The 57,478-nt window shown below is 37.3% G+C and carries 69 protein-coding genes (2 of these 69 only partly in view); 28 read left to right on the forward strand and 41 right to left on the reverse strand.

What is annotated here, in order from left to right:
- The 12 genes from Ana3638_RS02145 to Ana3638_RS02195 form a co-directional block, all read right to left on the reverse strand.
- Window positions 1-813, reverse strand: the 5' portion of a protein-coding gene (locus Ana3638_RS02145) for a GH1 family beta-glucosidase (RefSeq protein WP_161836584.1). It extends 543 nt beyond the left edge of the window; only the first 813 of its 1,356 coding nucleotides appear in the window; its start codon is at window positions 811-813; its stop codon lies off the left edge, out of view.
- Between the two features lie 402 nt (window positions 814-1,215).
- A complete protein-coding gene (locus Ana3638_RS02150; RefSeq protein WP_161836585.1) occupies window positions 1,216-1,977 on the reverse strand; it encodes an energy-coupling factor ABC transporter ATP-binding protein in 762 nt (253 codons plus the stop codon).
- Window positions 1,978-2,051: 74 nt separating this feature from the next.
- Entirely contained in the window at window positions 2,052-2,837 is a 786-nt protein-coding gene (gene cbiQ, locus Ana3638_RS02155; protein WP_161836586.1) for a cobalt ECF transporter T component CbiQ, read from the reverse strand.
- Window positions 2,838-2,958: 121 nt separating this feature from the next.
- On the reverse strand, window positions 2,959-3,960 hold the full coding sequence (locus tag Ana3638_RS02160; RefSeq protein ID WP_161836587.1) for an energy-coupling factor ABC transporter permease: 1,002 nt from the start codon (window positions 3,958-3,960) through the stop codon (window positions 2,959-2,961).
- Window positions 3,961-4,222: 262 nt separating this feature from the next.
- Complete coding sequence (locus Ana3638_RS02165; RefSeq protein ID WP_161836588.1) at window positions 4,223-4,573, reverse strand: metal-sensing transcriptional repressor; 351 nt, start codon at window positions 4,571-4,573, stop codon at window positions 4,223-4,225.
- A gap of 392 nt (window positions 4,574-4,965) precedes the next feature.
- Window positions 4,966-5,778 (reverse strand): alpha/beta fold hydrolase, encoded by an 813-nt coding sequence (locus tag Ana3638_RS02170; RefSeq protein ID WP_161836589.1) that lies wholly within the window; start codon window positions 5,776-5,778, stop codon window positions 4,966-4,968.
- A 152-nt stretch (window positions 5,779-5,930) separates the two neighbouring features.
- Entirely contained in the window at window positions 5,931-6,083 is a 153-nt protein-coding gene (locus Ana3638_RS24555) for a hypothetical protein (protein WP_202621672.1), read from the reverse strand.
- Between the two features lie 148 nt (window positions 6,084-6,231).
- Entirely contained in the window at window positions 6,232-8,157 is a 1,926-nt protein-coding gene (locus tag Ana3638_RS02175; protein ID WP_161836590.1) for a M56 family metallopeptidase, read from the reverse strand.
- 5 nt (window positions 8,158-8,162) lie between these two features.
- Complete coding sequence (locus tag Ana3638_RS02180; protein WP_161836591.1) at window positions 8,163-8,531, reverse strand: BlaI/MecI/CopY family transcriptional regulator; 369 nt, start codon at window positions 8,529-8,531, stop codon at window positions 8,163-8,165.
- A 410-nt stretch (window positions 8,532-8,941) separates the two neighbouring features.
- Window positions 8,942-9,928 (reverse strand): effector binding domain-containing protein, encoded by a 987-nt coding sequence (locus Ana3638_RS02185; protein WP_161836592.1) that lies wholly within the window; start codon window positions 9,926-9,928, stop codon window positions 8,942-8,944.
- 164 nt (window positions 9,929-10,092) lie between these two features.
- Window positions 10,093-10,599 (reverse strand): DUF2812 domain-containing protein, encoded by a 507-nt coding sequence (locus Ana3638_RS02190; RefSeq protein ID WP_161836593.1) that lies wholly within the window; start codon window positions 10,597-10,599, stop codon window positions 10,093-10,095.
- On the reverse strand, window positions 10,599-10,913 hold the full coding sequence (locus tag Ana3638_RS02195; RefSeq protein WP_161836594.1) for a PadR family transcriptional regulator: 315 nt from the start codon (window positions 10,911-10,913) through the stop codon (window positions 10,599-10,601). The genes Ana3638_RS02190 and Ana3638_RS02195 overlap by 1 nt, the downstream gene beginning before the upstream one ends.
- 259 nt (window positions 10,914-11,172) lie before the next feature.
- Between Ana3638_RS02195 and Ana3638_RS02200 the strand changes: the two genes are divergently transcribed.
- The 3 genes from Ana3638_RS02200 to Ana3638_RS02210 are packed head-to-tail and all read left to right on the forward strand — an operon-like array spanning window position 11,173 to window position 14,761.
- Window positions 11,173-11,820 (forward strand): TetR/AcrR family transcriptional regulator, encoded by a 648-nt coding sequence (locus Ana3638_RS02200; protein ID WP_161836595.1) that lies wholly within the window; start codon window positions 11,173-11,175, stop codon window positions 11,818-11,820.
- A complete protein-coding gene (locus tag Ana3638_RS02205; protein WP_161836596.1) occupies window positions 11,820-12,518 on the forward strand; it encodes an ABC transporter ATP-binding protein in 699 nt (232 codons plus the stop codon). Before Ana3638_RS02200 ends, Ana3638_RS02205 begins: the two co-directional genes overlap by 1 nt.
- Complete coding sequence (locus Ana3638_RS02210; RefSeq protein ID WP_161836597.1) at window positions 12,518-14,761, forward strand: ABC transporter permease; 2,244 nt, start codon at window positions 12,518-12,520, stop codon at window positions 14,759-14,761. Before Ana3638_RS02205 ends, Ana3638_RS02210 begins: the two co-directional genes overlap by 1 nt.
- Before the next feature lie 67 nt (window positions 14,762-14,828).
- Here Ana3638_RS02210 and Ana3638_RS02215 read toward each other — a convergent pair whose 3' ends face one another.
- The 13 genes from Ana3638_RS02215 to Ana3638_RS02275 form a co-directional block, all read right to left on the reverse strand.
- Window positions 14,829-15,665: a transglutaminase domain-containing protein gene (locus Ana3638_RS02215; protein ID WP_161836598.1), complete on the reverse strand. Its 837-nt coding sequence runs from the start codon at window positions 15,663-15,665 to the stop codon at window positions 14,829-14,831.
- Between the two features lie 250 nt (window positions 15,666-15,915).
- Entirely contained in the window at window positions 15,916-16,812 is an 897-nt protein-coding gene (locus Ana3638_RS02220; RefSeq protein WP_161836599.1) for a cysteine ABC transporter substrate-binding protein, read from the reverse strand.
- A 137-nt stretch (window positions 16,813-16,949) separates the two neighbouring features.
- Complete coding sequence (locus tag Ana3638_RS02225; protein WP_161836600.1) at window positions 16,950-17,705, reverse strand: amino acid ABC transporter ATP-binding protein; 756 nt, start codon at window positions 17,703-17,705, stop codon at window positions 16,950-16,952.
- Between the two features lie 61 nt (window positions 17,706-17,766).
- Window positions 17,767-18,444: an amino acid ABC transporter permease gene (locus Ana3638_RS02230; RefSeq protein ID WP_161836601.1), complete on the reverse strand. Its 678-nt coding sequence runs from the start codon at window positions 18,442-18,444 to the stop codon at window positions 17,767-17,769.
- A complete protein-coding gene (locus Ana3638_RS02235; protein ID WP_161836602.1) occupies window positions 18,425-19,084 on the reverse strand; it encodes an amino acid ABC transporter permease in 660 nt (219 codons plus the stop codon). The genes Ana3638_RS02230 and Ana3638_RS02235 overlap by 20 nt, the downstream gene beginning before the upstream one ends.
- A 554-nt stretch (window positions 19,085-19,638) precedes the next feature.
- Window positions 19,639-20,082 carry a threonine/serine exporter family protein gene (locus Ana3638_RS02240; RefSeq protein ID WP_161836603.1) on the reverse strand — a complete coding sequence of 148 codons (444 nt, stop codon included), beginning with the start codon at window positions 20,080-20,082 and terminating at the stop codon, window positions 19,639-19,641.
- Window positions 20,083-20,091: 9 nt separating this feature from the next.
- Entirely contained in the window at window positions 20,092-20,850 is a 759-nt protein-coding gene (locus Ana3638_RS02245) for a threonine/serine exporter family protein (RefSeq protein WP_161836604.1), read from the reverse strand.
- A gap of 314 nt (window positions 20,851-21,164) precedes the next feature.
- The gene (locus Ana3638_RS02250; RefSeq protein ID WP_330587812.1) at window positions 21,165-21,776 is read right to left on the reverse strand and encodes an N-acetylmuramoyl-L-alanine amidase; all 612 of its coding nucleotides are present in this window, start codon (window positions 21,774-21,776) and stop codon (window positions 21,165-21,167) included.
- Window positions 21,777-21,908: 132 nt separating this feature from the next.
- Window positions 21,909-22,055 (reverse strand): hypothetical protein, encoded by a 147-nt coding sequence (locus Ana3638_RS02255; protein WP_161836605.1) that lies wholly within the window; start codon window positions 22,053-22,055, stop codon window positions 21,909-21,911.
- 53 nt (window positions 22,056-22,108) lie between these two features.
- Complete coding sequence (locus Ana3638_RS02260; protein ID WP_161836606.1) at window positions 22,109-22,582, reverse strand: DUF2975 domain-containing protein; 474 nt, start codon at window positions 22,580-22,582, stop codon at window positions 22,109-22,111.
- Between the two features lie 16 nt (window positions 22,583-22,598).
- Window positions 22,599-23,162 (reverse strand): Clp protease/crotonase-like domain-containing protein, encoded by a 564-nt coding sequence (locus Ana3638_RS02265; RefSeq protein WP_161836607.1) that lies wholly within the window; start codon window positions 23,160-23,162, stop codon window positions 22,599-22,601.
- Between the two features lie 2 nt (window positions 23,163-23,164).
- Window positions 23,165-23,863: a hypothetical protein gene (locus tag Ana3638_RS02270; protein ID WP_161836608.1), complete on the reverse strand. Its 699-nt coding sequence runs from the start codon at window positions 23,861-23,863 to the stop codon at window positions 23,165-23,167.
- Between the two features lie 138 nt (window positions 23,864-24,001).
- On the reverse strand, window positions 24,002-25,312 hold the full coding sequence (locus tag Ana3638_RS02275; RefSeq protein ID WP_161836609.1) for an SPFH domain-containing protein: 1,311 nt from the start codon (window positions 25,310-25,312) through the stop codon (window positions 24,002-24,004).
- 346 nt (window positions 25,313-25,658) lie between these two features.
- On the opposite strand from Ana3638_RS02275, the gene Ana3638_RS02280 reads away from it, so the two are divergent.
- Entirely contained in the window at window positions 25,659-26,579 is a 921-nt protein-coding gene (locus Ana3638_RS02280; protein ID WP_161836610.1) for a DUF2935 domain-containing protein, read from the forward strand.
- A gap of 233 nt (window positions 26,580-26,812) precedes the next feature.
- Here the strand turns inward: Ana3638_RS02280 and Ana3638_RS02285 are convergent, their stop codons facing one another.
- From Ana3638_RS02285 to Ana3638_RS02310, 6 genes are all read right to left on the reverse strand, one after another.
- Window positions 26,813-27,763 carry a CehA/McbA family metallohydrolase gene (locus tag Ana3638_RS02285; RefSeq protein ID WP_330588011.1) on the reverse strand — a complete coding sequence of 317 codons (951 nt, stop codon included), beginning with the start codon at window positions 27,761-27,763 and terminating at the stop codon, window positions 26,813-26,815.
- Entirely contained in the window at window positions 27,712-28,014 is a 303-nt protein-coding gene (locus Ana3638_RS02290) for a hypothetical protein (protein ID WP_161836612.1), read from the reverse strand. The genes Ana3638_RS02285 and Ana3638_RS02290 overlap by 52 nt, the downstream gene beginning before the upstream one ends.
- 123 nt (window positions 28,015-28,137) lie before the next feature.
- Window positions 28,138-29,010 carry a carbohydrate ABC transporter permease gene (locus Ana3638_RS02295; RefSeq protein ID WP_161836613.1) on the reverse strand — a complete coding sequence of 291 codons (873 nt, stop codon included), beginning with the start codon at window positions 29,008-29,010 and terminating at the stop codon, window positions 28,138-28,140.
- Between the two features lie 17 nt (window positions 29,011-29,027).
- The gene (locus tag Ana3638_RS02300) at window positions 29,028-29,933 is read right to left on the reverse strand and encodes an ABC transporter permease subunit (protein WP_161836614.1); all 906 of its coding nucleotides are present in this window, start codon (window positions 29,931-29,933) and stop codon (window positions 29,028-29,030) included.
- 225 nt (window positions 29,934-30,158) lie between these two features.
- Complete coding sequence (locus Ana3638_RS02305) at window positions 30,159-31,649, reverse strand: ABC transporter substrate-binding protein (RefSeq protein ID WP_161836615.1); 1,491 nt, start codon at window positions 31,647-31,649, stop codon at window positions 30,159-30,161.
- A gap of 462 nt (window positions 31,650-32,111) precedes the next feature.
- On the reverse strand, window positions 32,112-33,275 hold the full coding sequence (locus Ana3638_RS02310) for a GntR family transcriptional regulator (RefSeq protein ID WP_161836616.1): 1,164 nt from the start codon (window positions 33,273-33,275) through the stop codon (window positions 32,112-32,114).
- A 560-nt stretch (window positions 33,276-33,835) separates the two neighbouring features.
- On the opposite strand from Ana3638_RS02310, the gene Ana3638_RS02315 reads away from it, so the two are divergent.
- The 23 genes from Ana3638_RS02315 to Ana3638_RS02420 all read left to right on the forward strand — a co-directional run bounded on the left by Ana3638_RS02315 (window position 33,836) and on the right by Ana3638_RS02420 (window position 49,376).
- A complete protein-coding gene (locus tag Ana3638_RS02315) occupies window positions 33,836-34,357 on the forward strand; it encodes a DUF6886 family protein (RefSeq protein WP_161836617.1) in 522 nt (173 codons plus the stop codon).
- A gap of 198 nt (window positions 34,358-34,555) precedes the next feature.
- Window positions 34,556-35,692 carry a helix-turn-helix domain-containing protein gene (locus Ana3638_RS02320; RefSeq protein WP_161836618.1) on the forward strand — a complete coding sequence of 379 codons (1,137 nt, stop codon included), beginning with the start codon at window positions 34,556-34,558 and terminating at the stop codon, window positions 35,690-35,692.
- 107 nt (window positions 35,693-35,799) lie between these two features.
- Window positions 35,800-36,324, forward strand: coding sequence for a GNAT family N-acetyltransferase (locus tag Ana3638_RS02325; RefSeq protein WP_161836619.1), 525 nt, complete (start codon window positions 35,800-35,802; stop codon window positions 36,322-36,324).
- Window positions 36,325-36,666: 342 nt separating this feature from the next.
- Window positions 36,667-37,035, forward strand: a complete 369-nt coding sequence (locus tag Ana3638_RS02330; protein ID WP_161836620.1) for a RidA family protein — start codon at window positions 36,667-36,669, stop codon at window positions 37,033-37,035.
- A gap of 89 nt (window positions 37,036-37,124) precedes the next feature.
- Complete coding sequence (locus Ana3638_RS02335) at window positions 37,125-37,658, forward strand: AAA family ATPase (RefSeq protein ID WP_161836621.1); 534 nt, start codon at window positions 37,125-37,127, stop codon at window positions 37,656-37,658.
- A gap of 74 nt (window positions 37,659-37,732) precedes the next feature.
- Window positions 37,733-38,140 (forward strand): GNAT family N-acetyltransferase, encoded by a 408-nt coding sequence (locus Ana3638_RS02340; protein WP_161836622.1) that lies wholly within the window; start codon window positions 37,733-37,735, stop codon window positions 38,138-38,140.
- Window positions 38,141-38,234: 94 nt separating this feature from the next.
- Window positions 38,235-38,540 (forward strand): hypothetical protein, encoded by a 306-nt coding sequence (locus tag Ana3638_RS02345; RefSeq protein WP_161836623.1) that lies wholly within the window; start codon window positions 38,235-38,237, stop codon window positions 38,538-38,540.
- 79 nt (window positions 38,541-38,619) lie between these two features.
- On the forward strand, window positions 38,620-39,750 hold the full coding sequence (locus tag Ana3638_RS02350) for a hypothetical protein (RefSeq protein ID WP_161836624.1): 1,131 nt from the start codon (window positions 38,620-38,622) through the stop codon (window positions 39,748-39,750).
- 166 nt (window positions 39,751-39,916) lie between these two features.
- Window positions 39,917-40,342: a VOC family protein gene (locus Ana3638_RS02355; protein ID WP_161836625.1), complete on the forward strand. Its 426-nt coding sequence runs from the start codon at window positions 39,917-39,919 to the stop codon at window positions 40,340-40,342.
- A 102-nt stretch (window positions 40,343-40,444) separates the two neighbouring features.
- A complete protein-coding gene (locus Ana3638_RS02360; protein ID WP_161836626.1) occupies window positions 40,445-40,963 on the forward strand; it encodes a methyltransferase family protein in 519 nt (172 codons plus the stop codon).
- A 22-nt stretch (window positions 40,964-40,985) separates the two neighbouring features.
- Complete coding sequence (locus Ana3638_RS02365; RefSeq protein WP_161836627.1) at window positions 40,986-41,471, forward strand: GNAT family N-acetyltransferase; 486 nt, start codon at window positions 40,986-40,988, stop codon at window positions 41,469-41,471.
- Window positions 41,472-41,494: 23 nt separating this feature from the next.
- Window positions 41,495-41,881, forward strand: coding sequence for a VOC family protein (locus Ana3638_RS02370; protein ID WP_161836628.1), 387 nt, complete (start codon window positions 41,495-41,497; stop codon window positions 41,879-41,881).
- A gap of 210 nt (window positions 41,882-42,091) precedes the next feature.
- The gene (locus Ana3638_RS02375; protein WP_161836629.1) at window positions 42,092-42,580 is read left to right on the forward strand and encodes an NAD(+) diphosphatase; all 489 of its coding nucleotides are present in this window, start codon (window positions 42,092-42,094) and stop codon (window positions 42,578-42,580) included.
- A 23-nt stretch (window positions 42,581-42,603) separates the two neighbouring features.
- Window positions 42,604-43,050: a GNAT family N-acetyltransferase gene (locus Ana3638_RS02380; RefSeq protein ID WP_161836630.1), complete on the forward strand. Its 447-nt coding sequence runs from the start codon at window positions 42,604-42,606 to the stop codon at window positions 43,048-43,050.
- A 586-nt stretch (window positions 43,051-43,636) separates the two neighbouring features.
- Window positions 43,637-44,635, forward strand: coding sequence for an HD domain-containing protein (locus Ana3638_RS02385; protein WP_161836631.1), 999 nt, complete (start codon window positions 43,637-43,639; stop codon window positions 44,633-44,635).
- A gap of 179 nt (window positions 44,636-44,814) precedes the next feature.
- Complete coding sequence (locus Ana3638_RS02390; RefSeq protein ID WP_161836632.1) at window positions 44,815-45,654, forward strand: GNAT family N-acetyltransferase; 840 nt, start codon at window positions 44,815-44,817, stop codon at window positions 45,652-45,654.
- Between the two features lie 52 nt (window positions 45,655-45,706).
- On the forward strand, window positions 45,707-46,108 hold the full coding sequence (locus Ana3638_RS02395) for a cytidine deaminase family protein (protein ID WP_161836633.1): 402 nt from the start codon (window positions 45,707-45,709) through the stop codon (window positions 46,106-46,108).
- A 52-nt stretch (window positions 46,109-46,160) separates the two neighbouring features.
- The gene (locus Ana3638_RS02400; RefSeq protein WP_161836634.1) at window positions 46,161-46,628 is read left to right on the forward strand and encodes a hypothetical protein; all 468 of its coding nucleotides are present in this window, start codon (window positions 46,161-46,163) and stop codon (window positions 46,626-46,628) included.
- Between the two features lie 3 nt (window positions 46,629-46,631).
- The gene (locus Ana3638_RS02405; RefSeq protein WP_161836635.1) at window positions 46,632-47,339 is read left to right on the forward strand and encodes a DUF5131 family protein; all 708 of its coding nucleotides are present in this window, start codon (window positions 46,632-46,634) and stop codon (window positions 47,337-47,339) included.
- A 47-nt stretch (window positions 47,340-47,386) separates the two neighbouring features.
- Window positions 47,387-47,722 carry a hypothetical protein gene (locus Ana3638_RS24860; RefSeq protein ID WP_246240717.1) on the forward strand — a complete coding sequence of 112 codons (336 nt, stop codon included), beginning with the start codon at window positions 47,387-47,389 and terminating at the stop codon, window positions 47,720-47,722.
- Complete coding sequence (locus Ana3638_RS02410; protein ID WP_246240721.1) at window positions 47,671-48,195, forward strand: class I SAM-dependent methyltransferase; 525 nt, start codon at window positions 47,671-47,673, stop codon at window positions 48,193-48,195. Before Ana3638_RS24860 ends, Ana3638_RS02410 begins: the two co-directional genes overlap by 52 nt.
- Window positions 48,196-48,294: 99 nt before the next feature.
- Window positions 48,295-48,459 (forward strand): hypothetical protein, encoded by a 165-nt coding sequence (locus Ana3638_RS02415; RefSeq protein WP_161836636.1) that lies wholly within the window; start codon window positions 48,295-48,297, stop codon window positions 48,457-48,459.
- Window positions 48,460-48,596: 137 nt separating this feature from the next.
- A complete protein-coding gene (locus Ana3638_RS02420; RefSeq protein WP_161836637.1) occupies window positions 48,597-49,376 on the forward strand; it encodes a lysophospholipid acyltransferase family protein in 780 nt (259 codons plus the stop codon).
- Between the two features lie 98 nt (window positions 49,377-49,474).
- On the opposite strand, the gene Ana3638_RS02425 is transcribed toward Ana3638_RS02420, so the two are convergent.
- The 8 genes from Ana3638_RS02425 to Ana3638_RS02460 all read right to left on the reverse strand — a co-directional run bounded on the left by Ana3638_RS02425 (window position 49,475) and on the right by Ana3638_RS02460 (window position 55,438).
- The gene (locus Ana3638_RS02425; RefSeq protein ID WP_161836638.1) at window positions 49,475-51,721 is read right to left on the reverse strand and encodes an ABC transporter permease; all 2,247 of its coding nucleotides are present in this window, start codon (window positions 51,719-51,721) and stop codon (window positions 49,475-49,477) included.
- Window positions 51,721-52,416 (reverse strand): ABC transporter ATP-binding protein, encoded by a 696-nt coding sequence (locus Ana3638_RS02430; RefSeq protein ID WP_161836639.1) that lies wholly within the window; start codon window positions 52,414-52,416, stop codon window positions 51,721-51,723. Before Ana3638_RS02430 ends, Ana3638_RS02425 begins: the two co-directional genes overlap by 1 nt.
- Window positions 52,417-52,606: 190 nt before the next feature.
- Entirely contained in the window at window positions 52,607-52,795 is a 189-nt protein-coding gene (locus Ana3638_RS02435) for a cysteine-rich KTR domain-containing protein (RefSeq protein ID WP_161836640.1), read from the reverse strand.
- 59 nt (window positions 52,796-52,854) lie between these two features.
- On the reverse strand, window positions 52,855-53,625 hold the full coding sequence (locus tag Ana3638_RS02440) for an ABC transporter permease (RefSeq protein ID WP_161836641.1): 771 nt from the start codon (window positions 53,623-53,625) through the stop codon (window positions 52,855-52,857).
- Window positions 53,626-54,384: an ABC transporter ATP-binding protein gene (locus tag Ana3638_RS02445; RefSeq protein WP_161836642.1), complete on the reverse strand. Its 759-nt coding sequence runs from the start codon at window positions 54,382-54,384 to the stop codon at window positions 53,626-53,628.
- Window positions 54,385-54,398: 14 nt separating this feature from the next.
- Complete coding sequence (locus Ana3638_RS02450) at window positions 54,399-54,749, reverse strand: DUF1048 domain-containing protein (RefSeq protein ID WP_161836643.1); 351 nt, start codon at window positions 54,747-54,749, stop codon at window positions 54,399-54,401.
- Window positions 54,750-54,758: 9 nt separating this feature from the next.
- The gene (locus Ana3638_RS02455) at window positions 54,759-55,106 is read right to left on the reverse strand and encodes a DUF1048 domain-containing protein (protein WP_161836644.1); all 348 of its coding nucleotides are present in this window, start codon (window positions 55,104-55,106) and stop codon (window positions 54,759-54,761) included.
- Window positions 55,106-55,438: a PadR family transcriptional regulator gene (locus Ana3638_RS02460; protein WP_161836645.1), complete on the reverse strand. Its 333-nt coding sequence runs from the start codon at window positions 55,436-55,438 to the stop codon at window positions 55,106-55,108. Before Ana3638_RS02460 ends, Ana3638_RS02455 begins: the two co-directional genes overlap by 1 nt.
- Window positions 55,439-55,572: 134 nt before the next feature.
- Between Ana3638_RS02460 and Ana3638_RS02465 the strand changes: the two genes are divergently transcribed.
- A complete protein-coding gene (locus tag Ana3638_RS02465) occupies window positions 55,573-55,788 on the forward strand; it encodes a hypothetical protein (protein ID WP_161836646.1) in 216 nt (71 codons plus the stop codon).
- A gap of 151 nt (window positions 55,789-55,939) precedes the next feature.
- Here Ana3638_RS02465 and Ana3638_RS02470 read toward each other — a convergent pair whose 3' ends face one another.
- Complete coding sequence (locus Ana3638_RS02470; RefSeq protein WP_246240724.1) at window positions 55,940-57,073, reverse strand: PQQ-dependent sugar dehydrogenase; 1,134 nt, start codon at window positions 57,071-57,073, stop codon at window positions 55,940-55,942.
- A gap of 163 nt (window positions 57,074-57,236) precedes the next feature.
- Window positions 57,237-57,478, reverse strand: partial view of a DUF1648 domain-containing protein gene (locus tag Ana3638_RS02475; protein ID WP_161836647.1) — the 3' portion only. It continues 238 nt past the right edge of the window; 242 of the gene's 480 nt are visible here — the last part of the coding sequence; its start codon lies off the right edge, out of view — the gene reads right to left on this strand; it ends in the stop codon at window positions 57,237-57,239.

The raw sequence follows: 57,478 nt of genomic DNA on the forward strand, positions 1-57,478 counted from the left end.
TAATCCGGCTTCCGGATATTTTCCGAAGAAAACCGGGTCACTGAACCAGCTTACATTCCACATATAATTAGGCTGATCCGGTACATCAAAATAAGCCTTACGGGCTGCCTCTATATCCTCTGTACGATCCGTATTGGGGCAGGCAACACCGGAAGTTGGTGCATAACCTATCATGGCATCCGGTACCGCACTTCGAATTGCCTGTACTGCCTTACCGTGGGCCATTAATACATTATGCGTCATCTCCAGAACGGAACGCCTGGACATAATATTTCCCGGAGCATGTTCTCCGCTTACATGCCCAAGACCAATAAAACACTGGGGTTCATTAAAGGTGATGAAAAATTTAACACGGTCGCCAAAGGCACGTGCTACTACTTCGGCATAATTAGCGAACCAGTCCACACTATCTTTATTCTGCCAGCCGCCCTTGCGGTATAAAGCATATGGCATGTCCCAGTGATATAAGGTAATACATGGTGTAATATTTTTCTTTAATAACTCATCAATTAAGGCATTATAAAAATCAATTCCTTTTTGATTCACTGCTCCAATTCCGTCCGGTAAAATTCTGGACCAGGCGAGGGAGAAACGATAAGCACCAAAACCTATGTCACCCATAATGGCCACATCTTCAGGATATCTATGATAATGGTCACAAGCAATATCACCATTACTTCCGTCTAATATACTTCCGGGTCTTCTGCAAAAGTCATCCCATACCGTATATCCTCTTCCATCCAAGGAAGCAGCGCCTTCGAACTGATAGGAAGCGGTAGCGCTTCCCCATAAAAAATTTTGCGGAAATCTCATTTTAAATTTCTCCTATTACTATTATATTTATAGAATTAGGGTGTCAAAAGCCATACAAATAATCTACATTCGTCAATTTGCACATATACACCTCTACATTAGCGGAATGTTTCCTATCGTTCGATGAGCAGCTATAGGAAGTCGTTGGTACTTAGGTCCTGTATTTTGAGGCTTTTGTACCACTACGTACTTCATCCAAGCGAGAGCGTGCCCGGAAAGAACGATGTTCTGTATCACGAGGTCAAGAAATAAAATTGTGTAAATGGACGAACCATAATTTAAAATTGGCTTTGACACTCGAATCCTAATATTATGTTCCAATTTGGTATCTTAGGTATTATAGTAATTTAATAGTTATTAAGTCAATAGTTTATCTTATACTCCTATACTGGGAAATCCAATTCAGATATAAGTATTTCTCACTCTTCCCTGGTATCCTCGCAGACAGAGAGGAAGTTCCATATTATAGGCTTCTAACAGTTCTTTATCCCTTAATATTAATTCGGTTGTTCCTTCCCTGATAATTCTGCCGTCTACTATTAGAATAACCCTGTCACAGGTATCCAGAATCATATCCAGGTCATGGGAAGCAATGATTTTAATGTAATCCAAATTATTTAAGGTTTGAATCAGCGTTCGCCGGTTTTTAGGATCTAAGGCTATGGAGGGCTCATCTAAGAGTATTATTTCCGGTTCCATGGCAAGTATGGTTGCAATAGATGCCAGTTTCTTCTCTCCGCCGGACATTTTATAAATCTGTTTATCCTTAAGATGAGTAATTCCCATGGTTTTAAGTGCATTCATTACTCTCTTATCAACCTCATCCTCTTTTAACCCGTAATTTCTTGGGCCGAAGGCAACATCATGATACACGGTTTGTGTAAATAGCTGGTTATCCGAATCCTGAAACAAATATCCGATTTTACTCCGTATCTCAGCCAGATTCTTTTTATTAACCGGCAGCTGATCTACCAGGACCTCTCCTGTGAAGTTTAATTCCAGCCCTACCAGTATACGCAGCAGTGTAGATTTACCCACTCCATTAGCTCCGATAATTCCGACCGCTTCTTTTGCTACCGCCCGAAACGATATATTCTTTAAAACTTCTTTACCATTTTCATAGGAAAATGCTATGTTTCTGCATTCTATATTATGTTGTGTCATTTCTCTCATCCTTTTCTAATCTTAACCAATCTGCAATATTAATCCATTTAAAACATTAAAATTATAACCATCTATTAAAAACCTTCAACCAGCTTTATCAGGCGAAGAGCCGAAATTATTCCAAACCACAATACCAAGTATATATAGTCAATACTCGTAATCCTTTGCTTATGGGCATAATAAAATTCTCCTTTAAAACCCCGAAGCAGCATACTGTCATAAAGATTTCCCGCCCGGTCAATACTCCGGAATAACAGCTGTCCGATTAAAGAACCCCATATTTTATATTTAACCCCCTTTTCCCTTGGAGCACGCAGGGAATACGCCTGAAATACTGCATTCGCTTCTTTTAAAAGAACCGTAATGTACCGATAAGTAAGCAATATCTGAGTAACAAGGATACCGGGAATATGGAGCAATTTCAAAGCGTAACATATTCGCTCGATTCCGGTAGTGGCAATGAACAAATAAGACGCAAGCAGAGCATAGGTACCTTTTAACATAAGCGTCACCATGGAAATTACCCCTCCTGTAATTATCCAGCTGCCTATTTTAAATATGGGCATATGATCAAAAAAAGGATTAAACAATCCAACAAAACATATCAGCGGTAATACGACCCTTAACTTCTTAAAGCAGCTTTTTACTGAGATTTCCGCAAGATTAAACACGATCAGAGGATAAAGAATCATAGGAAATAATCCTAACAGATTATACTTATGGTAGGATACCACACAGGTAATGTAAAATACGGTAATCAGGAGTTTAATCAAGGGATGAACCTGATTAATCCTGGTATTTCTTTCCGCCATTTCATCCAGATCATGTATTTCATATAAGGCATTCGTCAATTTTCCCATGTTCTCTCTCTTTCTTTCATTTCCTATAAAAATCAGGTAGATTTAATGGATTATCGGTCCACAAAACCTACCCGTACCTATTTATTTATATTTCTCTTACAATAGAGTTTTGCTATTAACATTAGCCCTGTGTATTATCCCTTTTTCTAAAAAACTTAAAGAGTATCCCACAGCCCACGCATACAAGGGCGACTACTATAGAACCAAATATTCCGGATACTGATGTACCGAGTGTCAGATTACTGTCCGCAAAAGAATAATCCGGTAATACCGCAGTTTTGCCCTGAATATCCTCTGCTGTTTTCACTGCATCTGCATATTTACTTTCCGGCGAAACCTCCGTACTGCCGGTTACTTTCTCAATGGACCATTCCAACCCGTCCGGATTACCGGATGCCACTAAGGATAAGCCTCCTCCGATTAGTACAACTACCGCTGAAAGGATTATAAGTGCCTGCCTGAAGCTTACCCGGTTCTTAGCTGAATAATTATGTAAAAGTTCCGGTCTGGTATTATTAACAAATATAACTACTGCTGCCGTAATAAGACCTTCTACTGTTCCGATTGCAAGATGTATCGGCTGCATTAATACAAGAAACTGACCAAAAGATAATGCGGTAATTCCGGAGGCCATAGTCTCAAGGGTTACACTTAAAGCACCTATCTGAAGACTGACAACACTGGCAAGAACGGAAGCCAAAATAATCCATCCTGATTTCATGCTTTTCTTCACCAGTGGGCGGTAGATTAACAAATAACCAACGAAACACCCGTAAAACGCCATGTTCCAGATATTGCTGCCCAATGCAAGCAGCCCTCCGTCAGCAAACAAAAGGCATTGAATTAAAAGTACCGATATCATAGACAGAAAACCTGCGTATGGTCCTAATAAAATAGAAAGAAGAAGTCCCCCGCACAAATGTCCGCTGGAACCGGTACCCGGAATCGTAAAGTTGATCATCTGCGTTGCAAATACAAAAGCTGACATAACACCCATAACAGGAATTTTCTTTATATCATTTTCTAATCTTACTTTTTTAACTGAATATGCAGCGGCTGCCGTAGAAGCCGTATACATAGTTGCTGCTACTGCAGGCGCAACCAGAGCATCTGCCATATGCATAATAATATCCTCCTACTAAAAGTAATACTGTTATAATTATATTGTTATTTAAACACAATACAAGCCCGTATAGGGGATATAAAATGAATATTTTTTAATTTACGTTCACATACATGATTAATACAGTTTTTTCACTGTCTTAATCAATTGATGAATAATTTTCCATTATTTCATGCCCCGGATAGGGATATCGGGTTATCTTATCCGGCTACATATTCCATCAATACTAACAAATTATTATTTCATTCACCTGAATATTCGCTTATTTAATGAATCGATCAATTGCTTTATTAAGATTTTCAATTGCTGCGGCATCACCTGATTCAACCGCATCCACGATACAATGTCCGATATGATCCTGCAATATAACTTTACCGGTGCTGTTTAGGGCTGCGATGACAGCCGATAACTGAATTAATACCTCGCTGCAATCCTTGCCGTCTTCTACCATTCGTTTTACTGATTCCAGATGCCCGATTGCACGGGATAAACGGTTTAAAACCGCCTTGGTGTTTTCATGGCTATGTTTATGTGCTATTTCAGTTCCATGGCTGTGGGTAAATTCTTTTCCCTCGGCATCCACATGGGTATGAACCTGTCCTTTCTTTGCCATACGTTACATTCCTTTCTATGATTTCATGAGCATACCTCCGTTTTCTTTCACAGTGATGCTCATTTGTATCTTTCATCTATTCAAACCATCTTATCCTATTACTTTTTAATTTTAAATTTATCGGATATGAGTATATTAGCATTCAATCAAAAAAATGTCTACCCAAAAACAGGTTAGTTTAGGTTAACGTTTTATCAAATTATAACGAAAAGCTAGAGAAAAATGTAACTGGTATAATCAACAACTATTTTAATCTGGTTAAAAACAGCAGTAATATTAAAACACTGCTGTTTTTCTTAGTTAAATTGCTATCATACCCGTTACATTTTATTATTTTGCTGTCCTATTTACTTTTTTTATTAGTCACATTCATTATTAAATATCTCAGCGTTCTAAACCTCGATAAAATTAGTCACCACTTCATTGAATTTATCCTTCTCATCATAAAAAACTCCATGTCCGCTGAATTGGAAAGGGACCAATCTGGAGTTTTTGATATATTGATTCTGAATTTCACCTAATTGAAACGGTACAACCATATCGTGAATACCATGAACGATTAAAGTTGGCACACAAATTGATCTTAAATCGTTAAATAAAACTTCCCTGATCCAGGTATTGGGAATCGCTGCTGTTGCCCATCCGGCCGCCTGTAAGCCAAGTTGAAAAAACCAATCGCTAAAAGCTTGTGAAATATGCTGATAAAAAAACATATCTCCAAATCCCCGTAACATCTGGGGACGGTCCTTATAAGTATTCTCGATTATATTCAGAACAAAATCTTTATCCACACCGTACGGAAAGTTTTGGCGTTTAATCAGGCTTGGTGCCGCAGCAGCAACAAGTACAAGTTTGGATACTCCGAATCCCTTGTGACGTCCCATATATCTGCAAGCGATCGCACCGCCGTTAGAATGCCCTAATAATGTAAAATCACACAAACCCAGTTCTTCCACCACACATCTTACATCATCTGATAGCCGGTCAAAATCATATCCTCTAAAAGGTTTATCCGAATCTCCAAATCCCCTGGTGTCGATTCCTATACAACGGTAACCCAATTTCGGGAGCTGGTCAAATTGATATTCAAACAATTTATGACTTCCTGGCCAGCCATGCAAAAATAAAATAGTTTTTTTTCCTTCCGGGTTTAAATCTTCAACAAAGTATTTTACATTAGGTTCAACCGTAACATAATATCCCATAGGAAACCTCCTATAATTCTATATATCTTTATATTTTATTCCTATTATACTTATTTGTGCTTATATGGAGACTTCCTAAATTAGTACCTGATTTACTGAGATTATTTTATGGTAGAAAAAAACCCATAACACATGGTTACGGGTTATATTTCTTATTGTCTGCTATTTTTTTCAATGTAGATTTTTAATGCCTTAATGGAAAGAATCAATGCATATATGACAAGAACCATGATACAAATAGACGCTGCCACTAAAAACAAATTAATGATTGAAAACGTATAAAGCATACTTCCCGCACTATTCATACTGCGAAACTCCTCTCATTGGGATTTATTTTACCATTATTATACAATATATATCACAGAGAAGCAACTGAGGTATAATAATATCGATATGTTTGGGGATTGGCGTATGTTTGACTTTATATTAATCGTTCTGTCCGGTTTTTAATGATTAACCCACTCTCACCGAAGGTCTGATTAATTCCCTTGTGTCCTTAGCAGCGGGAGCACTTTTTTCTTCTGTGGAAACTGACGGTACCCGGCGGCTGCTCTTTAGTGTAATCCGAGTCAGTTCAAAATAAGTTCCGCCGCCAATCAGAATCAGGGTATTATCATCTTTAATCAGGAAAGTGCATGCACTCACATCCGTATTCGTCACACTGATTTCCTCAGCAGAATCACCTTTTATCCCCAACCTGTCAAAACTCATACGGTAATTTGATATAAAGTCATTTGCTGTAACTTCTGTCTCTGTATATACAGGATCACTTACAACCTGGTCAATTAAGGATGGATCATCACCGAAACTGGTTGCCTGACTGTCTGTAAAACTCAAACTCTTTCCTACCAGTTTTTCTGCATCTTTTTTGCTATAGGTTCCGGCAGAACCATATGCCAGCACTTTATTTATCATCCAATCTCCATAATAAACCTGTTTATTATCAGAAACTCCTCTCACTTCTTCAGGCGCAGCAACAGTGGTATTATTTGGCGCTTCTTCAGCGGGGATTAAACTGTTATTATCTTTTGTTTCATTTGGTGAACTATCTGTATTGTTTTCGCTCTTACTTCCATTATTGTTTTCATTATCGCTTGCGGTATTACTTTCATTAAGATCAGCAGATTTTAATGGTTCTTCCGTCTGCGTAGTATTAACAGAATTTACCGTCTCATCTGAAGTATCTACAGAGCCTGTTATCTCTGTTGTGTCTGCTGTCTCTGTTGTCTCTGTTGTCTCTGTTGAATCCGCTGTATTTGGTTCTATTATATCCGTTGTTTTTTTACATCCGGTTAAACCAACTAAAGCAACCGTCAGAATTATTAGAACCGTTAGTAAGGTATTGGACCATTTACTTTTTTTATATTTGCTAATCATAAGTATTCTCCTTTTGTAACTAGATTTATTTTTACCGATTCCAGCAGTTGCAGGGATAAAATTTGATTCCGAAAAAAGCTTTATCAGTTTAATTATTGTACTGCCATAATTGTTGTACTCTTCTTCATTTATGTACCTTAAGGCTTCGGCATCACAGGATATTTCACAATCCTCATGGATTTTGTAAAATGCATACCAGATGAAAGGATCGAAAAAGTATACGATCTGTAAAATGGCAAGAATCCAATTTACCAGTACATCTCTCCTTTTATAGTGGGATAATTCATGAAGAAAAATATATTCAATCTCCGTATCGCTTAACTGATCCAGGTATGATTTTGATACCAGTATTTTGGGGCGAACCATCACATACAGGGAGGGAGTTCTTAATTTTTTCGCCGTGAGCAGTTCTATAGGTTTCCTAATATTCATTTTATATTTGCAATCATTAAGTATCCTACTAATTCTCTCATCTTTTAAACCTGTATAATTTTTCTTTACCTTTGCAGCAAAAACCAGGTTTAGACAAACCGTAAGAAAAGTAAGTATCAAAACAAAAGCTAACCATAAAACAGCCATTATGTTTAATACCAGACTCTGTTTTGGGATGTCTGCTTTGCCTGAATAGGATTCCAAAACAGAATCTGTCTGACCGGATTTCACATCATTTCCATTTGCTTTAACAGGTGTATTCGGAATGACCGTTATATTATCCGACTCTCCTTTATCCGGTGTTACATTATGAATGGGATGGTATCGTTCATTAAGCTGAATATTTATTTTCCCCGCCGCTGTATTAAACAAATTAAAAACACTTAACGAACTTTCCGGGGAATAGGGAATCAATAACCGTATCAGCAGTAAAACCCATATATAATAATGCCATTTCGGGCTTATGGTTTTATGAAAAACCTTTTTTACCATCAATATAAGTAAAATTAATATACTTGAAGTTGCTCCAAGATAAAGTATTTCTGTAAAAATCCCAGTTAAATATTTCATAATCCTTACCTTCTTTTATTTGATTTTAATAACTCTTGAAGCTCTTCTATATCCTGTTCCGTTAATTTGTCTTCTTTAATAAAATTGCTTACCAGCATATTTAAGGAACCGTTAAAGCATTTTTCAAGAAATGTTTCCGTTTCCTCTTTTACACATTCTTCCTCTGAGACTGCCGCATAATAGGAATAAAAGGTACTTTCTTTTTTCGCTGTTATAGCACCTTTCGCCACCAGCCGTCGAATTAAGGTATGTATTGTTTTGGGGTTCCAGCCTGTAACTGCCTCCAGTTCATCCACTATTTCACTTCCGGATATGGGTGACTTTTTCCATACAACTTTCATTACTTTCCACTCAGAATCAGAAATATTATTCATTCGTTTTCACTCCTTTCTCGTATTACAATTGTACTACACTTTTTCATATTACATTTGTAATACGGTTTTGTCAATAGAATTTTGTAATAATTTTTGACCAATTTAATCCAAGTTAGGAAATATATGTAATTTGTTATGTAATTTATCAACTGGTTTTTGGTATAAGCTGATTTAATAGGCTGGTTTATGAATAAGCCTCGGATAGATAATAGATTCGGATAAATGATATGCTTAGATATGTGATAAGCTCGGATATAAAAAATAAGCTGATATAAACTTAAGTTTTCATAATACATTGGATGTAATTCCCTCTTATTGATGGGAGAGATATTTACATTCCCTTGCTATATTAAAAAACTTAAGAATAATATCAGCCTTAGGATTAACCTTAAATTTAGTTTATTGTAGAACTAATCTTTTTCTTTGATTGGAAACAAAAGGTCTAATTGCAGATTCTCCTGTTCCGAATCCGGCAGGTTTATGTGGTTAACATAGTTTAGATGTTCTTCCAATAAACCAAACATGCACTCAGCTCCTCTATCTCCGATATTACTTTCATACTTGGGATTATTCTTTGTTACCCAGTCATTAAGAAGTCCCCATTCTTCAAACGCTCCCATAGGAATCATATGGGCAGCATATAATCCCCCTTCAAAATATTTTTTAGTAAGAGGCGCCGGCACCTCCATATCATCCGGGATAGTCACCCACATTTCATAACCGTGAAATCCGGTTTCATCAACCGGATTGGGACTGTTAAATCCATAATGCCTTAAATCCGGTTTTCTTTTAAACAGCCCGCTGCTTCGTACGAATTCATCCATTACCTCGTTTACATGCATTTCCGGTTCATCACCAACATATTGGTAAGCAGCTACCGCAGCCGGCGGTAAATAGATAATCCTTACATCTTTTAATTTTGTTAAACTCTCATTTGCTTTGTTTAAATCATCCATCGCATTTTCCTCCTTAAAATTAATTTTGGAGATGGCCAGGGAATCGACAATTTTTTGAATGGATTTGTCTTTAAACAGATTCAGCTTAATATCCAGATTGGTATTATCATTTAAATAATTGACAAAAGTCTGCAGTATGGAACGAATGGTAGACAACGCCGTAATTTCATCTTCCACCTCAATCAAATTCTGCCTGAATACCTCTAAAACTTTTCTGGAATTATCGCTTTCCAGTATAATAATAATCTGTTTCAGGGGAATTCTTAACTTACGCAAAATAATAATCTGCTGCAACCGGTTGATTTCTTCCTGTCCGTAAGTGCGGTAGGCATAATCCTCTTTTTTGACACTTTTCAGTAATCCAATCTGCTCATAATAACGTAGTGTTCTTGTTGAAATATGAAAGTTCTTTGATACCTGACTGATTGTTTGTAATTCCATGACTATCCTCCTCATATTTCAAAGTATAAAGTACGACACGACGTCAAAGTCAAGAGTATTTTACTTTTTCATTTATTTTTAGTTATAACACATTAATCATACGCTTTGGTACAACTTTCTTATTTTGATTGATTGGCTCCATACTCAGATAACCAATCTCACCCCTATATCCTTAACTGCTTAATCTTTTTATTATACTTAAGTATCATCCCTAAAAAGATACCGGCGAATAAAAATATCACGACAGAACTCCCTGCATTGAAACCGTTTACTTCTAAGGTGAATGTACTTACCTCAATCAAACCGGCAAATAATTCAACGATAAAAGCAGCTAAAAAGAAATTTCTGATTCGTATATAATGCTGCACTTGGGAGGCGGAATCCGTATATAAATCAAAGGCTCCGTCTGCAGCTTTTTTCCTTAAAAATACCCAACGGTACCATTGTGCGACATACTCTACCCCGTATTCCTCCATAAAGGATACATAATCGTATTTATCTCCCTCCCAGTTGTGGAGTAAATCAATCCTGTAAACATACTCTCCTTTTTCACATGGTTCAAAGGTATATAATCCAAGAAAAAACCTCTTTAAGGCATAACCTTTTTCACACATTTGATTCAGCCATTTTTCTTCTTTATCTTTATCGTAATACCAACGAAATATTTTCATTAAAATCCCTCCATCAATTTACTATTTTCTATTAATTCTTTCAACCGTGCTACCTCTTCTTTAAATATACTTCTCCCGGCTTCTGTAATAACATATTCTTTTTTTCTTCTGGAATCTTTCTCTTCCCGGTACAGTCTAATCCAGCCTTTATCCAATAATGTATTAATTGCACCATATAAAGTACCAGGCCCTAATATCAGCCTTCCATTTGTCATGTCAGAAACATTTTGTATAATACCATATCCGTGATTGGGTGATTTAACAGCTATCAGAATATAATATATTGCTTCAGTTAATGGGATATTTTTATCCACCTTTCACTCACCTCCCGATATATCATCTTGCGATATATTGAATATATCACCTGCCGATATATTTGTCAATACATAAAATTTCGTTATTGACTATTATAAAAAGTAGTTATATAATGTGACTAACGAGTCATATGACCCGATAGTCACATTAGAAGCACACAAAAGTCTCATATCAAAAGAACCAGAACTTCATAAGAACCAGAAGTATAATAAGAAAATGCTCTCGTTAATAATAAAAATAATGAAAGGTGGCGTTAACATGCCCAAAGAAACTTTTTCAAATTTACCTCTTGAAAAACAGGAGAAAATTATGAGGTCTTCCATCCATGAATTTCTGAATCATGGATTTGAAAAAGGCAATATTGGCAACATTGCAAAAAGTGCCGGTGTTGCTAAAGGCAGCATGTATCAATATTTTGAAAATAAAAAAGAACTGTTTTTATATTGTGTAAAGTGGTCAACCGAGCTGCTTCTGCAAAAAAATGAGCAATATATAACCTTGAAAGATAAAACTATGAATGTTTTTGATTTTCTTTATCAGAATACCAAAATTTCATGGCTGCAAATCAAAGAAGAAAGAGAACTGGTAATATTTATGCAAGACATATTTCTTGGAAAATACAGCGGTTTAACGGACGAATCCATGTCTTATATCACAGGGTTTGCAAATGAGCATTTATTAAATCTGATTCAGGATGGCAAAAACAACGGCTCTATCAGAACTGACATTGATGATACTATGATTTCTCTATTTTTGACAGGAGTATCCTTTAAAATAAAGGAATATATCATGAATAGGGCTAGAAACCTGGGTGAAGATATCGTTGATGAGGATTTTGAAGTATTTGAAGAAGAAATTAACGCTTTACTGGAACTTTTGAAAAATGGTATGGGAGGCAAGCAATAATGTTTATAAAAGTAGAAAATTTAATAAAGAGTTATACAACTGGAGAAATAACCACACAGGTTTTAAAAGGTGTGGATTTGACCCTGGATAAAGGTGAAATCGGAGTAATTCTTGGCCCATCAGGTTCCGGTAAGTCAACCTTATTAAATATAATCGGCGGAATCGACCGGTGTGATTCCGGTCTGGTAGAAGTAGATAAGGTGGAGGTCACAAAACTATCCGATCGTGCACTTACCGATTATCGAAGAGATCAAATCGGCTTTGTATTTCAGTTTTATAATCTGATACCGGACCTTACCGTAGGTGAAAATGTTGAAGTAGTTTCTAATATAAGCAGGTCTCCCCTTTCCACAGATGAAATATTAGAGTCTGTGGGAATGGCCGATAAAAAGCACCGGTTTCCGAAAGAATTAAGCGGCGGTGAACAGCAAAGAGTTTCCATAGCAAGAGCCGTTGTTAAGAATCCGAATTTATTATTATGCGATGAACCTACCGGGGCTCTGGATTTTGAAGCATCCAGAGAAATATTAAAATTATTGCAGAAAATCAATAAAAATTTCGGAACAACCATACTTATGATAACTCACAACTCAGCCATAAGTGCAATGGCAAACAGAGTATACAGGGTAAGAAGCGGTGAGATTGTAGAGAGTTCAATTAATAAAACTATGATATCTGCAGAAAGGATTGAATGGTAATGATAATTAATAAAAAAATAAAGAGAACCATGTTTCAAAGCAAATCCCAGTATTTTGGTTCTTTCGTTCTCATTGTTATAAGCTGTCTGCTATTTACCATGTTTAATATGCTTTCCGATAATATGTCCAATATTACTTCCTCCTTTGAAGATACGTATGTTCAGGAAGACGCAAATTTTATAACTGACAGTATCTTAACCAATATTCCAGAACTTGAAGAGAAGTTTGACATACTGCTGGAAGGCAGCAGTACTATTGATTATACCCTCTCTGATAATAAAATCTTAAGAATATTTTCTGAAAATACTAAAGTAAATTTACCGGCAATTATTAAAGGTAAAGAATTAAACGGTAATGATATTTTTATTGATCCTGCTTTCGCAAAAGCAAATAAATTAGCAATCGGCGACAATTTAAAAATATATGACAGGAATCTTACCATATCCGGTTTTATGTCACTACCCAATTATATTTATCCGCTGAAATCAGATGGAGACCTATTGCGGGATGCCAACAGCTTTGGAATTGCTGTAATCGGTGGGGATGATTTTCAATCTTTTAACAAGGGAAATAGCTTCTATTCCTTAAAATATAAGGGTGAGAAAAGTAATTTTGAAACTGTAATGACACAATTTAAAGAGTATTTAAGGAATGAAAATATTTCCATTCTAAACTGGGTGAATGCAGATGCAAATCTTAGAATAACTTTTGTACAGACAAAGCTTGGAGGTATCAATCAGGTAAGCTCTACTATGCCTACCGCTATTTTGCTACTTTCCTGTATATTATCCGGTATGGTAATGTGGAGACTGCTAAAAAGAGAGTCAGCAATCATCGGAACTTTGTATGCTCTGGGTTATAAGAAAAAGGAGATACAAAATCACTATTTAAGATATCCGCTTTCCGTCGCCGTAATAGGCGGTATTATTGGAACTATCCTTGGTTCTGTAACCTTAAAACCTATGCTGAATGTAATGGTAACGTATTTTAATATGCCGGTCGGTATCGTAAATTATAGCATAAAATATATTATAATTAGTATCCTTTTACCTATTGTTTTTCTTGGTGTTGCCGGATATATCGTAACCTACAAATCCCTAAAAAGTTCTCCTCTGGAACTTATGCGAGGCGGTGACTCCAATTATAAAGTTGGTTTCTTAGAAAAAAACCTGAAGTTAGATCGGTTTAAGTTTACTACCAAATTTAAAATAAGAGAACAGCTTAGAAGTATACCAAGAAGTGTCTTTTTACTTCTGGGAGTTGCGATTGCCACCATGCTGCTCCTTATCGGATTTGCAGCAAAAAGTTCACTGGACTATGTTATGGTGGAAGGGTTTAAACAAGCGTTTAAATACAATTATCACTATGTATTTAATACGCTTCAAACAGAAACACGGATGGAGGGTGAGGCTTTTTCCGAAGAACTGTTTTCACCGGAGTCTAATGATAAATTAAACTTAGCTGTCTACGGAGTAACTCCCAATTCCAAATATATTACATTTAAAGATAAATCCGGCAATCAGCTGAATACAAATCAAGTTATTATGACGAAACCATTAGCGGATAAGTTAAAAGTAAAGCCATCCGATACGGTTAAAATAATTAGTAAGACTGATTCCAAGGAATATAGTGTAACAATAGACAGCATTGCAGAAACCTATGTCGGTAACTATATCTATATGCCTTTGTCCCAATTTAACAGTATGTTAAATTATCCGTCCGGCAGCTATTTCGGCTTATGGAGTAAGGACAAATTAAACATTCCGGAAGACCAGCTGCTTGCAGCATTGTCCGTAGATGATATGAAAAATGCTTTTAATTCAATGACTCAGCCCATTCAGGCAACCGTAGGAACTATGGCTTTTATATCATTTATCATCGGACTTATCGTAATCTATGTGGTAACTTCTATGATTATTGAAGAAAATAAGGAGAACATATCCCTTATGAAAGTTTTAGGTTACCGGAAAAGGGAAGTTTATTCCATGATCTTAAACAGTTCGTCATTTTTAATTATTTTAGGATTTATCCTCGGTATACCGCTGTTATTCATGTCTTTAGGTTCTATGCTTAATTCCTTAACGAAAGATATGAGTGTGGCGCTGCCATTAAAAATTGACTCTATTTATTTAATTCTTGGATTTGTGATTATTTATCTTACCTTTGAGGTATCCAAGGCTTTAAGTAAAAAGAAAGTAAGTAAAATCTCCATGAACGAGGTATTAAAATCCAGATTAGAATAGTAACTCGAGAGTTTCAAGAAAAATGCCGGGATGTACACCGGCATTTTTTTAAGCATCTTCTTAACTTTTATTTCATTTTATAGTTTTCTTTTGCTATAGGATATTTTTTTAGAAAAGCACTGGTATTATATTCGTTATCCCTTGTGTGGTCACTGAAATCTTTTGCATTTTTTAAGAAATAATCATAACTTAACATGGGTTTACCGGTGTTTGTAATCGGGTCATCCCAGGTAAGGTCAATGTTGTACCATTTACCATTCACAGAGACGATATTCCACGCATGGGCCGCACCCCCTGCATATCCGGTAATGATCCGGCACTTAATTCCTGCTTCCGTAAACAGACGGTAAGCAGCTAACGCATAACCTTCACAAACCGCTGATTTATTTATTAAAGCATCATAAGCGGAATGCTTCTCCAGACTCTGGTCATAACTGGTTTTCTTAATTATATAATCATGAATGGCTTTGACTTTCTGATATTCTGTTTTATTTTCCAGATTTAAAGAATCCAGGATACCTGCTATCTTCTCATCTACAGCTTTCTCCTGTTTTAAAGTTGTTCTGTAGACAGCCGAAAAGGTCAGTTGCGCTGTATCTCCCTGACTGCTCCACTGCCAATTTGTCCTCCAGCTGCTTATTGATAAATTAAGGTAATCTCCGTCTTTTGATGTTTTCTTATCATCAAGGGCCGCAACAGCACTGAACATATCTGCATTTCTTCCAATCTCGCTCATCACATCCATATCTGTTGTTATTGTAAACTTAACTTTATGTGCTAAGAGATTTTTTTTGATAATATTATATACCTGTTCTTTTGTTGTATAGGTTTTAGCGCTTGCTTCCATTGGTAAGGTAAGAAATAACATAAATACGAGGAAAGAAACGATTATTTTTTTCTTCATAGGCTTCTCCTTTGTTTACTTATCAGTTAATAGTCACCGTATAAGATTTATTATATCAAATAATGCAGGTTAAGAAAAGCAAAATGAGCTAATGGGAATTTTTACTTATAAAATAACAAAACCCCTGTAAAAATGATTACAGGGGTCTTGTTTAATTTCCGCGAAAGCAAAGTGAGAATTAGCAAGCTTGCTTGTAATAATTCCAACGCAAACGCGAACCGGAGAAACTCGCAAAACGTGTTTCTTCTGGTTATTTTTCTACAACTCCGCTTTCGACTACCAGACTTTCCGGATCGGCAGCGTCACCATATACCGGTGCTAAGGTTTCATTATAATCTTTGTGGAAGAAATTATCTTTTCCTAAAGTTACGATTTCATCATTCAACCAGTTCAATAATTCCGTATTTCCTTTCTGAACCGCCGGTGCAATCGTATCCAGGTTACCCAAGGATTCGATTCCTACTGTAAACCCTTTATTTTCAAGTGCCCATGCAAGAACTTCCGTATTATCTGTTGAGAATGCATCTCCACGGCCGTCTAACAAAGCATTATAAGCCTCAGAATATTGATCGAATTTTAATAATGTAACATCAGGATAATTTTCAGTAAAATAAGTTTCTGCTGTGGTTCCTTTACTTACGATTAAAGTTTTACCGTTCAACTGTTCAGGTGCTGTGATTAATGCATTATCCGGAGATACCACACCTAACGCTACTTTCATGTAAGGTTTTGCAAAGTCAACCTGTTCTGCTCTTTCTTCAGTAACAGTAAAATTGGCAAGAATAATATCTACTTTAGCAGTAACAAGATATTCTACACGGCTGGCTGCTTCAACCGGTACATATTCTACTTCTACTCCTAAATCTTTTGCGATCTGGTTACCAAAATATACGTCATAACCCTGGAATGCGCCATTTTCATCCACATAACCAAAAGGTTTTTTATCACTGAATACACCAATGACTATCTTACCGCTTTTTTTGATTTCATCCAATGTTCTTGCGGTTCCACCCTGAGCGGCTGTTGTTGTATCGGAACCGGTATTTTCTTTCGTATCACTTCCTGTTTTACTTCCACAGCCAGTAAATGCTGCAGTTATTAATGTTAATAGGAATAGTAAGGTAACTACTTTTTTAAATTGTTTCATTTTATTCTCCTCTTTTCCTGGTTTTAACCAAATATTTTGCCGGACAGATTCGTTATCTAATCTGTCTTTCTATCTTTAACACCTTTAACGGTAGTCAAAGCAATCATTCGCAATCCGCTACGCTGGGAAGCGGGGACTTACTTAATATGATTAAATTCAAATACATTTAAAAACTTCCTTGCCCTCTCCGTCTTTGGATTGGTGAAAAAAGTTTCCGGGTCACTTTCTTCTACAATTTCACCTTTATCAAGAAAGATAATCCGGTCTGCAATCGCACGGGCAAACTGCATTTCATGAGTAACGATAAACATGGTACTGCCTTCTTTGGCAAGTTCCAGCATAACATCTAAAACTTCTCTTACCATTTCGGGGTCCAGCGCTGCGGTAACTTCATCGAATAACATAATCTCCGGATGCATACATAATGCTCTGACTATGGCAACTCTTTGTTTTTGGCCGCCGGATAACTGCCTGGGGTAAGCATCTCTCTTTTCAAATAAGCCAACCCTTTTTAACAAATCTTCTGCTTCCTTAATTACTTCTTTTTTATCTCTATCCTGTGCTTTTAAAGGCCCTAATAAAATGTTATTCAGAATTGTCAAATGGGGAAACAGGTCATAGCTTTGAAAAACCATACCGATTTTCTGCCTGATAAGATGCATGTTTTTCGTTTGGTTACTGATGATTTCTCCCCTTAGGGATATCTCTCCTCCCTGTATACCCTCCAATCCGTTAATACATCGAAGCAAAGTGCTCTTTCCGCATCCCGAAGGACCAACAATAACTACAACTTCACCTTGCTTTATATCTAAGGAAACACCTTTTAATACCTCTAAGGTATCAAAGCTCTTCTTCAGGTTTCTAATTTCTAAAATAGCTTCTCTCTCACTCATTGATACACCACTGCAAATCCTTTCTGATTATAATCTAGTTTCGCAATTACCTATTTTTTTTCTAGTTCTTCCAGGCTTTTTCTAATTTCGAAGAGAGCAGGGAAATCGGATAACAAACGATAAAATAAAAGAAAAATATTACTCCATATATCCAAAGGGCCGCACTCGGTACGGATAAACGGGACGCCTCAATAATCTGCTGCCCTACTTTCACTACCTCTACAACGCCGATTAAAGCAATTAACGATGTGGTTTTTATCATTCTGGTAACCAGATTAATGGCCAAAGGCACTAGTCTTCTTATGGTCTGTGGTATGATTATATAGAAGTAAATCTGCAATTCCGTAAGGCCAATTGCCTTACCGCTTTCATATTGATGCTTTGGTATGGATGAGAGGGCGCCTCGCACCAAATCTCCCATTTCTGCAGTTCCCCATATGGAAAATACAATAATCGCTGAAACTTCTCCGGATAGATGAATTCCAAAGGCTTTGGTCACCCCAAAATAAACGATAAATAAAAGAACTAATTGGGGCATGATACGTACAAATTCTAAGTAACTTCTGGTTACTGCCTTTAGGATCGGATTTTTTATAGTCATGACCATCCCAAGGATAATGCCAAGAACTATGGATATTGCTACTGCAATTAAAGAAATTCCTATGGTTAAGCCCAATCCCTCTAAAAGTCTAACGAAATTTTTACCCTGAAACAGAACACTAATCCCCAAATCCCGCATGTCTTAATTTCCTTTCTATCAATGTAAATAAGATTGAAACCGGCAATAAAATTATTAAATACGCGATTACCAGCATTAGTAATGCCTCATTTGTTTCGTAATACAGTCCGATTAAATCTTTAGCCGTATACATGAGGTCCGCTAAAGCAACCGCACTGAAAACCGAAGTTTCCTTTATTAAAAAGATTGTATTTGCTGCAAAAGCCGGTACGGATATGGACACGGCCTGGGGCATAAGTACATATCTGACAACTTGGAGTTTGGTCAGTCCAAGGCTTAAACCTGACTCCAGCTGACTATCCGGAACTGCTTCCAATCCACTTCTGAAAGCTTCCGACATATAACTGCCCCCGAGAAAAATGAGGCCTGCGATGGCACAGGTTTCGGAACTCAACATAATACCTATCTTCGGCAATCCGAAATATAAGAAAAATAACTGAATCAATAATGGAGTATTTCTGGAAAGTTCAATGTATACTCCTATAACTCTGTGCAATACCGGTATTTTATAATAGCGAATCAAGCTGCACAGGAAGCCTACCACAATTGAAAGTATAATTCCAATGAAAGCAATTCGGACTGTAAGTTTTGCTGCTTCTATATAAAGTGGAATATATTCATTTATAAAATCCAGATTCATTTCGTTGCCCTCTCTTTATTACCATCCATTGATCCTGTGGAATTTACTTTTATATAGGTGAATGAAGTATTTTTTTGCAGATGTTAAATATGCTATAAGTGCATAAAAAATAGCAGTTGCACCTGCACCTGCTTACGGAATTTTTGCACCTTCGTAAGATTACTATAAAACTTACGCATCTTAAACTTGCATGCATTATTCCGTAAAACAGAAAATACACATGCAACAGCAGCTCTTGATATCATTATGGATTTTATTATTTCGATTCATTATTTCCTTCATCTATTTATCTCCTCTGCTGATTTAAATCCCTTTAATTCATATCATTTTTATATGAATTATATGATATTGGTATTTTATATTAATCCTATGCATTTGTCAATGCTTTTTTAAAGATTTTTTTACTATATATTCGGGACAAAACACCTGGCCTTCCGGAGTCTGAATTTTCTGTAAAATAAAAAAGCGTACTATTCAAATGAATAGCATGCTTTTTATAAACTCCTTCATATTATTGTATATCAAGTAAAACCTCAAGCTTGTCCGCTGCAGGATTATAGCCATTTGAGCAATTTACCGGTAAAACGGAAAATTACAGACGGTAAGGTGATAATAATAGAAATCGCCAAAGCGATTACAACTGCTGTCTGAAAGGTATCCATTCCATTAATTAAGACCTTATCAAATTGACGCTGTGTTATTTCATATGCAGTATAATAGATACCAGCTCCAGGTACTAAGGGAAATATACCGGGAATTAAGAAAACAGTTAAAGGACATTGCTTAGACACTGCAAAAGTTCTGGATAGAAACATTACCATAATTGCAGCCAAAAAATTTGCTATCATTTTACCGGAGGTAATATGATAGGTCAATAAATAAACCAACCAACCACAGGTTCCGGTTATTCCGCAATATAAGAAATACTTTTTCCTTACATTAAATAATATAGAAAATGCAACTGTTCCTATAAAAGCCGAAATTAATTGTAAAATCATCTTCTTCGATCACCTCATTATGCTCCATATTACACCAACACCGATTGCTATACTAAATGCAACTAATACCGAATCCAGCATTCGTACGGCTCCTGAAATATAGTCATTTTCAATAAAATCACGGACGGCGTTGGTAAAAGCAACACCAGGTACTAAGGGTATAATAGATCCGATGATCATCTTATCAATATTATCTCCAAGGCCTAAATTATAAGCACTAATCGCCAGTATTGTAACGATAGCACTTCCCATAATATTCTGTATGGCCTTAGTGACATAACTTTTCATAAATAGGGTCATTGTAATACCTAATATAATTCCTAAAAATAATGAAACAATGGAGTCCGTTACACTTCCTCCCAAAAAATAACAAAAGCTGCTGCCAAGGCCATATGCCGCTATCTGAACTTTTGACGGATACATCTTTTTATTCTTAAGCTCCAATAATTTATCCAATGCCTTATCAACATTATAGGTTTTTTGTTCAATCTGTCTGGAAATCTGATTTACTAATTCTATTTTTTCTAAATTGGTAGTTCCTGTGGGTATATGCTTAATTTTAAACTGATGTAAACTTTTATTTCCCTGGGCAGTTACAAAAATTCCATTGGCAATTACAAAGGTATCAATATCAAGTCCATAAGCTTTTGCAATTCTCTCCATGGTATCCTCAACACGGAATATCTCTGCTCCGTTACTTAATAATAATTCGCCCGCCAAAACTATAACATTAAATACTTTGTCCTTTTTATTCTCATTGGTATCCACTATGTTCACCCGTAATTAATTAAATTAATACATTCATCATATAGCACGTTTTAATACATGTCAATAAATTTACTCCGGTGCACAAAAATGAAGGGGCTGGGGCACTAAATGCGGCGCCCTTTTTCATTAGAGATGTTTACATTTTGGGTATCAAAATAGCGTGTGATTATTATCCAACAGAGGCACGGTCTCACTCGTTTGCCGCCATCGGTACATAAGGCCGTGGCAGATAAATTATTCTGCCACAACCGAAGTACCGATGGCGGCAAACGGTCTCTTAATAGATTAATAATCACACGCTATTCTTTTACAAATCACTCAAATCCAAAATACCGCTTTATTCCTAAGTATATCCCATTTGCAAACTGGTATTGGTTGTCTCTAAGCTTCATGGCATCGGAAAGATTCGTTACGTACGCTAACTCAATTAATATGGAATGCATATTCGTTCTACGTAAAACATACAGGGATGGATTTACCCGTACTCCATTATCATTTGTTCCAACCGTTTCTGTGACCGCATTCAATACCGCGTCTGCCAACCAGTTAGATTGGGTACCAGTCCTGTAAATATAAACCTCCGTTCCGTTAATGTCCGGATCCGGATTGGAATTGCAATGAATGCTGATAAAATAATTTGCCGGCCATTCATTTGCCAAACGGACTCTTTCCTGTAAGCTGGTAGTATTGTTGGTACCAAGAACCGTATCAGGTGTTGGCCTTGAGACACGGGCTTCAAATCTTGAATCACTGTTTAATAAATTCTGTAAATAGATACCTACCTGGTAATTAACTTCCGATTCTGTTACACCATTGGCCTCCGCACCACTGTTAAAAGTTCCACTGGGATTGTGACCTTGATCTATAAATATCTTAATAGGCAAAGGAACACGTCCTTTCTTATTTGCTATATTATTATATTCCATTAAACTAAAGTTGCTACAGTGATTTTTCTATAGTGTTTTTCATTTCGCCTTTCCTAACCTGAATTTTGGTATTACCATCTCTGCATCATTTGTTGTATTTGCCATAACTTACACTCTAAATAAATTTTTAGCTTAATCCTTATAGGCTAAGGGAGTATCGCAATAGTCACATTCCTTGGTTTTCCCCTCTATAACCTCACTGCTAGCCCCGCAATTAGGGCATTTTACCACTTTTCTTCTTGGTTCTTTTTGAATTGTTTGTTGAGCTGGTTGTTGCATGTTAACCTGTTGGTTTTTGTTTCTGCTTCCCGGCAATATAACTTCCTGCAAAGTCAGGTCAATGTATGCCCCGGGAAGAAACCGCTGTCAATCATTTCCCGTAGATCTCTTAGCGCAGTTTCGGTTGACACTCCGGCTGCATTAGCAATATTTAAAATATCTGTCTGATTTGCATAAATAATCTGGCAATATTTACTATACCGTTCACCGAGGATTTTCATTTTCTTAGCTCCGCGGAGGGTAAGCGCCCCTCCTCCGAGGCAAAGTGTAACCATGATAAATATCATGCCAACTACAGATTCCCCGTTTTCAGTCTCCATCCCACCGGTAACACCAAGTAATAAATATATGATTCCTAATACAGTCAAAATCCATCCAAGTACATTTACAGTCCTGCTATTCCTCAATGTTTCCGTTTTATCTTCCGTTAACCTTCTATAAATGAAATAAATACCTACCGGAAAGAAGAATATACACCATAATATGGTTGCAATAACGGATGTTCTTTTCTTTTTTGCATATGCCATAATGTTATCTCCGTAATTAATTCTTTATCGGTGAGCCGCAATATTCACATTCGCCGACTTTATCTTTTAAAACCTTATTGATTCCTCCGCAGCTTTTGCAGGTAACCGTTACATATTCTGCCTTCTGATTTTGTATATTTGATACAGCATCACGATACTGTGGAACTTCACTACTACTGCTTGTCTGGAATACAACCCGGTTATTGGCTTCATCTATGTAAGCGCTAACAAAAAACTTTTTATTGATCATATTCTGCAGATTAGCCCTCACAACATCCTGTGAAGTATTTACCGAAGCCGCCAAATTTTCTATGGACCCTGTCGGGTCTACCGATAACCTGGCAACATATTCTTTGAAATTCTTTAATAATTTTTTTCTCTTCCTGCCTAGCTGAATAAGCCAGAATCCTAATGCTGTAAATAGCCAGCATATAATAATAGCCGCGGCTCCGTCTTTTTCATGATCAAACGTACTCATAATAGCTACCAGTCCAAAAAGTGCAGCAATGATTGCTCCGAAAATATATTCTACTATTTCCCATATACCGTATATCACAACAGCCGCTTTTGAGTTCTTCAAGTTTAAATACCCCCCTGTTTTGTATTTTTTACTTCCATTTTACGTCTGTTTACCAGTAATAACATATCATCTAATAAGGCATTGGCCTTTTCCTCTTTCTGGTCATTTTCACTTAACAGGATAAGTTTTAATGACTCTATCTTGGTTTCTATCTCTGTATCTGCAGCCACGGTAGTTGATATGTCACTGTATCTGATATCTTCCGCAATTCTCTTGATTTTTTCGGAATAAACTTTATTATGCCTGTCATCAGCAAGCATTTTCAATTTATCCGTAATCCTGGTTATGGTTTTTTCAGCGGATAACAATTTATCACTGGTATACTTCACACTGGTTGATACCTGGTAAGCGATAATAAGCAGAATCACTAAAATTGCAAGTGATACAATCTGAATCGCAGCAAAAACCTTGTAAGCATGACTTTGTGATACCATAAACAGCAGCGAAACCGCAATTGAAATTAAAGGGATCGCTATCAGCGCACCGCCTCCAATCGCACTCATAACTATCAGTGATAGTTTAGTTGAAATCGATTCAAGAAATACCAATCCGCCAAACGTAGCGATTTCTGCCAGTAAAATCGAACAAAAACCGGCCCAGGTCATGGTACTTCTCTCACTTGTCAATAAAAAAAACAGTAATATAGTTACAACAACACTGATTGCACCAATAATTGATAAAGTTTTTCCTCTTTTGTTCACTGTTTTTTGCCCTCCATTTTTATAAGCATTTAAGCATATATTCTTTTTAATAAGCATTTATTCTTTTAGTAAGCAATCTATTTTTAATAAGCATCAAAATTCATATTTATAATATATAAATTACCGTACCATATTTAGTTATTCCAGTTTTTCACCGCATTCCGGGCAAAACTTAGGTGAACCCTGGATTACCGAACCGCATTTCGTGCATGTTTTCGTAAGCTTGATTCCGCATTCCGGACAGAATTTGCTTCCTTTGGAAATTAATTTTCCACAACCTGGGCAGCAAAATGGTTTTTCGTATCCGCAAACAGGGCAGAATTCAGCCTCTTCGGGCATATCTGCGCTGCATTTCGGACATGGATTATACTTCTTTCCGCATTCGGGGCAAAACTTTATATTTTCGGCTAAAATACTGCCGCATTTGCTGCATTTAATTTCAGATTCCTTTTCCTTTATTTCACTGGCTTCCGTATCAAAACCACAAGTTCCGCAAAATCTCTGAGAAGGTATTAAATTAGAATGGCACTTCGGACACTCTTTTGCAGTTGTTCCACCGGCCACACCGGTACCTATTTCTTTGGATACACCGTTAAAGGCATTACCGACTGAACCGCCAATTCCTACCCCCATTCCAAGTCCTATTCCAGCGCCCATTAAATCAGAGGATACCGAACCGGGATTTTTCGCTGCTCCTTCCAATGTATCAAAAGAGCGTTCCTGCTGGTAACTGTAACCGATGATATTCATTTCGGCACGTTTTGCCAATGCACTTTTCAATTTTGCAACTGCCGGATCTTCTTCGGGTATACTTAAATCATTCACGTAAAAATTAGCAAGTTTGATTCCATACTCATCTAATGTAGGCGCAATACGTTCTTTCATAAAGTTAGAAAGCTCATCTATGTACGCATTTATTTCCAATAAACTAATTTGTTTATTAACTACATATTGTGATATGGCATCTTTTACTTTTGTGATATACAAGCCACGAAAATATTTTACCAAGGTCGTCTTATCAAATACGGATAAGGTTCCGACTAATTTTATAAGAAATTTCTTCGAATCCTCAATCTGGACACCAAATGTACCGTTAGAACGCACCGGTGCAAATACTCCGTATTTGGGATCCTGAATCTGAATCGGGGATGCGGTTCCCCATTTCACATCCAGGGAAAATACCTTATTGATATACCATACTTCAGCGGTAAACGGGGAGCGCCCTCCAAAGGGAAGATTAACCAACTTATTCAGTAAAGGAATATTTGCTGTTTCAAGCGTATGGCGTCCGCTTTCAAATACATCAAGCGCCTTACCGCCCTTAAATAAAATAGCTTCCTGAGATTCATTTACAATTAGTTGTGTCCAGGTTCCTAATTCCTCGCTAGGGTATTTCCAGGCAAATACATCCGGACCACCGTTATATTTGATTACTTCAACTATTGCCATCTGTTTGTCCTCCTCATTCCATATCCTCGTCTCTATAAGGTAAAATTCAATTATTTCTTCATTTTCATTCTTATATCTTTGTCTATTTTGGCTATGAAAGCCATAAATACCTCTCATCATTACTCAACATAACAAGTTCGATACAAGTAACCTGGAATAATTTTAACACTCCATAGGCCAAATCTCAATATAACTTTGTAATTTTAGGAAGAAATACCGCGTTTATTATACTTTTATCTGAGTGATGTTAAGTATGAATTTTTATTTTACAACTTTGCCCGATTCATTATCACATAAAGTTATATTAAACATAAAATAACATAAGGCTTTATACGGAGAATTTAAAATGTTTCCTAAACAAAACTTTGTCAAACAATCCTTAGAATTACATTTATTCTTTGGCAGGATAATGAAAGAACATTCACTTTTCTTAGAATTAGGATTTACTCCAAGAGACAGCAAATTTAAAGATCAAGCAGATACTTTTCGTAAAGAATTTGACCGGCTATTATGTGAAGTAGTTTGTATATCAAATGGAAATGTCAGTCCGGATGTACTTCAATCAGGAGAAGTTATTACACAATATACATTGGATGCTGAAATGGCCACTTCCTTTCTTACAGGAATTCAAATACCTTCTGAAATAACCAAAGAACAGATGGATTTACTGGACAGCAGATATGATCCATGTAATCAAAGTTTAGAGCAGAAAGTATGTGAAATAAACGAAAGAGCAATCGAGTTGATTACAGCATTAATAAAATTTAAACGTACGATCTTATCCGATGTTTTATGCTGTAAAATGTTTACCGTAAATTATCCGCTTTTAATCGACCATATCACACGGGAAGCAAGGCTTTATTTACAGATGGTTCAATGTCTGCAAAGCGGAGAAGATCTTGATATCGAAAATAATGCCTTGGAATTCGAAGTATTCTGGAATCGGATAATGGCGGAACATTCAAAATTCATTCGCGGTTTACTTGACCCAACAGAAGATGATTTAATTAACACAGCGAATAATTTCGGAAATGAATTTGACCAATTAATTGAAGAGTCGAAAGCTGCTATGGATAATACCATTCCCGCAACCCAAGTAACTGCTGAAAGTCTTGAAGCGACAAAAGCTTTACGCGATTTTAAGGCACAGGGTACACAGGGTATTTTGGAATGTAAAGTAAGATCCATTATTATACCTTTATTAGGCGACCATGTTTTACGGGAAGCAAATCATTATTTAAGATTATTGAAAATGTTTAAGCGCTAATTTTAAAAGGGGCTGTTGCAAAATTCAAAATATAACTTCCTTGTGGGAGAATATGCTTTATATTTCGCAGATATTTTGTTGAAAGTATGTGCGAATGGCTCCAAGAAAGAGAATGGAGCCGTTTATTCGCGCGACTTGAAACAAAATTCAAGAAATATAAAGCATATTCTAGACACAAGTTTAGTAAATTGACTATTTTGCAACAGCCCCTCTATTTCCATAATTTATTAGCTCTACTCAAAGTAAATCGGATTCGATATCAGCACCTTCATTTGGCCAAATTCCGGTGTGAGCTTTCTGATTACTTCAAAGCGGCAGAACCTGGCATTTTCATATTTTCTCTTTAATTCCAATTCTCTGACACCGTCTTCGCAAATAATTTTTTCCATTCCATGATCTGTAACAATGCAAATTTCATCATTGATTTTCAAATTCCAGAAGTGTATCATTATCTCACTTCCCAGAGAAGCAGTTTCGCCCAATATCTTACCATCAGCCTCTGCATACAAATCAGGTCCTTTGGTAAATAAGGAAACATAACCATTTCCATTTTTTATAGCCCGCACAATATCATCGTTTGTATTGGACTTAGCATAGACGCAGGTACACGGCATACCCATTAGACTCAATACATCATGGCGATGAAAATCACTTCCACCTACAATAGGAATCTTTCTTTGAATTAACAGCTGATCATGCCACCATTCCAAACACTTTAGATTTGCAGATATTGGTAATCCCCCATTCCAAATCTCAACAACATCATAATCAAAGTTTTCCATACCCCATTTCCATCCGCAATTAGGGCAAAAAGGATGATTAAGAACCAGAAGCGCACCGTTCTTTTTTGCTCCCTTTAATTTTTCCTGTGCTTCTGATAATGAATTCACGCAAAACGCGCTTTCAAACGGCTTCTTTACTCCAAGAAGCCCTGCGTGCCCTTTGTAATGGGTCCATTCCATTCCAGGAATTACGGTGATTCCTTCCACGTCAACGCTTTGAAAGTTATGAGCATAATTGTTATGATCTGTCACAAAGATAAAGTCAAGTCCCAACTGTTTTCCCAGACTGGCAATACCTGCTACCGATAACGTACCATCGGAGCCGAGAGTATGCATATGGGTGTCCCCTTTTAAAAGTCTGCGTTCTTTTTTGTAAATGTGATATGATAGGTTACCAAACAGCCACTGTCCTGTACCTTATAAGCGCCTACGATAATACTCCAGCATCCTGCATCTGTATTTGCCGCAGCAAAGCCCTGAGAACTCTTAACAGAGGAAATAAATATATAACTGCGATCCGATCCGGAAGATCCGATATAACTTCCTCCCGCACCATTTAATCCCAGGTCAATAATATTTACTTCCCTGAAAATTGTGGTGTTGTCTTCTTTTCTTTCCTTTAAAAACCTTGTGTAATCATACGCAATTTCCACTTTCTCTACATCCTCCGGTACTTCAAAGGGCAGCAGGAAATAGGAGCCTTCTTCTTCTTTTTAATAAAACGTTCTACTTTTATTTCTATCTTATTCATGATACTTATTCCCCCAAAGGTTTATTTATTCTTTCGAAGCTCCCAAATTCATTCCTGCCAGTAAGTATTGCTGCGCAAAAATATAAATCAACAGCAATGGTATCGTCGAAATAATTATGGTCGCCATAACCGCGTTCTCCGGTGCCAATGCTGTCCCGGAAGTGGAATTATCCTGCATGATCATTGCCTTTAGCATAAGCGGCAAGGTATACTTATTCTGATCTGTAATCAAGGTGGCAGGTAACATAATACTATTCCATTTTGCTACATATTCCATAAAGAATACGGTAGCTAATCCCGGTTTTGAAATCGGCAGATATATTCCTGCAAAAATCCGAAGTTCCGAGGCACCGTCAATTCTCCCTGATTCCGCTAGAGAATATGGTACGGAAGTAAAATAATTTCTCATCAATAATATACTAAACCCAGAAATTAATCCATTAACAATAAGCCCCATGTAGCTATTTAGTAAGTTCAGCTGTTTATTCATCTGGTAGATTGAAATTAATGTCAAATCTCCCGGTATCATCATTGTCAGCATAATAAAAGAAGTAATAAATTTTTTAAATGGCAAGTCTTTCTGAATTAATACATAACCTGCGAAAGCCGATAACACTACCTGAGATATAACTCCTACCGTGGTAACAAAAAAGGAATTCAAAAATGGCTGAAATAATTTTGTTACTTTATAAACATATTGATATCCTTCCAGACTAAAATCATCCCACCATAGCTTAACACCGCTCTGTGTTGAACTAAGTGCTGTGGATGTTGATACAACAAACGCATTCCACATTGGTATTATCATAAGCATAAAAATAATGAATAATAGAATGCCGGCTACCGTTTTTTGAGGGACGGACAGTTCATTTTTTATTGTTCTTCTTTTTTTCTGCATAATATCCTCTTTCCCTCCTAATCATTGTAGGTATCATCATACCGAATTAGTTTTCGTACTGTAAACGATATAAGCATAGTCGTTAATAATACAAGGGTTGCTGCCGATGTAGCCAACCCGATTTTAAATTGGATCACACCATCATTAAAGATCAGGTATAATAAGTTTCGGACTTCGTCAAGAATGGACGAATTTGCCATCACATATATCTGATCAAAATTACGAAGTACACCCATAGCAGCCAGTACTGTTATCACTTTCATGGTCGGAACGATATTGGGTATGGTTATTTTCATCATTTGCTTCAATCTGGACGCTCCATCAATGGAAGCCGCTTCATAAATATTGGGATCAATGGAGACGATCGCTGCCAAAAACAACGCCGCATAATAACCTGCCCCTTTCCAGCCCCCGGTAAAAATCATAATCACCTTTGCAAATGCAGGCTCCGCCATAAATACAACCGGTCGGAAGACATCTCCTTGAGTCATTTTCAAAACTCCATTTACCAGCCCTGCAGGTGATAAAATTGTAATCCATAAACCGCCGACAACTGCCCAGGATAATATATTAGGTATGTAAGTAGCCGTCTGAAGAAGTGATTTTAAACCCTTATTATTTAACTCATTTAACAGCAATGCTATTAAAAGCCCCCATACGAACTGAAGTAGAAACGTACCAATTCCAACTGAAAGACTATTCCAGAGTGCTTTCAAATAAAGGGGATTTTTTACAATATTTATATAATTCTCAAATCCTATGAATTCAGAACCGCCTAGTATTTTAACCTGCTGAAAACTGTTAAATATACCAAGGGCAAGAGGATAATATGAAAAAACCAGAAAATACGCAATGATTGGTAACAGCATAAGATAAATAAAGCGATATCTTACAACTTTTTTCAAATACTTAGAAGTCTTCATTAGCGCTTCCTCCTTTAAGTCAAAATTATTTCCATAATTACCGGAATAAACATAACTGAAGTTATATAATACTATCTTTCTCCAATGATAGACGTATAAATTTTTCAAAGGAAAAAGGGACTGCCTCTTTCGTTAACGCGTATCTTCTCTCACAGAAATATCTTTCTAATCGAGCTAATACCATATGATTTGAGACAGCCCCATAATTTCTTCAAATAGATTGATTTACTTATCCGTCACACCAAGAGAGACAAGTTCATTTCTCATGTTTTCAAGTCCTTCTAACACGGGAACTTCTCCCTTTATCATTTGGATACCCCACTTACCAACAGTAGCCTTATAGTCGCCTTCGTTAGGTATTGTCAAATCGATGGTTGCATATTTACCATAGGATATAGCTTCCTCTACACCAGGATTATAACCGACCGGATGCTTAAAATCTTTCATGATTGGAAATGGCGCGCCATGATCGCACGCATGTGCTTTTCCTGTTTCTGTCAGTACATATTTGTCACCCTCTACGGTATAATCGTTATCCTTAATGCCTACAGAAAGAAGTTCTCCGCCTTCCTGGGTTGCAAAGTATTCTAAAATTTTAATTGCTCCATCTACATTCGAAGCATTGGCAGGAACACCAAACAAACTTGCACCGCCCTTACCTAACATATAGGAACCATCCGGCGTTTGAACACCTGGTAAAGATACGATTTCATAAGCTTCTGAGGTTATATTCCCAGCTAAAGCATTTGCATTGTGTAAACCAACCCATGCAGCCCAATCAACTGTTACAGCCGTTTTCATGGAAGCAGCACTCATCTTTGAACGCATGTCATTGGATTTATCAACAAAAGCGCCTGGATCTAATAGTTTATCCTCGTATAACTTCATGAACCACTCCCAAACAGGAGCTGCTTCATCTGTCGAAAAAGGTGCATATTTCTTTCCATCCGTATCAATTACCACTCCTGATTTCAGTCCTGCAGCTGCCATCCATGGCTGAAGATCCCATGCATCTGACATAACTGCATTTAACGGATAAAACTCTTTATCTGTACTATTTTCTTTTAATTTTTTGAAAATGTCATAATATCCATCTAATGTGGGGTTAATTGTCTTATAATCTATGCCAGCATTTTTAAGCATAACATTGTTTAATGCAACAACTCTATGTACTTCTTTCTTATTAAATCCCGCATATACTTTTCCGTCTACTGTGATATCAGCCCATTCTTTTTCATCAATATTGTTGGATAATATTTCAGAAGCCTGTACGCGTTCTGTAATATCAAGGAGCGCATCCTGATTAATTAAGTTCATATAGTCTGATGCTCCGATATAAATTAAATCGTATTTTTCTCCACCATTCAATTTCTGCATTAAAATAGTGGTATAGTCAGATGCCGGTTTTTCAATCTGTACATCAAGGCCTGTAGCATCACTTAAAGCTTTTTGGAATAATTGCATTTCTGCTTCATCTTTACCACCGGTTACATTCATCATAATACGAACAGTACCGCCAGCCTGAGTTTCATTCTCAGTTTTTTCTACTGTTGCTTCATCTGCTTTAACTCCATCCTCTTTGGTTTCTGCTCCTGTGTTTTCTGCAACACCAATTGGTTTCGCATCGGTGTCATCTGCTTTCGGTGCACATCCGGTTAACATCCCTCCCAGAATTGTCACCAATAAGAGCATCGTTACTAATTTTCTTAACATCATAATTCTCCTCCTTATGGATAGTATACACATAGCTTTCAATATCCAGATACCCAACTACATAATAACTTATCTTTTCATCAGCTATAAAAGTATATTATCATATTGAATATATCTTGTCAACTCAATATATTTATTGCATGATTTTATTATAATTTTTGTCTAATTTTAATATTTTTCCGCTCAAAAATTAAGGAATCGAAGAAAGTATTACTATATTTTAAGTAGTTTTCAACAAATTTATGTATTAAAATATACTTTTATGATTTTATCGCTCGAATAAAATATACTTTTGTATTTAGCAACAATAATTTAATTAAGCTAACTTATATTTTCTTATCCACAGCACCACAAAAAGACTGGTACCAAATACAAATACTTCGTCTTTACCAAATGTATTGTGTATTTTGTATCAGTCTTATATATTGTATTAAAGTTTATATGCTGAAATAATCTCAACTTTAATTATGTTGTTTTTCCCTGGTTAAAAATGGCTGGGACAACATAATCAATAGCCGGATGTATCTTATCTTGTATGAATAATTTAATTGCCAATTCTGCAATGGATCTTTCGTTCTGCTTCATATGTGTAAAATAATATCCATCGGATGCTTGATAATCTTCATCGATACAGCAGACCTTTAAATCTTTTCCGATTTTAATTGCTAACCGTTTTGAAGCTTGAACCACCGATGACATCATGCCATATTCCGTACAAACCACTCCGTCCAGAGTCCCTCCTGCTTTTTTGAAATATTGATAGATACATTCCGTATCCGCCTGTTCTGTCTTTTTATCAATAAAATTTGTATGATCATGGGTTAACACACATTCTTCCGCTGCTGTCAGTTCAACTTCTTCTATTCCAATATAAAACCCTTCTCTTCGATCAATAAGAGAGGAAGTACCTTTTGCATCAACTGTAATTAATCCAATATTACGACAGCCTCTTTCATAAAGGTGTTTTACCAGGGATTTTATCGCATTCTTTCCATCGGTACTCACTGTGGTTACCGGAATTCCATTCATTCTTTTATCGATTAAGATGACCGGAAAATTTTCAATAATCAGTTTTAATATCGCCGTGTTATAATGGGCACCGTGACAAGGCATGATAATAAGTCCCTCTACATTAAGAGATAACAAATAATCAATTTCATCCGTTTCTTTTTCCCTATTGCCATACGAAAAACGAATACACAGTTTATACCCTGCATTCTCCGCTTCCCGATCTAATTGATACATCATGTCAAGCCCAAATGGAGAAGCAACATGTTCTAGCACAAGTCCTATTATCTTTCTCTTCTTTCCCTTTGGTCCAACTCCCTTTAATTCATTCTCCATATTAGGATTATCACAGATTTGCATCTTTTCGTTATCTTCTACTTTCGAAAGTTCCTGATTGCAAATTGTATCTCCCATCACATAGGTACCCTTTCCGGGAACCCTGTGAACCATCCCATCGTCAACGAGAAGATTCATCGCTTTTTTTATTGTTATTGTACTGACTTCATATTTGGTACAAAATTCTTCTTCTGACGGAAGTTTACTTCCTTTAGAGAATGTTCCGTCCAGTATTTTTCCTCTTATTCCTTCATAAACCTGTTTATATAAAAATTCGTTTCTCATTCCAGCACTCCATCACTTTATTTCACTTCATAGTATAAAAATTTTCCACTTTATTAGCTTCCCCGAATAACCTTTTTATAATTATGACATTATATTAAATATATATTTTAATTTATATTATCATTTTTAGAATTGTCTGTAAACTGCTTTTCAATTGATTTGTTTATTTCAGGGTTCGGCTATAGCTTCTTTCCGATTTCACCCCACGGAAAAACACCCTAGCCCCTGGCTATAATCCTATCTTTAACTTTAATATGTTCAAAGGGAAATACTATAATAAAATTGGCTTTTCTTATGGATATTCCTAGGGGAACATAAAATATCAAGGGCTTTAGGAATTAGCTCTCCTATCCTTTTGCATTTGTGATGGGCATGGCTTAGAAGTATTTCAACAGGACGATGATAGTAAATCATTTGCAATTAATTAATATTGGAAAATTGTATTTAATGGAATAATATGGTATAATTTAGTTAATTTTTAGTAATGTTTCTATTATACATAATAGCAATAATGGGAAGTTTGAAAGAGTTAAAGTAAGGCTATAATTAGGAAGGCTAAAATGCGAATTTTTCATGTAAGTGAAGAAAGTAATATAGATATATTTAACCCAAGAATACCGGAAAGAGATGACTTAGATAAAAGTGTTGGGTTAGTATGGGCAATAGACGAAAAACACTTACCAAATTTTTTGACGCCTAGAGATTGTCCGAGAGTAACATACCATATTGGTGAAAATACGTCATCACATGACAAGGAAGTATTTTTTACTTCACCTGAGATTCAGCATGTTGTTATTATTGAAAATATATGGTTTAAAACCATGAAAAATACATGTTTGTTTCTTTATGAGTTTAACCCAGAAGGTTTTGAATTGCAAGATAACATTGCTGGATATTATACATCAAAAGTATCTCAAATACCTATTACTAAATATACTATTAATGATCTATTTGCAGCCTTGTTTGAAAGAAATGTTGAACTACGAATCGTAAAAAATTTATGGAATATATCGGACAGAATTAAAGAGTCAACTTTAAATTGGTCAATATGCCGGATGGGTAATGCACAACCAAGATTATAAGTAACAGAAAATACTATTTATATGTAATGCTTCTCTGTTGTTGTCGATAGCGAAGTAGAGATGTTATATTATATGTAACTATACAATTTTAAGAATATCTACCGTTAGTTGATATTAAAGTCATAAATTTAAACCGTCAATCCATTGCACATGTTAGTTTTTAGCAGTAACATTAGACTAAAGACAGGAGGGTTTCAAATGATTGACAAACTTGAGGTTGGTAAAAGAATCAACAATTTGCGCAATAATCTTAATTATTCGCAAGCTGAACTTGCTGAAAAACTTGCTGTAAGTACACAAGCTGTTTCAAAATGGGAAACAGGTGCTTCCCTTCCAGATGTTGAGATATTATTAAATATTTCATGGATTTGCAATACCTCAATCAATGCGATTCTTGAAGGAGATAATTTTTTTGATGAAAATATAAATATCGACAGAGATCTTTTTCACTTGAATAAATTTCTTATTTGCCCTAAATGCAAAAAGCAAATGAAGTTAAACATACAGAAAAATGATACTTTGATATATGAATGCGATAATAATCATCAATACTATGTCGTTGATGGAGTAGTCGACTTTAGAACAAGAGAAATACCCGGCGAACAATGGTCTTTGAGCTATCGTAATTACGAAGAATACTTGCATGAACAATACTGGCCGTGTAATCCGAACTATAATAGAGGGATAAATCAATCTGAGGTTATTTGGGAAAAAATATCAGAGCTCCGTCCGCGAGTTATACTTGATATCGCTTGCGGAACTGGACAAGGAATAAAACATCAAATAAAACGTATAAATTGGCCCGTAACAATTATTATGGTCGATTTAAGCCACCGCATTTTAAAATGGAACAAAATATTCTACTCAACCGAATGGAAAAATCCTTATGTTGAAATGATATACCTTGCCTGTGACGGAGCTAACTTGCCAATTCTGAGCGAATCTGTTGATCTTGTGTTCTCATATTCCGGTTATGAAAGTATGCAGGCAAAAATGTTTGATGGTTTTCGTGAAGCAAACAGGGTTTTAAAAAACGAAAAACATACTATTTATAATAAATCTGTTATTGAGAGTTTTGAGAGCAAAAATTCAAAAAAATGGATGAATCTTCTTCTTTCTTCTGTTAATGAAGAAGAAAAGGTATGGTGGAAGTGTGAATTTATTGATATTGAGCGTTGGCTTAATATCTGCACAACTTCAGGATTTTTAGAAAATAAAAGTATCCAAATCTATGGGGAACTTCCTGCTCCCGATTGTGATACGTTTCCTTTTGAAAATGAAATGGCTCAATGGATGGCTGAATACATTTTTATTTCTAAAAAACTTAGAGCATAGTATATGATAATCTACTATTGTCTTAATATACAATTGGTGGCGATTGTGAACTAAAATTTTTGCACTAATGCAGTGATAAATAATTTGAATTTACAGGAGAAGTAAAAATGGATTATATATTTGAAACAGAGAATTTAAGAATTAGAAAATTCGTGTTTAAAGATGATCAACGCTTATATGAAAACCATTTGGAAGCAGAAGTGAAACAATGGATTCCAAATGAAAGTTATGGCAATATTGAAGAAACACAAGGGGCAATCAATTTTTATGTTAATTGTGTGAATAACAAGCATTTGCCTTATGTACTAGCTGTTGAGTCAAAGGAAACAGGTGAATTGATAGGCGATACAGGTGTAAATGAAGTTGAAGGAAAATCAGGTGAAGTAGAAATAGGTTACGGAATTTGTAGCAAACATAGCGGAAAAGGCTATGCTACAGAACTTTTAAAGGCAATGACAGAATTTATAGTTGAGACTTTTGAAATAAAAGTTTTATATGGCCGTGTTATGCATGGGAATGATGCTTCTGTAAGAGTTCTTGAAAAGAATGGTTATGAATTTGTCAAAGAAGAATTTGGAGCAGAAGATGATCCTAATGGCAATGGAATGTTGATTTATAAAAAAGAATTCTAATTCGCGATTTAAAGTTTATGAATAAACGGGAGAGTCTTTATTGGGATTATCGATGAACATATTTTACTTAGAATCCAAGATTTACAGAAAGCATCAAGGATTGAAAATATTACTATGAGTTACTACAAAAATGAAGAAAAACAATATTTTAGTGAACTAATTGAATTATTTGATTTACATAATATAGAAATGGTGCATGCATCCGAATTTGATTTTAGAATAGAAAAAAAATATGGTTGCATTTATAGCTTCCCACTAATATTTATGAAGTGATAAGAAAGTAAGGGGAAATTGATAAATTTGAAATTGTGAGAAAAAAGCTAAAAATTGGAGGATTGAAAAGTGAGTGAAATAAAAAGATTTGATGTGAATGAGGACGGGGCTCATACTGGAATGATTAAGGCAGGGGATTTCTATTTTTTGAATTACTGTGTCGGAAATATTGGACAGTCAATTGAAGCACAGATAAATGGTGCAATTGACCAAATGGAAAAAAGGCTACATATGGTGGGATTGGAACTAGAAGATGTGGTACAGATGGATTGTTTGTTTAGAGATGTCTGGAATATTCCAATAATGGAAAAAGTGATTAAGGAGAGATTTAATGGAAAATACCCTGTTAGGAAGTCTATCCAAACAGAGTTTGCACATAAAGGTGGAGAAGACGGACTTCAATTTCAATTAGATGGTATCGCATATTCATCTAAATAAGTTCCAATTTATAGGGAAGTTGACTTCCCATTATATTTATGAAGCAAATAAAGAGATTAATAGAATAATTTGAATTCGGAGAAAATGATATGGCAAACGAAATTATTCATATATATGGAGCATCTGGTTCTGGAACATCGACATTAGGAAAATATATAAGAGATATGTTAGGATATTTTTTTATGGATACAGATGATTATTTTTGGCAACCAACAAATCCACCTTATACTAAAAAAAGAAATATTGCTGAAAGATTAGCAATGATAAAAAGCGATTTCGAAAAAGCTGATAAGGTAGTTATATCTGGTTCACTTGTTGATTGGGGAGATGAACTTATACCTTTATTTACACTTGCTATTCGATTAAAAACGGATACTAATATACGAATAGAGCGATTAAAAAGAAGAGAAAGAGAACATTTTGGTTCGAGAATTGATTTTGGTGGAGATATGTATCAAGACCATATGGAATTTTTTGCTTCTGCTTATGACAATGGAGATATAGGTATGAGAAGTAAAGTAAAACATAACGAATGGGAGAAATTGCTCCGTTGTAAAAACATTACATTAGATGGAAATGATTGTTTGGAATACAATTTAGAAATAGTAAAAAGATTTATATAAAATTTCAAGACATCTGAACTTCCCATTATGAATAAAAGATCTAAAATAATTTGAAATTAATTAGAGGTATGATAATGATTGAGTTTAAATACATAAAGAATTTTACAGAAGAGCAGTTAAGCGATTTATTTTTATCTGTCGATTGGTATTCTGGAAATTTTCCACAAAAGCTAAAAACTGCCTTTGAAAATTCTAGTAGAGTAATTTCAGCATGGGATGGTGAAAAACTGATGGGACTTATAAGAGGATTAGATGATGGTGTTTGGCAAGCTACAATTGATTGTTTATTAGTAAATCCTAAATATCAAGGACAACAAGTCGGATCAACTTTATTAAAGATGCTTCTGAAAGATTACGAACATTTTCTATATGTGGATGTGGTTCCAGATGAAAAGAAAAATGTTATATTCTATCAAAAACATGGGTTTGAAATCATGGAAGAAGGAACTCCTTTACAAATAAAAGGTGCAAATTGGAAGTAGACAACTCCTGGTTTGAGAAACGTACAACTTCCCATTATATTTACTATTAGATATAGTAAAAACAGATTTTATAAGAGCTGGAGGGATTACATTGTTGGATGAACAAAAAATAGTACATATGATTAATAAACATATTATTATAGGTATCACCATAGAGGATAGTAATGGTATGATTTTAGAGCAAAAACAAATGCATGGTGATATTATTAGAATCAATGATAAGGAAGGTATAGTAATAAAACTACATAATTCTGAAACTGAATATAAACTCCCTCCTGACCTTGATTCTGTTCAAGAAGCTCCAGAAGGAGAATATCGTTTTAGATCAACTGGTGAGATTGTTCTTAACCCTCATTATATGACAACTTGGACAATAACGAAACCAGATCCGAACGAATAACCCAACTTCCCATTATATTTATTAGCCAACTATTATAAGAAAAAAGGAATACATATTATTTATATTAGCGGAGATTATTATGAAATTATCAAAATCAATTGATTTTCTTATCGAAAACGCGGGACCGGTGATTCAATATAGACTACGGAAAGAAATTCTCTGCAATCTAAAGAAAACAGAAGAAGAAAACCTGTTGGAACAAATCTATCAAACACCGCATTTCAAACTAATGCAAAGATATATCAAGCCGAACGGATATATTGGTAGCGGGGCGCACAGTTGGGATAATTGGCGGGGCGTGATACTTCACGAAACACCTTTGCAGGATGGTGAAGCAGCTGCACGTCTGCTGTCCTACTTTGCTATACCCAAAACGCACTCGATTGTAGTAAATTTCGTTGCCGCAATGCGTAACAAGGATACTTTGCGAAAAGAGTTTTCCTATATCCCGCCCGAAGTAGAGCGATATGAAAACCGGTTTCGCGGAATCAGCAGTGGATTTTGTTTGATGATTATAATCTATACCATGCAGGCAATGCTTGGTTTCGGTGATGACGAGTATGTAAAACCCTTTCAAAGTATCGCGCTGGAAGCGTTTGAGAGCATATTGCCCCTCTCATCGCTCAATGAAATAACTAAGATACGCCAAAGCAAATCGAAATATAACTATCCTTATATCGAGGAAAATACAAGTTTCCCATGTCAATACCATTTAGAGGCTTTGGCTTATACAAAAGCATGGCGAACACCGGAAAATATAGTGTTGATGACTAATGCACTTAATCATTATAACGCAATTCTGCATGGTGCAAATCCTATTCACGTCAAGATTGGCTCGAAGTATTACGTTCCCTCTCCGCTGAATATGTCAAACAGCCCTATCCGGCCATTTCGTGCAGATGTAATTGACAGCATAACTTACCGACGCCTGCTGACAGAAATCGCAATGCTTGGAGTAGGTGAAAGCGTTGGGGTGATAAAGGATTCTATTGCGGGAATTGATGACGCAATAGGTGACGATGGCATACTCAAAATGAAATTTGATCTGCCACACAATAAACGTTACTCCCCGAAGAACATTGAATATCCGACCCCCTATGTTGATGTGCGGCTGGAACCGGATTACAAGCGCAAGTACGCCCTAGAATGTGATTTGACCTTTTGGGCAGTGCAATTTTTATATCTCTGTGGCACTGCTGACTTCCACTAATGAGCAAACGGTTAAGTTAATGCAACTTACCATTATGAGAGTTGGTTTTGTTCACAATCAACTCTGATTAGAAGTAAAGAGAACTTCCCATTATGAGACAAATTCTTTCGGTTAGAATCGATGATGGGGTAAACGCAGATTATTTATATTAGGAGGTATTAGTGTTATGGATGATGAATTGAAAATCAAAATGTACTCATTTACGGTGGATTGCAAAGATCCGCATGAATTAGCAAAATTTTATGCAGCGTTACTCAAATGGGAAGTAATGTTTATGGATGAAGAATATGCCTGTGTATACGCTCCGGGGACCAATCAGGGAACCTATCCTTGTATATTGTTTCAACGGAATCCTGAATATAAACCGCCTGTGTGGCCGGAAGAGCCGGAAGCTCAACAGCAAATGGCACATATGGACTTCGCCGTTAATAATTTAGAAAAAGCAGTTCAATATGCAATCCATTGCGGAGCAACAATCGCAGACGAGCAATTTTCCGATAATTGGAGAGTTATGTTTGATCCCGCCGGACACCCTTTTTGCTTATGTCAAATGAAATCAATTATCGAGAGTCCCCATTTTGGGTTGTTATAAAATTCATGAAATTGAGAGTAACTTCACGATATTCCTGTAAATATGGGTCTGATGGATGTCTATAAATAAGTATCGTTATTTATTTAAGAAAGCGAGGGTAAAATGAATGCTTTTCTGACAGTAATACCGCTTATACTGATAAGGTTTGGACTTTTAAGCCTATTGGACAAGGAGGCGTTAAAACGTGCTGCACTCTTCGCTCCGATGATTGGCAAAGAAAAGGTGGCACTCTGGTTTTATCAGATTTCCAACATTCTGATCTTTGTATATCTGTGTTTTCTCAAAATTAAGACTGATCCATACTGGTTTTATGTAGGTTTGGCGATATATGGATTAGGAGTCTTATTGTGTCTTGTGTCCGTATTAAATTTTGCAAAACCTGCGGAGAATGGTATTAATCTTAAAGGGCTCTATCAGCTTTCCCGCAATCCGATGTATCTGGTATATTTTATTTATTTTTTAGGCTGTTCGCTGCTTACTCGGTCATTGATACTACTTGCAATACTATTCGTGTTTCAGATATCCGCACATTGGATTATCCTATCGGAAGAAAGATGGTGCGTAAAGAAATTTGGACAAGAGTACATAGATTATATGAATAAAGTAAGGCGTTATATTTAGAAAGGCAATGGAGGAAATATTGATGAATATTGAATTTAGAAAATTCAGTGAATTCCAAAGGGGAATTATATATGAATTGCCAAAAGATGGATATTCATTTGAAAGCAGATATGAAAGGGATTGGACAACGAACTGGAAGGAATCCGATGATTTTTTTTATGATAATTTGCACATAGCAGATGAATGTGGATTTGTTACCACTTTGAATGATACTCCAATCGGTTTTATCTGCTGGGATCCAAGACATATTCCAGAATACATAGAAATTGGTCATAATTGCATTGCAACGAAGTATAAAGGGAATAAATTTGGAAAAATGCAATTACAAGAAGCTGTGAAACGAATGACTAAAAAGAATGTTCAAAAACTCATAGTTACTACTGATGAACTATTAGTGTCAGCACAAAAGAATTACGAGAGCGTTGGTTTTAAATTTGTACAACATCGTAAAAACGAATGGAATCAAGAATATGCCGGAAAATTGATGGATTATGAAATGAAATTGTAAAAAAGTGAACTCAGGAGGTTATTATGAAAAGATCAATGATGCAAGCATATGTTACAAGAAGTGATGAGGCGGTGGCTCTTTATCAAGAGGCTTTTGACGCTGTTCTCATCAGCAGTTATCCAAATGAAGATGGAACATTTATGCATTCAGAGCTTGACATTGAAGGTGAAATTTTAGCTGTGGCAGAACGAAATTCAGAAAATGCCATTATTGGTGAAGAAACGGTTACCGGCAATGTAATGCAGTTTTGTTTGCATTATGGAGACGGCAACGAAGAAAAGGTAAGGAAAGCCTATGAAGTGTTAAAAACTGATGCTAAAATTTTGATTCCGCTCGCGCCATGTGAATTCAGTATACTAATGACAGATTTAATTGATAAATACGGTATTCGATGGTGCTTATTTGTATAGTAAGAATTTTTGGATAATAAGGATAGAATGAACAACAGAAAGCAATCCAATATGATATCATTAAAAGAGAAGCAGGCGAAGTTGAAGAGGGTGAAATCGTTATGAAGTTAGATTTAATAACGCTTAATAGAAATAAACTCTTCTATCCGGTACTCTTCTACCCTAATGTTTCATTTTGAACCATTGTAATTATCAAAGAGGAGAAGCAAAATGCATTTTACATATTGTCCACATTGTGGAAATAAATTAATCGACAGAGAAATTGGCGATGAAGGAATGATACCATATTGTGAATCTTGCCAGGTACCGTTATGGGATATGTTTTCAACTGGGGTTATCTGCGCCGTAATTAACGAATATGATGAAATTGCGTTGATAAGACAAGAATATGTATCTTCAACAAATTATGTATGTATTGCCGGTATCATGCAGCTGGGTGAAAACGCAGAGGAAACTGCAATACGGGAAATAAAAGAAGAAATAGGTCTCGATGTTAAGAAGATACAGTATATACGCAGTTATTTTTACGATAAAAAACATATGCTTATGTTGGGATATAAGGCAATTGTTAGGAAAGTTGAATTTACCCTTTCAAAGGAAGTAGATTCTGCTGCATGGGTGCCATTGTCAGAAGCACTATCCAGGCTTAAAGACGGAAGTATTGCCTGGCAATTAGTAAAAGAAACTATCGAAAAATAAATCAGAAACTGTGGAGTTATAATATGATTGTAGAATATGGAAAATATGATGACATCGATTCCTGGATGCAACTTGTACATGTGGTTCATTCTAATTTTCCCGGACTGGAAACAATAGATGGCATAAACGAACACAAATGCACCGTATTGAAGTTTATGAAAGAACAAAGAGCAATCTGTATAAAAGACTTTGAGAAAGTGGTTGGAGTACTTTTATTTTCAAAAAAACATAATCTGATATGTTGTCTTGCTGTGTTACCAGAGTATCGAAAGCAAGGTATTGCAACTATGTTACTTAAAGATGCATTAAAGCACCTTGATAGAACCCATAATATTACAGTGTCTACTTTTCGTAAAGAAGACCCTAAGGGTATCGCTCCACGGGCATTGTATAAGAAAATTGGTTTTGTTGAAGATGAATTAATTGAAGAATTCGGTTATCCAAGTCAAAAATTTATACTATATCCATAAGTTTTTTCAATTGAACAAAATTGTTAAATGAAAAACTCATAAGAATGAAATAAACTTGTAGTAACTATTCCAATCAAAAAAATATTAAAATATTCGGGGAGAAATATGAAAGATAATAAAATATTAGTTCAAAATAGGAAGAGTTGGGATTCTATAGCCGATGATTGGTTTGGGTCAACTTCACTACCTACCTATGGCCCTTTATTATTAAAGCAATTAAATTATAGGACTCTTCTTTTATGAATTTTAGCATCGGTAAAACAACGCTAGTTAGTAAACATACAAAAAACTGTACGGAGATTGTTATGAAAAAAGAAAATTCAACTTTTATTTTTCTTGTTATATGGTGCATTTTGGTGATTACTTATTTTACAATCTTGAAAAATAGTTGGTTTCTTCTGGTTTCAACTAATGTACTTCTACTGATAAAATTATTTTTAGATTACAAAGATAACAGAAAATAGAGGTTGTTTAGAAAATCAGTTAAGAGAAAATATTATTTGCTATTTGGGATTGTTATGAAAAACACATGAATTAAATATGTATATTTCCATTAATTAATATACTAAGAAGGAGCATCTGAATCTTGTATACTTCAATCTATACGGAAGAAATTCCTGTTTTGTTAGAACAACTGGCAAATACCACTGAAATGCAGAGATTATCTGACATCGGCATGCATTGTGGTTGTGAATACACTAATTATCCATTTTACCAGATGGAAAAAATCCGCTATACACGGTTTACACATAGTGTAGGTGTTTCAAAGATTGTGTGGAATTTTACCCACGACATTCGGCAGGCTATAGCTGGATTGTTTCATGATATAGCAACACCCGCCTTTGCACATACCATCGATTTTTTGCAAGGTGACCATTTAAGACAAGAATCAACGGAAGACAAAACCCTGCTATTTATTGAAAACTCAAGGGAAATCTCCGTTCTTTTGAAAAAGCATCATATAAGGATTGATGACGTTTGTGACTATCACCAATATCCAATTGCCGATAATGGTACTCCCATGCTTTCGGCTGACCGCCTGGAATATACCTTTGGTAACGGCTACTGCTTATACAATATGGGGCTTGAAATTCTAAGCAGTCTCTATAAAGAATTGACCATAGCAACAAATGAACATGGAACGGAAGAACTCTGTTTCCAATCCATTGATGCCGCTAAAAAATTTACGGAAATTTCCTTGCGGAACTCTCACTTTTTCGTGTCAGATCAAGACCGCTTTTCAATGCAGTATTTAGCGGATCTCATACGCCTGGCCATAGAAAATGGCGTTCTGTTGCAAGATGATTTATATGAAACGGAAAGTAAAGTTATTAAGAAACTAAATAATAATAAACAGTTATCCGAACTATGGAAGAACTATACGGAACTCACCGCCGTTGCAGTTTCGGCGGAAAAACCGGAAAACAAATATAGTGTCAATATCTCAGCCAAAAAACGGTATATTGATCCGTTAGTACTTTGTGACAACAAAACAAAGAGGCTCACAGAGATCGACCTTGGTGTTCTTGACCAGATACAAACATTTTTGAATATTGATTTCAATCAATGGATCTTTGCAGTATAAGCATAATGCTTCTTAGTAATACTACATTTTTAAATAATAACCGACTTATGCTTATGATGTAACAATAAAATTACTCCTTTTGTGCTTAACTCTTCCATTATGTACTCTTCTACCCGAAGAGTATTATACAAACGAAAGCATTCATTATAACGAATATCACCTTTCATAGGAGAAAAATCATGGAGAATAATTCCAATGTAATCTCAGCCATAGAAGAATATTGTTTGAAACACCCAGGTGCTTATGAAGCAAGACCCTTTGGAGAATATCCGATTTGTTATAAGGTTTTAGGAAAAATATTTGCGCAATTCAACACAGAAGAAAAATTTTATAAGTTAACATTAAAATGCGAGCCGGAGAAAGCAACTCTTTATCGGCAGCTTTATCCGGATATTATAGTACGTGGATATCATTGTCCGCCGGTTCAGCAGCCATATTGGAATACCATTAATCTGGATGATTTCTTCAATATGGACATGTTATTTCAAATGATTGATGAGGCATATGACGCTGTTATTCATAAATTCAGCAGAAAATTAAAATCCGAGTTACTTAATCTATCCGAATTAACATTTAAGGATACGGACGGGGAAGATCCGGATTTTGCAATGCTTTGTGGCAGGCTGGATCAAACCCTTGACGAAATCGTTGGGGGCAGGTTTCAACGAAGTCAGTATGCACAATATAATAAAAGAGACAGTATCCATGACGTGATTGTGGCTTATCGGGATGGAAAGCCGATTGCATGCGGTGCCTTTAAAATGTATGACGAAGAACATGCGGAATTAAAACGAATCTATGTAGAATCATCCCAGCGAAAGATGGGATTGGGTGCAGAATTGGTTCGTAGGTTAGAGGCAAAGGCAAAAATCAAAGGCTACCGGTGGTGCATTTTAGAAACCGGGAAGCCGATGGAAGCAGCCTGTCATATGTACAAAAAGGCAGGATATAAAATTATACCAAATTACGGACAGTATGCGGATAAACCTAATTCCATCTGTATGGAACGAAAAATCTGATACCAATTGGGAAACCATCTGCTAATATTATTTTTGAGGGAGGAAAAAAAGGATGAACATATGGAATGAGATGTTTAACAAGGCGAAACAGGTGCAAAATGCAAGAACCATTTCACCGTTTATTGATGCAGGAGGAGTTGCTGCAGCTATATTAACTGCTAGTAATAATATTTATGTCGGTGTCTGCATTGATACGAGTTCTTCGCTTGGAATGTGCGCTGAGAGAAACGCTATTGCTAATATGATAACCAATGGAGAAAGTAAAATAACGAAAGTTCTTGCAATTATGCCTGACGGAAAAGTTGGTCCCCCTTGTGGAGCTTGCAGAGAATTTATGATGCAACTAGATAAAGACAGTAAAGACATTGATGTGCTAATGAATTATGATACCTTAGAAACAGTAAAACTTGGTGATTTATGTCCGATTTGGTGGACAGATAGCCGTTTAAATTAAACCAGAATTTAAGTTTCAAATTATTTATACACCATGAAAGGAGAAAACTTATATGGTACATTTAGTTTATTGTGACAATACCGGAAAAAGCGGTGAACGCGAGCTGGATAAAATTATGAATGGAACAAAAACGATGGTGGTACGAGGTGCTGCAGGCCGAAAAATCCCTCACAGCCGAGTATTTGAGAGTGAAACTCTGTATTTTATGGAAAAGGGAACTGCTAACATTTCCGCTCTTGCAAAAGTAAAATCTGTTCAGAACTATGTTAAGCTCACTGATAGTGAAATAACAAAAATTCTTGCGGATAATCAATGCAAGCTCTGCTTAACGGATAAACAAAAGGAACGCTGGTTTAAAAAGTGCCTGTGTCTTGTAGCGTTTAGCGATATAAAAGTGATCGACCCTCCCCTTGCTTTTGACCATCAAGGTAATATGGATGATTGGCTGATTATTGATAAAATTGAAGATGTGGTTGTTGGAACCAGTATTCCGTACAACTATGAAAAGTCAAGGTTTTAGCTTATGGCTATGTGGAATCCATGGCGAGGCTGCCATAAGTATAGTGAGGGGTGTAAGTTCTGTTATATTCACAAGGGTGATAATAAACGCGGTACTGATACTAACACCATTGTAAAAACAGATAAATTTACCGCTCCCATTGATAAAAATAAAAAAGGGGAATACAAAATCAAATCCGGACAAGTAGTTTATCTTTGCTTTTCCTCCGATTTTTTACTTCCTGATGCAGACGCCTGGAGAGGTGATTGCTGGCAAATGATAAAGGAACGCTCCGACTTACATTTTATATTCTTAACAAAACGTATTGAACGTTTTACCGACTGTACTCCTGATAATTGGGGAGATGGATACGATAACGTAACGGTGGGTTGTACCATAGAAAATCAGGAAATGGCTGATTTCAGGTTATCCATTTTTAACAAGCTGCCTATCAAGCATAAAAACATTATTTGCCAGCCTCTTATCGAGCAAGTCACGATTGAAAAATATCTTGAGGATATTGAGCTTGTAGTGGTTGGCGGTGAATCCGATTATAAAGCACGGCCATTAGACTATGACTGGGTGTTATCTCTCCGTTCTCAGTGTATTAACGCGAATACTCATTTTGAATTCAGACAATGCGGTACCTATTTTATAAAGGATGGAAAAACATATACGCTTAATGTACGGCAGCTTTGCAGTCAGGCAAAAAAGGCAGGAATCGACTATTAGTTGAAGCGAATTAAAATACAGATTATTTATATGAGAGGAAGGTTGTCGTGGACAAGAATGCAGTTAATAGAATGAATATAGGCGCAGATGGGGTGGACTCCGCCATCACGACCCACATGGACAAAAATTCTGTTTATGAAACAAACAGCTTCTATTGGGACACAAAGGGAAATTCATTTTTAGGAGCAATCGTGCTTCCTTTCTATGGAGCATTTGTCTCAGAGGAAAAATGCCAACTTTTCGGCGATGTTTCAGGAAAAAAATTACTGGAGATCGGTTGTGGAAACGGACAATCCTTGCAATATCAGGGGGAGCGCAAGGCATCTGAACTATGGGTATGGATATATCGGAAAAACAACTCAAAAAGGCAAAACAACATTTAACGGCGTGCGGTCTTTCGGCAAAACTAATCTGTTCTCCCATGGAAGAAGAATGTGGTATACCAGTAAATTATTTTGACTTTGTCTATTCGATTTATGCCATAGGTTGGACTACCGACCTTGAGGATACTTTTTGCCGGATCGCTTCTTACCTGAAAAAAGACGGAATATTTATTTTCAGTTGGTCTCATCCGATACACAAATGTATTGCCGCAGAAAATAATATGCTTATTTTTAAAAAATGTTACTTCGATGAATCCTGGTATTCTGTATCTCTTGATGAGGGTGAACTGACATTATCAGACCGTAAACTATCAACTTATGTGAATGCGCTGGCAAAAGCGGGATTGGTAATTGAGCAAATGATAGAGCAATCTGATGATGACATTATTCAATCCTACGAAGGAAACAGTGATTTCGCAAAAAAAGCAAAAATGCTTCCTGTAACTTTTGTAATCAAAGCAAGAAAACTTTGAACTATTTAAAAATGGATTGGTAAGAAGTGTTCCTATCAAAAGGTATCTTTGTGGAAATGTACTTTTGTCCTGAATATAATTAGAAAGGAAGTTTGTGATATGAATATCGGTTTTTATGCTTGTCTTATTTTAGGCTTAATCTTTGCCATTATGACCATTTTATTTACCTTACTTGGTGACAAAGCAGCCGTTTTAAAAAGTATAAAACCAAATAGAGGCAGTCTCTTTTCAATAGCCGATTTGCTTATTGGCTTGGGTTCATGATATCATCTGAATATTACCTTGTTATAGCTTTGTAAGCCTGATTCAATCTCAAGAAATAACTTATGAATACATTGGTATTACCGGTATATTTATGTTAAAATTAATTCAAATAAATTTAATTAACCAGGAGTAATATTATGCATTTGTTTCATGCCAGTTCATTGTTTAATGAGGATGGAATAAAAGAAATAATAAGTATTGCGGGTAATCCGGATAAATTAAGAAATAAAATTATAGAAGCAAAGAAATTGCTTTTAAGAGCATATAATTTTCAAGCATATCACATACCGGAGGATTTTACTGCTGCTTCTTATATCATTGCAACGAATCATTTAACAGATTCTGATGCTCCCCTTATAATGAGTTATTATTATGAGATTATGCATCCAAGTAAAGATACTTATCCCGAGCTGTTTGTTTTCGCGAAAGAAGATTGCTTTAATGGTGTTTCCATACCCAAAGAATTAAAACCCATATTAGAGTTTGAGAAAGTTTTTGCAGTGGACCGGAAAAGTACCGGTGGATCTTTCGCAGCAATTAAAACAGCTGAAAATTGGTTTGCAAAGAGCGATAAACCAAAACATTTTTTAATATTCCCTCAGGGAACTATTTATGACATAAACAAAGATCGAGCAGAGGATATTGAACGTGGAGCTTTCTGGTTAGCCAAGTTACTTGGTATTCCTGTTTTGCCGGCTTTTATTGAGCAGGCAGTTGAGGGAGCCGGGAATCGTCTCGTATTTGGAAAGCCGATTTATATACCAGAAGACTGCCGGGACTTTGATCCACATAAAAAAATATGGTTAGAAAGAGTAATTGAAGCACAGAACGAATTAGGGACACTTACAGGAATCCCAGCAAGAGAAGCCGTACTTGATGAAGAACATCGAACGAGAAAAAGATTTAAACCAATTTAGTATCTCAAATAAGCAAACTGGGTAGTAACCTCCAAACGAAGTAATTATATTTTACATCAGTTTGGAGGTTTACTTTTGAAATACAAAGATCTCACAGCTCACTCCGTGCCCTTTTTCAGCACCTCGCTCATGGATATTTTCTCGAGCTTCTTTCCACACAGCCGCTTGGTTATCTCGTACACCGCAAAGATCACCACGAAGCTTATCAGGATATACAACGGGTTCACAATCATTGGTATCAGCATATTGGTTATATCTGCTACGTAACCATACAGGTTGTTCCCAAAGGCCAGCATGAACGGAAGCCCCAGCCAAAACCCGATGAATACCGCCGGTGTGGAACTGTTTAGAATCAGCTTCGCCACTTCTTTTCCGCGGTAGCCGAATACTTTCATTAGGGATATTGTGCTGCGGCTTTCCTCAATCATCAGCGATGTTATTAGGAAGATAATAATGACCGCAATAAGCACGGCTAAGGCCGTTACAGACGTAACTATGAGCGTCGTTGGCATGGCCAGGTCTTCATACGCCTCGGGATCTCTAGCATCCATCACACCGGCAAGCAGGCTTTCGTCAAAATCTATCTCATGGCTGCTGAGCACGGTCCGGTAGCTTCCGAGAGGTTGACCGGTCATACGGTTGAACTTATCAAGGGGCATAGAAACAAATTGCACACCGTAGGTTTCGACGATCCCATCGATTGTCAGATTGTATGATTTTCCATCCAGCTTGTTTATGAAACTAATCGTGTCCCCTTCCTTAAGCTTCAGCCGGCTGGCCAGCGGAGACGTGATATTTACCTGATCCCTGGACAGCGTGTTGCCCTCCATGTCGTTCATCTTGAAGCCGACGGAATCCAGCTCCATACCCATCAGGTAAAACTCAACCGATTCCCTGCCCTCGGGATAGCAGCGGATCGTGTTATATGGCTCCGCTCCTTCGGGAATCCCTCCATCCTGTAAATTTTGTACTTCCTTGAAGTTATACTCCAGGGGATACTGGTACATCGACAGCGCCCCTCTGTCCATCACCACATCCATCGAGTAGTTGAAGGTAAAACCATACAGCAATATCATTGACGCGGCGCTCACGCCCAACACTAAGAACAACAGACGCGGTATACTTCGTACCTGCTCGCGTATCCGGAATTTGGTATTGAATTTAAACCGATCCAGCCGGAATGTACGTTCTATAAAATTCACTTTTGTTTTTTGCTCGTCACCTTTCATCAACTCAACAGCAGCTTTTCTGAGAATCTTACGTATAATAAGAAAACTTGACAGACCGATAAAAATCACCGGCATCAAAACGGCAAGCGCCAGGTTTAATAGAGAAAATGTAATGCCTTTATCAGGCAGGATGTAATAAATCAACATAGAATCAACTACGGGTTTTACACACGGCAACGCAAGCAGTGTGCCGGCAAGGCCTCCCACCGCGGACATAAGCACTGGGATCGCTGTATAATGCAAGGTCAGTTCCCGTCGGCGATAGCCCAGGGCGTAGAGCGTACCTATGACCACACCGTCGGATTTGACCATGCGCCGGATCACCACCCCCACAATAAGACAGCTAAGCAGAAAAAAAGCAGATGATACAGGAAGGCTCATGCTCTGCATACTGTTAATGTTTGACCAAGGCATACTGACGCGCTTGTTATTTTTGGCGTCCAGCCATTCGGAAAGGGAATACCCTTTTTCGCTTAAAAGCCCATGCAGCTTCACTATCTGTTCATTAATATTTTCCCTGTCTTTAAAACGTACCCCATAGACTGTGACCGCCTCCGGGAATGCCTTAAGATCCGCGGCGGAAACAATCCCGATACCAAAACCGCTGGTTGGCAGCACATCGTAAAGGCTTTTGAGTATATAAACATAATTGGGTACGGCCATCGTTCCTACTATATTGAAACTTTTGCCGTTTAGCTCTATTTGACCGCCGATATTCAAGCCTTGTGTCTTACAAAAATACGGATCGAGTAAAATATCCCCCGGATTTTTAAGACCTCGCCCTGATAATACCGCCGGAATATTGATTTTGGAAGTAAGGTTCAGAAGCCTCACCTCCCCGTCTTGCAGTTTGACGTCGTACTGTCTATAAGCCTCTATCAGCGCGCCGGATTCTACCTCCATCGCCGCGATATCCGGGATGGGTTTATCTGTGGAAAAGGTCAGATCTTCCTGCCTGTTGTCTTTTGCAAACCCCACGACCAGTTTTTTAAGGTTATTGGCCACGCCTGTCGCCGCGATGAAATAAAAGCTTCCTAAAAGAATCAGAATAACGATGCCGATATACCGGCCCTTGTTTTCTTTTATAATACGCCATATGCGTTTTCTCAGTGTCATTACCATTCAATCCTTTCCGCCGGTATAATCTTGGAATTTTGCAAGGCTTCCGTAACCTCACCGCTTCTCAGCCGGAACAGGTTGTGAGCCATACCGGCGATGGCGCTGTTGTGGGTGATCATCAGGATAGTCGTGCCAAACTGTTTATTAACTTTTTGGAGTAACGACAACACATCCCGCGACGTCTCAAGGTCAAGCGCTCCAGTGGGCTCGTCGCAGAGCAGGAGCTTTGGGTTTTTAACGATGGCTCGTGCAATGGATACGCGCTGCTGCTCGCCGCCGGAGAGTTCTCTTGGGAAACGGTTCTTTTTGTCAGAAAGTCCGACAGCAGAAAGCACCTCGTCTGTTTTAAGTGGATTTTTACTGATGTTCGACACAACCTCGATGTTTTCGGCTACCGTGAGGTTCGGCACAAGGTTGTAGAACTGGAAGACGAAACCCACGCTCTCCCTACGGTATTCAACCAGTTGATTGTCATTTAAATTTGTAATACGCTTGCCGTCCACCTCGACTGAGCCGTTGTCGGCTCTGTCAACCCCGCCTATAATGTTCATAAGCGTAGATTTACCCGAACCGGAGGGGCCTAATATTACTCCGATTTGTCCTCTTTCCATCTTCAGGTCCACACCTTTTAGTACATGGGTAATAATCCCTGTGTTATAGCTTTTTGTAAGGTTTGATACTGATAAAAACATATTTAACACCCTTTCCCTTTTTTATTGTTCAACATTTGATTAAATTCATTTTTTAGACTGCTCCATATCCGCTGTCGTTTCTGACATAAGTCAATATATAAATTTATCCGAGGTACCAGAACAAAGCGGATAAGTCCGCATCAACCTGTGAGATAAAGAAAGAGCCGATAACTGTGAACAATCTCACAGGTTATCGGCTCTGCGTCATAGCGTCTGGCTCTTTGATAACTGATACCTTCAGTTGTTTTACATTGATTAATGTTTCCTGTTTACACTTGGGACAAAATAGTGGAAAGTTTTCAAGCACCGTATCAAACCGTATCTTGACCCGTGTTTTGTTGCCACAGACCGGGCATAATATCCATTCATATTTATACATTCTAACCATTCCTTTACTTGTTGTTTTTTTGACCGCTAACATTTTAATGCCTGTAAACATTAAGCTGCTTTATGTTTATACGCTCTCATAGCGAAGATATATGCCACAAGCATAATCCCGACGCACCATGCAAGGGCAACCCAAATATCATTTCCGACAGGTTGCTCCGACAGGAGCGCACGGATAGCGTCTACTATCGAGGTCACTGGCTGATTTTCTGCAAAAGCGCGTACGACTGACGGCATCGTCTCGGTCGGCACAAACGCCGAGCTGATAAACGGCAGAAAGATTAACGGGTAGGAAAAGGCGCTCGCACCGTCCACCGTTTTTGCGATCAGTCCTGGAATCACAGCGACCCAAGTCAATGCCAGCGTAAACAGAGCGAGTATACCGGCCACAGCAAGCCATGGCAATACTCCTGCCGATGAGCCAAAGCCCATAAGAAGCGCTACGAGAATGATTACGATAACCGAAATCGCATTGGATACCAGCGAGGTCAGCACGTGCCCCCACAGCATGGACGAACGCGCAATCGGCATGGATTGGAACCGCTCGAATATGCCTCCCTGTACATCCCCAAACAGACGGAAAGCCGTATATGCGATACCGCTTGCAATCGCCATCAGCAGGATACCGGGCAACAAGTAGTTTACATAGTTATCCGTACCGGTTTGGATTGCGCCGCCAAACACATAGACGAACAGCAGCATCATCGCAATTGGAGTAATGCAGACTGTGATGATGGTGTCCATGCTGCGGGTAATATGGCGCATGGAACGTCCAAGCATGACTCCCATATCACTGAAAAAATGCTTCTTTATCATTTTCATTTATTTCTCCTCCTTTTTGCCTATGATTGCGAGGAATATCTCCTCCAATGTGGGTTGTTTTTCAATGTACTCAACCTTTGCGGGCGGGAACATCTTTTTTAACTCAGCGAGGGTGCCCTTAGCAATAATCTTTCCCTCATGCAGAATGGCAATCCGGTCGGCAAGCTGCTCGGCTTCATCCAAATACTGGGTGGTCAAAAATACCGTCGTTCCGCCGTCGGCAAGCTCTTTAACAATTTTCCATACCTCGATGCGCGCCTCGGGGTCAAGCCCGGTGGTCGGTTCGTCGAGGAAAATAAGCTGCGGTTTTCCTATAAGGCTCATGGCGATGTCAAGCCTGCGGCGCATACCTCCCGAATAGGTGGAAACCCTGCGGTCGGCGGCATCGGTCAAGCCAAAGCGTTTTAACAGATCGCCAGCCACCTGCCGGGGATTGGCAAGGTGTCGTAGCTTGGCGATCATGATAAGATTTTCCCGCCCGGTCAAAATCTCGTCCACGGCGGCAAACTGCCCGGTCAGGCTGATTGACTGTCTTACATTGTCAGGTTTTGATGTAACATTAAAGCCGTTTATAGTGGCAATTCCGCTATCTTGTTTAAGCAGCGTGGTGAGGATTCTTACAATCGTTGTCTTGCCCGCACCGTTGGAGCCGAGCAGGGCAAAAATACTGCCTTTTTCCACCTCAAAATCCACGCCTTTCAGAACATCAAGCTGTTTGTAAGACTTTTTCAGTCCTTTCACTTCAATTGCTTTTTCCATACCGATATCCCCCTTTACTTTGTTTTATCCGTAACCTTTTTCATGGCCTTATTAGTTTCTTGGTTAACAGATTCTTGATAGACGTCAGCGTAAGTTTTTGAATCTTTGATTAGATCGTCGCAGAAAGCCGCTACGTCTCTGCCCGTCACTTCGAGTACGCCTTTCCCCAAGGCCGCGCCCTCTTCAAAAAGATCGACAATCCCCGAGAGTAAACCCGTCCCGTCGGTTAGCTCTACAGGACCAACCTTAAAGAGATATTTCTGAATCTCTTTATAAACAATCTGATAATCTTTAGGGAGCGCTTTGACGCGCGCCACGTGCGCTCTCCACTCTTTTTTGCCTTCGATAATATCTTGTATACTCATGTTATCCTCCTATTTACCTAATTTTTTAGCGATATTATTATTGAGTTGCTCGCGCCACTTGTCGCGGTAAGACTTTGCCCCTTCTTCACCGACCAGCGCCAAACAGAAGCCTTTGATATCATCACCCAAAACCTCCCCGACACTCTGACCGTCCGCCGCCGTTTCTTCGAGCAGGCCAAGCACATCGTCAAGAATTGGCATGAGGTTACGACCGGTGAAATCTGAGTACGGCCAAATATTGGCCTTAATTTTTTCCCATGCCGCTTGATAATCAGCCGGCAGCTGTTGGGCTCGTAATTCAAAAGTTTTTAATTCTCTAGTCATGTCGTTGCCTGTAATTTTATCCCAAAAATTCATTATTTTTTCTCCTTTAACTCGCTAATTTTTGTTGATACGAACTCCCATTTTTCCCAGAACTTCCTTAGTTCCTTGCGCCCTGCGTCATTAAGCACGTAAAATTTGCGCGGCGGCCCCATATCGGACGGTTTTTTTTCTATGTCCACAAGTTTATTCTTCTCAAGACGAACCAGAATGGTGTAGACCGTTCCATCCACAACATCTGAGAAGCCGAGAGCATTCAGCAACCTCGTGATTTCGTAGCCATAGGTTTCTCCTCGATTTATAATTTCAAGGACACAGCCCTCAAGCACACCTTTGAGCATTTCTGTTAGGTTTTCCAGTACAATCACCTCTTTCACTATTCTGTATAACTGATATTCAGTATTACTTACTACTGCTATATAGTAACACATACTAGTTGGTCTGTCAATAGTTTTTATTCTGAGTGCGGATAAATTGTTATTGACTTTTTTAGAATTATAATATGTCAAATGTTAATACATTATTAGAAATCGCAATTAGTGAAATATCTAGCAAAGAAGGCATTTTCAAAGGATGTCTAAAACATCTGGTTGATACAGGTATGTTAGAGCATGTCTCCAGAGGAGTTGCCATATTTTATGAAAGGAAAGAGATTCGGATATGCAGATTCTATCAGAAGCATTTAAAAGATATGAAAAAGAGAAAAAGAACCACTTGATACGTTAAAATTAGATTTTGATTATACAAAAGACATTACATTTGTGGATGTTTGTGAAACAGTAGATAAACTTATGGCCCGGATTTATCAAAAACCGGTTAAAAATAACCCCATATACGGAGTTATTTTTAACCGGCCTTTTTGTCTGCTCTTACATAGAAGGCATCAGCCGGAGGATTTTATCATCCCCGGGATTCGGAAGCCCTCTGCCGTCCGTGTTGCTGGTAGTTAGGTATATGGAACCATCCCTTGCCTGATAGGCTTCTCTTAACCGTCCGTAACGACCCTGCAGTAATCGTTCCACATTAACAGCCTGTGTCCCGGATTCGTCGAAGGTGATTGCCATGAGTACACTCCCTCGGAGTGTTGATACAAGCAGCTGGCCTATCCTGGGCCCTCCGGTTGCAAAGGCAATTCCCGCAGGAGCCCAGGTTCCATTTCCGCTTTGAACGACAGGTTTAATAAAATCATATCCCTGTATTTCTTCATCACCTGTAACAATCGGCCAGCCATAGTTGCCGCCCGGTTGTATGATATTAATTTCATCATGGCCTGTTTCTCCATGTTCCGAGGCATATAGTACATTATTGTTATTCCAGGCCAGGCCCTGAGGATTTCTGAATCCCAGGGCATAAACCGGCGAACCTGGAAAGGGGTTATCAGGCGGAATACTTCCGTCTGTTCCGATCCGCAGAATTTTACCTGCCGGACTGTTGATATTCTGTGCAAGATTAAGATCACCGCCATCCCCGACAGTGATATACAGGTAACCGTCGGGGCCTATTTTTATCCTTCCGCCGACATGGAACTGGCCTGTCGGAATCCGGTCCAGAAGAATTTCCTCCTCTGACGCGGTATTATCCTCGATGCGCATACGTACCACACGGCTGTAAAGTCTTCGGTTTTCCTCATAGGTATACATAAGATAAATATACCCGTTTGAAAGAAAATCCCTGTCTAAAGCAAGCCCCAAAAGCCCACCCTCTCCCATGTTTACAAAAGGAGGGCTGAATGTATACAACGGCTCCGGATTTAATATTCCGTTTTCTATGACCCGCAGGTTTCCGTTCCGCTCCGTAAAGAACAGCCTGCCGTCTTCACTGATGTCCACTGCCCAGGGTATATGGAGGTTTTCTGCAATAACCTGAATTTGAAATGAAGAAGTCTGAGAGTTAAGTATACCCAGCCGGATGTAATCCTTATTCCGGTACCAGGCAAGCATATGGCTTAAGGTGGTAAAACTTCGGTTAATCATGGCTTGTTCCTTGCTGCTGTTTACCGGCATAAACTGCCGTATTCTTCCTAGCATTATATGGCAGGAAGCAGAATTATGTGCCAGTAAAAAAGGGCTTAAGAAATCTCATATCTGATGTACATTTGCCCTTGGAATTTCAGGCTGTTACTATGAGTTGAAACAGCCGTTTATGGTTACAAGGTGCATCCAGAAGTCATGTACGAAGTTTCAGCAATTTACTTATAAAAATCACAATTGTGCCAAATAAAAGTATTAAGAATACCGGAAGAAACCACGCCGGCATCGGTTTTGTCAATGCGGAATTTACAGATATAAAAACAAAATCGGCAACCACAATCACTTTTAAAGTAACAAGCATATTCTTTAATAGGCGATATACCTGTTCCCTGTTTTTCTCCGTAACCTGGATTCCGGTATTCCAGGCCCCGGGGAATC

The sequence above is a fragment of the Anaerocolumna sedimenticola genome, assembly GCF_009931695.1.
Lineage (GTDB): Bacteria > Bacillota > Clostridia > Lachnospirales > Lachnospiraceae > Anaerocolumna > Anaerocolumna sedimenticola.

Excerpts from the sequence above, each read along its gene's own strand:
- Ana3638_RS02300 (WP_161836614.1), bottom strand. The coding sequence starts at position 29,933 with ATGAAGACTTCTAAGTATTTGAAAAAAGTTGTAAGATATCGCTTTATT.
- Ana3638_RS02255 (WP_161836605.1), bottom strand. The coding sequence starts at position 22,055 with ATGCAACAACCAGCTCAACAAACAATTCAAAAAGAACCAAGAAGAAAA.
- Ana3638_RS02440 (WP_161836641.1), bottom strand. The coding sequence starts at position 53,625 with ATGAAAATGATAAAGAAGCATTTTTTCAGTGATATGGGAGTCATGCTT.
- Ana3638_RS02325 (WP_161836619.1), top strand. The coding sequence starts at position 35,800 with ATGGATTATATATTTGAAACAGAGAATTTAAGAATTAGAAAATTCGTG.
- Ana3638_RS02320 (WP_161836618.1), top strand. The coding sequence starts at position 34,556 with ATGATTGACAAACTTGAGGTTGGTAAAAGAATCAACAATTTGCGCAAT.
- Ana3638_RS02190 (WP_161836593.1), bottom strand. The coding sequence starts at position 10,599 with ATGAAAATATTTCGTTGGTATTACGATAAAGATAAAGAAGAAAAATGG.
- Ana3638_RS02365 (WP_161836627.1), top strand. The coding sequence starts at position 40,986 with ATGAATATTGAATTTAGAAAATTCAGTGAATTCCAAAGGGGAATTATA.
- Ana3638_RS02180 (WP_161836591.1), bottom strand. The coding sequence starts at position 8,531 with ATGAATAATATTTCTGATTCTGAGTGGAAAGTAATGAAAGTTGTATGG.
- Ana3638_RS02175 (WP_161836590.1), bottom strand. The coding sequence starts at position 8,157 with ATGAAATATTTAACTGGGATTTTTACAGAAATACTTTATCTTGGAGCA.
- Ana3638_RS02435 (WP_161836640.1), bottom strand. The coding sequence starts at position 52,795 with ATGTATAAATATGAATGGATATTATGCCCGGTCTGTGGCAACAAAACA.
- Ana3638_RS02310 (WP_161836616.1), bottom strand. The coding sequence starts at position 33,275 with ATGAGAAACGAATTTTTATATAAACAGGTTTATGAAGGAATAAGAGGA.
- Ana3638_RS02375 (WP_161836629.1), top strand. The coding sequence starts at position 42,092 with ATGCATTTTACATATTGTCCACATTGTGGAAATAAATTAATCGACAGA.
- Ana3638_RS02410 (WP_246240721.1), top strand. The coding sequence starts at position 47,671 with ATGGGTATGGATATATCGGAAAAACAACTCAAAAAGGCAAAACAACAT.
- Ana3638_RS02295 (WP_161836613.1), bottom strand. The coding sequence starts at position 29,010 with ATGCAGAAAAAAAGAAGAACAATAAAAAATGAACTGTCCGTCCCTCAA.
- Ana3638_RS02450 (WP_161836643.1), bottom strand. The coding sequence starts at position 54,749 with ATGAGTATACAAGATATTATCGAAGGCAAAAAAGAGTGGAGAGCGCAC.
- Ana3638_RS02465 (WP_161836646.1), top strand. The coding sequence starts at position 55,573 with ATGTCAAATGTTAATACATTATTAGAAATCGCAATTAGTGAAATATCT.
- Ana3638_RS02400 (WP_161836634.1), top strand. The coding sequence starts at position 46,161 with ATGGTACATTTAGTTTATTGTGACAATACCGGAAAAAGCGGTGAACGC.
- Ana3638_RS02215 (WP_161836598.1), bottom strand. The coding sequence starts at position 15,665 with ATGAAGAAAAAAATAATCGTTTCTTTCCTCGTATTTATGTTATTTCTT.
- Ana3638_RS02200 (WP_161836595.1), top strand. The coding sequence starts at position 11,173 with ATGCCCAAAGAAACTTTTTCAAATTTACCTCTTGAAAAACAGGAGAAA.
- Ana3638_RS02210 (WP_161836597.1), top strand. The coding sequence starts at position 12,518 with ATGATAATTAATAAAAAAATAAAGAGAACCATGTTTCAAAGCAAATCC.
- Ana3638_RS02230 (WP_161836601.1), bottom strand. The coding sequence starts at position 18,444 with ATGCGGGATTTGGGGATTAGTGTTCTGTTTCAGGGTAAAAATTTCGTT.
- Ana3638_RS02445 (WP_161836642.1), bottom strand. The coding sequence starts at position 54,384 with ATGGAAAAAGCAATTGAAGTGAAAGGACTGAAAAAGTCTTACAAACAG.
- Ana3638_RS02380 (WP_161836630.1), top strand. The coding sequence starts at position 42,604 with ATGATTGTAGAATATGGAAAATATGATGACATCGATTCCTGGATGCAA.
- Ana3638_RS02360 (WP_161836626.1), top strand. The coding sequence starts at position 40,445 with ATGAATGCTTTTCTGACAGTAATACCGCTTATACTGATAAGGTTTGGA.
- Ana3638_RS02340 (WP_161836622.1), top strand. The coding sequence starts at position 37,733 with ATGATTGAGTTTAAATACATAAAGAATTTTACAGAAGAGCAGTTAAGC.
- Ana3638_RS02395 (WP_161836633.1), top strand. The coding sequence starts at position 45,707 with ATGAACATATGGAATGAGATGTTTAACAAGGCGAAACAGGTGCAAAAT.
- Ana3638_RS02225 (WP_161836600.1), bottom strand. The coding sequence starts at position 17,705 with ATGAGTGAGAGAGAAGCTATTTTAGAAATTAGAAACCTGAAGAAGAGC.
- Ana3638_RS02250 (WP_330587812.1), bottom strand. The coding sequence starts at position 21,776 with ATGGAATATAATAATATAGCAAATAAGAAAGGACGTGTTCCTTTGCCT.
- Ana3638_RS02160 (WP_161836587.1), bottom strand. The coding sequence starts at position 3,960 with ATGCATATGGCAGATGCTCTGGTTGCGCCTGCAGTAGCAGCAACTATG.
- Ana3638_RS02455 (WP_161836644.1), bottom strand. The coding sequence starts at position 55,106 with ATGAATTTTTGGGATAAAATTACAGGCAACGACATGACTAGAGAATTA.
- Ana3638_RS02425 (WP_161836638.1), bottom strand. The coding sequence starts at position 51,721 with ATGACACTGAGAAAACGCATATGGCGTATTATAAAAGAAAACAAGGGC.
- Ana3638_RS02355 (WP_161836625.1), top strand. The coding sequence starts at position 39,917 with ATGGATGATGAATTGAAAATCAAAATGTACTCATTTACGGTGGATTGC.
- Ana3638_RS02260 (WP_161836606.1), bottom strand. The coding sequence starts at position 22,582 with ATGGCATATGCAAAAAAGAAAAGAACATCCGTTATTGCAACCATATTA.
- Ana3638_RS02240 (WP_161836603.1), bottom strand. The coding sequence starts at position 20,082 with ATGATTTTACAATTAATTTCGGCTTTTATAGGAACAGTTGCATTTTCT.
- Ana3638_RS24555 (WP_202621672.1), bottom strand. The coding sequence starts at position 6,083 with ATGAATAGTGCGGGAAGTATGCTTTATACGTTTTCAATCATTAATTTG.
- Ana3638_RS02170 (WP_161836589.1), bottom strand. The coding sequence starts at position 5,778 with ATGGGATATTATGTTACGGTTGAACCTAATGTAAAATACTTTGTTGAA.
- Ana3638_RS02470 (WP_246240724.1), bottom strand. The coding sequence starts at position 57,073 with ATGCCGGTAAACAGCAGCAAGGAACAAGCCATGATTAACCGAAGTTTT.
- Ana3638_RS02275 (WP_161836609.1), bottom strand. The coding sequence starts at position 25,312 with ATGGCAATAGTTGAAGTAATCAAATATAACGGTGGTCCGGATGTATTT.
- cbiQ (WP_161836586.1), bottom strand. The coding sequence starts at position 2,837 with ATGGGAAAATTGACGAATGCCTTATATGAAATACATGATCTGGATGAA.
- Ana3638_RS02185 (WP_161836592.1), bottom strand. The coding sequence starts at position 9,928 with ATGGAATTACAAACAATCAGTCAGGTATCAAAGAACTTTCATATTTCA.
- Ana3638_RS02350 (WP_161836624.1), top strand. The coding sequence starts at position 38,620 with ATGAAATTATCAAAATCAATTGATTTTCTTATCGAAAACGCGGGACCG.
- Ana3638_RS02280 (WP_161836610.1), top strand. The coding sequence starts at position 25,659 with ATGTTTCCTAAACAAAACTTTGTCAAACAATCCTTAGAATTACATTTA.
- Ana3638_RS02370 (WP_161836628.1), top strand. The coding sequence starts at position 41,495 with ATGAAAAGATCAATGATGCAAGCATATGTTACAAGAAGTGATGAGGCG.
- Ana3638_RS02165 (WP_161836588.1), bottom strand. The coding sequence starts at position 4,573 with ATGGCAAAGAAAGGACAGGTTCATACCCATGTGGATGCCGAGGGAAAA.
- Ana3638_RS02415 (WP_161836636.1), top strand. The coding sequence starts at position 48,295 with ATGAATATCGGTTTTTATGCTTGTCTTATTTTAGGCTTAATCTTTGCC.
- Ana3638_RS02150 (WP_161836585.1), bottom strand. The coding sequence starts at position 1,977 with ATGACACAACATAATATAGAATGCAGAAACATAGCATTTTCCTATGAA.
- Ana3638_RS02235 (WP_161836602.1), bottom strand. The coding sequence starts at position 19,084 with ATGAATCTGGATTTTATAAATGAATATATTCCACTTTATATAGAAGCA.
- Ana3638_RS02305 (WP_161836615.1), bottom strand. The coding sequence starts at position 31,649 with ATGATGTTAAGAAAATTAGTAACGATGCTCTTATTGGTGACAATTCTG.
- Ana3638_RS02220 (WP_161836599.1), bottom strand. The coding sequence starts at position 16,812 with ATGAAACAATTTAAAAAAGTAGTTACCTTACTATTCCTATTAACATTA.
- Ana3638_RS02315 (WP_161836617.1), top strand. The coding sequence starts at position 33,836 with ATGCGAATTTTTCATGTAAGTGAAGAAAGTAATATAGATATATTTAAC.
- Ana3638_RS02335 (WP_161836621.1), top strand. The coding sequence starts at position 37,125 with ATGGCAAACGAAATTATTCATATATATGGAGCATCTGGTTCTGGAACA.
- Ana3638_RS02390 (WP_161836632.1), top strand. The coding sequence starts at position 44,815 with ATGGAGAATAATTCCAATGTAATCTCAGCCATAGAAGAATATTGTTTG.
- Ana3638_RS02405 (WP_161836635.1), top strand. The coding sequence starts at position 46,632 with ATGGCTATGTGGAATCCATGGCGAGGCTGCCATAAGTATAGTGAGGGG.
- Ana3638_RS02205 (WP_161836596.1), top strand. The coding sequence starts at position 11,820 with ATGTTTATAAAAGTAGAAAATTTAATAAAGAGTTATACAACTGGAGAA.
- Ana3638_RS02430 (WP_161836639.1), bottom strand. The coding sequence starts at position 52,416 with ATGTTTTTATCAGTATCAAACCTTACAAAAAGCTATAACACAGGGATT.
- Ana3638_RS02420 (WP_161836637.1), top strand. The coding sequence starts at position 48,597 with ATGCATTTGTTTCATGCCAGTTCATTGTTTAATGAGGATGGAATAAAA.